The organism is Helicobacter enhydrae, from assembly GCF_001693335.1.
Classification (GTDB): domain Bacteria; phylum Campylobacterota; class Campylobacteria; order Campylobacterales; family Helicobacteraceae; genus Helicobacter_G; species Helicobacter_G enhydrae.
In genome coordinates this window covers 346,029-403,699 of the sequence record NZ_CP016503.1, presented here as the reverse complement: position 1 = coordinate 403,699, position 57,671 = coordinate 346,029, and the positions used below count along the sequence as shown (strand labels likewise).

Genomic DNA, 57,671 nt, shown 5'->3' with positions numbered 1-57,671 from the left:
TTGTGATTTGTTCTCAAGGCATTTACACAATGAGAATAAGCTACGAGTTTATTTTAATCTTAAAGGAGTTTGAGTGAAAAAACACTTGATGTTATCGTTTGTTTTGAGTGCTGGTTTGCTTTCTGGTTTTGAAGTGGCAGAAATGCCAAAGATACAGGAGAGAGTCGCTCCAAATGTGTCAGATACTAAGATTTATTCTTTTAACCACGCGATTGAAAAGGCGACAAAAGTCGTTGTCAATATTTCAACACAAAAGAAAATCAAAAATCAAATGAGTGAGCACCCATTTTTCAATGACCCATTTTTCCAGCAATTTTTTGGAGATATGTATAACCAAGTTCCACGCGAAAAGATTGAGCGTTCTTTGGGAAGTGGTGTGATTGTTTCTCAAGATGGTTATATCGTCACCAACAACCATGTGATTGATGGTGCAGACAAAGTGATGGTTTCTCTGCCCGGGAGCAACAAAGAATACAAAGCAAAAGTGATTGGGACTGATTCTCGTAGCGATTTGGCAGTGATCAAGATCGAGCAAAACAATCTCCCATTTATCCATTTCGCTGATAGCTCGTTGCTCAAGATCGGAGATATGGTTTTTGCGATCGGCAATCCATTTGGAGTAGGGGAAACCGTCACACAAGGGATCATCTCCGCACTCAACAAAAACGGAATCGGAATCAATGATTATGAAAACTTCATCCAAACTGACGCTTCAATCAATCCGGGGAATTCAGGTGGGGCTTTGGTGGATAGTCGTGGGGCATTGATTGGAATCAACACTGCCATCATTTCAAGAAGTGGCGGGAATCAAGGGATTGGGTTTGCCATACCTTCTGAAATGGTAAAAAAAATCGTCAAGCAACTCATCGAGCAGGGGAGTATCCGTCGTGGGTATTTGGGCGTTGGGATTCAGGATGTTAGTGCGGATTTGCGTGATACTTATGGGGACAAAGATGGTGCAGTGGTGATCAGTCTTGATGAAAACTCTCCAGCCAAAAAAGCAGGATTGATGGTTTGGGATCTCATCACAGCGGTTAATGGGCGTCCGATCAAAAACTCCGCAGAGCTACGCAATCTCATCGGCTCACTTGCTCCAAATGAAAAAATCACTCTCACCTATATGCGTGACAAAAAAGAAAAAACAATCTCTCTTGTTTTGTCAGAGCAGAAAAATACAGGCAAAAATGGCAAAAAACAAGGAGGCAATCAAGCGGGGATTGATGGGGTAGAGGTGCAAGAAATCACTCCCAAAATGCGTCAGCAAAATCGTTTGCCTCTTGAGATTCAGGGAGTGTTGGTGAGTTCTCTCAAAGATGAAAGCAAAGCCTATGAGGCAGGATTGCGTGCGGGAGACATTATCGCACAGATTGAAAACATCACAATCACCAATCTTGAGAGCTACTACAAAGCACTCAAGCAATTCAAAAATCGCGATAAACGCGTGTTGGTCTATACTCAAGGTGGAGTCAAAACCATTTTGATCAAGAATTGATAGTCTTTCTTCTAGGGGGTGGGGCTTTGGGGGTTAAACTTATTGTAAAATCACCATTATTTTTTCTGATAGGATCGTGGATGCAAAATATTCGTAATTTTTCAATCATTGCACATATTGATCACGGCAAAAGCACACTTGCAGATCGTTTGATACAAGAATGCGGTGGGATCAGTGAGCGTGAGATGAGAGCACAAGTGATGGATACGATGGAAATCGAAAAGGAGCGAGGGATCACCATCAAAGCCCAATCTGTGCGTCTTGAGTATGTCTATCAAGGCAAAACCTATATTCTCAATCTTATTGACACTCCGGGGCATGTGGATTTTAGCTATGAGGTGAGTCGTAGCTTGAGTAGTTGTGAGGGGGCTTTGCTTGTGGTGGATAGCACGCAAGGAGTTGAAGCCCAAACTATCGCAAATGTCTATATCGCACTTGATAATCATCTAGAGATTTTGCCGGTGCTCAATAAGATTGATCTGCCCGCTTCTGATGTCGCAAAAGCAAAAGAAGATATTGAAAACACCATCGCCCTTGATTGCTCTGAAGCATTAGAAGTGAGTGCCAAAAGCGGGATAGGAATCCAAGCATTGCTAGAAGCAATCATCGAAAAAATCCCCGCACCTAGTGGCAACCCCGATGCACCGACCAAAGCACTGATCTATGATTCTTGGTTTGATAATTATTTGGGGGCTTTGTCTTTGGTGAGGGTGATTGATGGAAGTATCTCAATTGGGCAAAAAATCACAATGATGCACACGGGCAAAACTCACGAGGTTTTGGGCTTGATGTATCCACACCCAATCAATCAACGCAAAACCAATAAGCTTGAGTGTGGCGAGATAGGCATCGTCTCTTTGGGATTGAAAAGCTTGACAGATATCGCAGTGGGGGATACGATGACAGATGAGGGCAATCCTACAGCTAACCCTGTAGATGGGTTTGTCCCTGCCAAACCTTTCGTGTTTGCTGGAATCTATCCAATCCAAACAGATCGTTTCGAGGAACTCAGAGAGGCACTCAACAAACTCAAGCTCAATGATTCAGCACTTGATTTTGAGCCTGAGACTTCCGTTGCTTTGGGCTTTGGGTTTCGTGTAGGGTTTTTGGGGCTTCTGCATATGGAGGTGGTTAAAGAGCGTCTTGAGCGTGAGTTTGATTTGGAGTTGATCGCGACTGCTCCCACGGTGGTTTATGAAGTGCATTTAACCAATGGAAACATAGTCAATGTCCAAAACCCTAGCCAATTGCCCCCAGAGCAAACCATCGCCAAGATTTTGGAGCCCTATGTCAGAGCCTCTATCATCACGCCTTCAGAGTATTTGGGCAATGTCATTGGGTTGCTCAATCAGCGTCGAGGGGTGCAGGAAAAAATGGAATACATCAATCAGAGCCGTGTGATGCTTGTGTATGCTTTGCCAAGCAATGAAATCGTGATGGATTTTTATGACAAGCTCAAATCAAGCACAAAGGGCTATGCGAGTTTTGATTATGAGATGATTGAATACCGTGAGGGGGATTTGGTCAAGCTTGATGTGCGTGTGGCTGGAGATGTGGTCGATGCCCTCTCAATCATCGTAGATCGCTCCAAATCTTATCAAAAGGGTAGGGCATTGGTTGAGGCGATGAAAGAGCTAATCCCACGCCAACTTTTTGAAGTCGCGATACAGGCGAGTGTGGGGAACAAAATCATCGCAAGAGAAACCGTGAAATCTATGGGTAAAAATGTGACAGCAAAATGCTATGGCGGGGACATTACAAGGAAACGCAAATTGCTTGAGAAGCAAAAAGAGGGCAAGAAACGCATGAAAGCGATTGGCAAGGTAGAGCTTCCTCAAGAAGCGTTTTTGAGCGTGCTAAAGATTGATGAATGAATGTGTTTCACAAAATCTCTACCGGAAAAGCACATTTTCTAGTTTTTCAAGCTTGGTTTGGAGTTTCTTTTCAAGTTGGCTTGAGCAAAGCACCCTTTATACAATTCTAGAATCCCCTAGGATCTCTCTTAAGGGGGTCAAGGGGAACTTATAGCAATCGTTCCCCTTATCCCCCTTAACAACCCCCATAACCCCAGCATTGCATTAGCAAGGCTCGTTCAAGATTACATTGACTTGGAATCTTTTTGGGTTCTACAAGGTTGGTTTGGTCAGCAGTTGTTTATGCTTATATTGAAATATCGAGGGTTTATATATTTTGTGATTTTTTAAAAGATTGTAAATAGATTCTAAAAATCTAAGAATCCAAAGAATCAAAAATGCTTTCACAAAGATTCTAAGATTCAAGATTCAAATCAATAAATCTAAAATCAAATCAAAAAACCACCAAACAAGAATCAAACTCAAATATTGCACTCTATCGTTGGGTTGTCACACAAAAAGCGGGCAGGGGTTTGGGGGATTTTAAGGGGGATAAGGGGGGTGCCTCGCAATAAACCCCCTTGTCCCCCTTATAGAAAAAAGCAAAGTGGGATTTGATGATTAAGAAGTGTGCTTTGGCAAAACCAATCTCAAAAACTAGAAAACAAATCAAGAATTCTCTAAATCTGTGCTTCACTCAAACCAGGATTCAGCAATCAAAGAATCACCAAAGAGTATAGAGCCTCTCAAGCCAATTTCAACACAAGAATCCAATCGCAAAAAATGACTAGTAAATGGTGTTTTGCACAAATGAGATTTGAGGTGATTCTAGAATCTAATGGGGTTTTATTTTTGGGATTGGTTTTGCAAAAGCACATTTTCTAGTTTTTCAAGCTTGGTTTAGATTCTCTTTCTTTTCAAGTTGCCTTGGATAAACCACCCTTTATACAATTCTAGAATCCCCTAGGATCTCTCTTAAGGGGGGCAAGGGGAACTTATAGCAAGCGTTCCCCTTATCCCCCTTAACAACCCCCATAACCCCAGCATTGCATTAGCAAGGCTCGTTCAAGATTACATTGACTTGGAATCCTTATTTGGTTCTACAAGGTTGGTTTGGGAAGCAGTTGTTTGTGCTTATATTGAAATAGTGAGGGTTTTGTATTTTTTAGGGTTTTAAAAGATTGTAAAGAGATACTAAAGATTCCAAGAAACAAAAACCAAATCAAATAATCAGAAAGAAAACCAAGATTCAAGATTCAAATCAAAAGTAAAAATCTAAGAATCAAAAATGCTTTCACAAAGATTCTAAAGATTCTAAGAATTTAAAGAATCTAAACAAAAACAAGAATCTAGAATCAAGATTCAAATCAAAAAACCACCAAACACAATAAAACAAACATATTGCACTCTATCGTTGGGTTGTCACACAAAAAGCGGGCAGGGGTTTGGGGGATTTTAAGGGGGATAAGGGGGTGCCTCGCAATAAACCCCCTTGTCCCCCTTATAGAAAAAACAAAGTGGGATTTGGAAGCCAAGAAGCGTGCTTTGGCAAAAGCAAAAATTAAAAAGAGAGACAGCGGACAGCGTTTTGTGAAACCGCACTTTTGGTAATTTCAGAATCCTTTTTGGTTCTACAAGGTTAGTTTGGGAGGCAGTTTGCCGTGATTGTATGAAATAATGAGGCTTTGTGTTTATGGTTTTGTTTGGCGTTGGGGGTTAAGTATTGAGTTTTGTAAAACACCCCTGCCTATCGGACAATAGGCAGGAAGGAGATTCTAAAGAATCTAAATGAAAACAACAGCACAATTTGTCTGTAGGAGCATTCTAAGGGACATTTGACACCAAATGCCCCACCAAAGGCTCGATACTTCTTATAAGGAATGATGATCCTTATCCCCTTTTAGCCCCCCTTTGCTTTTATTCACCCCCTTTCCCCTTTGCTTCTGAATCACCCCCTCCCCCTTTTAGTATCCCACTACTGATTAGCAGCTTTTGCTCTTGTGTCTTTGGCTTTGTTGGAGATAGTAGGAACTATTTGATCTTTTTCTGTTTCCTCTGTAGGAGTATTTCCTACTCTCAAAGGAGCAGTGGTTTGTGCTTTTATATTCTCAATACTTGTTTTCTCTCCAAAGCTATATCTAGCTCCTAGATTGAATTGGAGTTGTGTCCTTAGTTTGTCTCCAAAGCTTTTCTCTACATCCACATAGACTCTAGTGGATTGATTAAGCTCTAGATTGCTTCCTACATTTAAAACCACTCTACCATTGGAAGCAAACTCAGGATTGTAAGCTTTTGTTGTGCTTGTAGTGAGTTTGTTGGATCCTCCTGTGACAAGATCATATTCATAGAATGTTCCAACATAAAGAGAGATGTTTTTGTCTTGTTCTACAATCTTTTTACCAAAACTAGCTCCTAGTCTAGTTCTAGTCAAAAACACACTCTCTTGGAGTGCTTTGAGTTGATTGCCTTTACCACTTCTAGTTTTCATCTTGGTGGTGAAGTCAGATTGATTGAGATAACCTAAGCTTAACTCTAATTGTGGATCAATGAAATAATCTTGTTGTTCTCCTAGAATGAAACGATAACCCACTTCATTGGAGAGAGTGAATCCTAGATTGTTTGCAGTGTTGTTGTGATCACTACTATTGCTCAAAGAAAAATCAGAAGTGATATAGCTGAGTTTGGCAATTGTGTCATTATAAAGACCTACATTGCTCACATAAGAATTGTAAAGAGCAATTTCATATCCACTTGATTGGATATTGGAGAGATAGATAGTATTGATACCACTCACATTGATTGCATTGCTAGCTTGAGTGGCTTTGTTGCTCTCACCCTTAGAGTGCATATAAGAGAATGCAAGTCCTATGTAGTTTTTGGCACCCTCTGTTTCTAGTGCATAATCATATCCTCCTTGAGCAGTCACATAGCTTGTGCGTGCTCCCAATCCAAAGTTAGATTCTTGGAGTCCTCCAAACACTCTAGCCCATACTCCTTGAGTGTAAGGATTGTCTCTAAGTTCTCCCATTCGTTTGTTAAGAGAATTGAGGTTTGCAATGTATAAATCATAATTGATAGAGAGAGCAGAAGTGAGAGCTTGTTGGGTGGTATTATCCACTCCTAGACTGATTGCTTTGCCTAGGAAGTAGGTGGTGTAGTCACCACTCTCTTGTGCTTTGCCTTTATCTGTTGCCCCATTGACTTTACCATTTGCATTTGTGGCTACTTTGACGAATTCGACTTGAATCTTTTCTCCACCATTGATTGTTTCAATGGAGGTGAATGTGGCTAGGGCATTATTGACATTATCGCTATTATCTCTATTTTTTATGGTAGCGACGGCAATGTTGTGTTCTGTCTCTGTGCCACCACTTGAATATTTGATACTTGAAGTTTGGCTAGGGTCGATAGCAACGGCAATCTGTTCTTTGAGAGCAGTGTTGCCTTGATTGTTGTTTCCTACACTTAAGATGACAACACGATCAGAATAGGCGTGTCCGTAGGTGCCACCACTTGCTCCTACACTTGTGCCTCCGATTTTGCTACCTTCTTGTGTTGCTTCAGTATCCACAGAGACAACAAAGGTGAGGTTGCTTGAAGAGAGTCCTACACTTTGTGGATCTGCTTGGTTTGTTTTTCCAATCTCTAGGAGGTTGAAGTTGTGGGTTGTCCCTAGATTAGTTTGAGCATTGCTTGAGAGATTGATTTTGCCTGATTTGGCACCAGTGCTGAGTTTGAGGGTGTCTGTTTTGATTTTTTCATTTGGAGATTGAAAACTCAGTGTGCTTCCATTTCCAATCTCTGTGGTTGTGATAGTAGCAGTCCCATTTGTAAGATTGAGAGTGGATTCTGTGGCGTTGGCAGTAAGCTTAGTGATTTGGTTGGTTTGTCCTTTTAGCGTGAGGGTGGAATTGCCGTTAAAAGCAATGTTTGTGCTTCCTGCAGTAGTTTCAATCGCTTGTTCTATGGTTGCATTGGCACCATTGGCAAGATTGAAAGTTGTGGTGGCTCCTTGAGCTGTGGTGGTGATTTTGGAAGTTTCGCCACTTACTACACTCACTCTTGAATCCCCTGCATTGAAATTGAACTCTATATTCCCTGAAGTGTTCTCAATGTTGTTTTTGAGTGCTAGGGTGGTTATCGCTCCATTACCTGATGTTGGGGATTGGAAGTTGAAAATGGTTTGAGCAGAATCAGTTGGCGTTCTTGTATCAGTGGTATGATTGGATTTTTGATTCTTGATAGTGCCTTGCACTTCCACATTGTTGCCATTAGTGATATTAAAAGTTGTAGTGTTTTTCTCGTTTATATTTCCTCCACCTTGAGTAGTGATATTGCCTTTAATCGTTGTGTTGTTGCCTTTAAAATTAAAGGTGAGTTTGGCATTTTTATCCCCTTTGTCGTGTCCTACAACGATATTCCCCTTTCCGCTTTCATCACTATTGTTTTTGACATCAAGCACTCCATTGTTTCCATTGAAGTTGAAAGTCATTCCGGGTCTTGCGTTGGTGCTCCCTCCTCCAACATCGATTCCAACATTACTAATGCCAATGCTTGCATCACTGCCACCTTTCACCTCGATGTTGTTGTTGTCCCCATTGAGATTGAATGTGGTTTGCCAACCTTGCCAAGTCTGTCTTACTTCTTTTTGTAAAGTAAGCGTAGTGCCGTTGTTTTCAAGATTGATGATATTGTTTCCACCACTGTAAGTAACGATAGAGTAAATATTGTTGCCAGGTGTGGCTGTTGTGCCATTTTCTGCAATCCCATTTGCTCCGATTGTATTGCTAGCTTTGCTGATAAAAATATTATTAATTCCATCATCAGCAGAGAAAATTCCATTACTAATTGTTAGGCTATCTACAAAAACAACATTTTCCCCTTTATATTGGGAATAGATTCTATCGGCATTTAACATTTCAGTAGAAATGATATTACGATGATAGGTGTCATTATAATAACCGTTTGAGCGACGTGATAGAATGCCACTTTGAACAGTTAAATTCTGCACAAAGATTCCATTTGTTCCCCCTCTTTCTTTGAAATTATCAGTAACCCTAATTTGATTGACTGTGAGCTCGCCTTTGGCTCTACGCTCTTTTGTATAAGTGGAGATTTTATTATACTCCGAGCTTTTGAGTAAGGTTTCATCAATGTCTAGCACCAAGTCTTTTGCTTCACCATTATTACCATTTGCAAATTTTAAAAGCCCCTTTCCGATGTAGTTACGCCCTGCATTATGATCGCCTTTTGATTCGATTGTATTGATTTTAAGTGTGCCATTTGATTTAGCATCAAGACTAATAACATTGAGGCGATCACCAGACACCCAATCTTCTGTTTTTAGATTGTCTAGATACAGAGTGGCACTGCCTTTGAATTGAATCAAATTGTGGGCTTCTGTATTGGAAAAACCTGATGAGGCTACAGTGATATCCATACGATTACTTTCACTTTCTCCGATTTGCCCATTGCCTTCAAAAAGGATTCGATTGTGAGCATTATTCCTGCCCTTTCCGTGTTCTCTGATTCCAGCCCAAGCATAAATACGCTTTGTATTGGCACTTGCTTTGGCTTTGATGACATTAGTTGTGTTGCCGTGTTGTTTAAAAGTGATATTGACATTGGTGTCAGAGCCATCCCAATCGCCCCAGCCTACGCCATTAATAAAAAAGCTTCCATACGATTCAATATTTCCCTCAATATTTCCACCATCTTTAAAAATGAAGTTTTGTCCTCCTTGTGCTATCCTTGTTGTCAAATTACCCTTAAGACTTGCTCCATTTTCAAAAGTGAAATTTGTTTTAATTCGTGTATATACTTGCTCAGGGTCTGTAACAAGCTGTCCTTCAATATTGATATCACCTACCATATCCCCTTTGAAAGTGGCTTCTACGCTGTCACCACCATTTTTATAGTTATTGGCTAAAACTTTGATATTGCCCTTAAGGGCTGTATTTGAAGTGTCATTTGTTACGCCTTCAAAATTAAGAATAGCTTTGCGAGAAAGGTTTTGTTCAAAATCTCCTTTTGGGGCTTTTCCAAAATCAATCGTGAGGGTGCCATTGGTATTATCGCTTTTGAGTAGCTGAAGCCCCTTATCTTTGTTGGTAAGCTTGATTTGAGTGTTCAAACCTTTTAGAGTGAATGTGGATGATGCGAAATCTGCACTTGTGGTAAGAGAGTGCTGGAACTGCAATGTAAGATCTTGCAAGGCTGTGCCACTGCTATCTTGCAGTTGGTTGAATGTCGGAGACGAAGCTCCTGCACTGATTTGCACTTGAGTTATTGGTCTGAAAAATTGCCCATTGTTGAAACTATAGCAGATCGCACTTGTGTTGCCATTACAATCTGTGGCTGCGCTTGCCACACTTGCACTAAGTGCCAATGCCAACGAAGTGGCGATGAGGGGCTTGTAAGATTTCATCATACCCCCCCCCCACTATATTTTTAGTTGTCTTGATTACCTTTTGCATGTAAATGTCTCCTTTAACTGCGAAATCTAGCGATTTTTAGAATACCTTAAATCAAGTGAATTATATAAGAAATCTTAAAGAATTAAGATAAAAACAAGCTTAAAATCCAAAGCAGGAAGTGTGAGTTGAGAGAATGGTCGGAGTAGCGGGATTCAAACCCACGACCTCACCCACCCCAAGGGTGCGCGCTAATCAGGCTGCGCCATACTCCGAAGTCGTAATTATACACAAAATTAGTGGGATTTTTGTATCCTTGCGTTTCTCTCTGCCTCTTGTTCTTTGTAGAGCGTGGCACAGGCTTTGGAGAGTTCGCGGATTTTGAGGATGTAGTTTTGTCTTTGTGCGACAGAGATGGCTTTGCGTGCATCAAGGACATTGAAAAAGTGGCTAGAGAGCATCGTGTAGTCGTAGGCAGGGAGCGGGAGCTGTGCTTCAATCGCGCGTTTGGCTTCTGATTGGGCGTTTTCAAACATTGCAAAAAGCGTAGAGATGTTGGCGATTTCAAAATTGTATTTTGAAAATTCATATTCTGCTTGTAAATGCACATCTTTGTAAAGCACGATAGAAGAATCATTGGCATATTGGATGTCAAAGATATTATCCACGCCTTGTATATACATCGCAAGGCGTTCGACTCCATAGGTGATCTCTACTGCTGTTGGGGTGCAGGGGATACCACCGACTTGTTGGAAGTAGGTGAATTGTGTGACTTCCATACCATCAAGCCATACTTCCCACCCAAGCCCCCACGCTCCGAGAGTCGGAGACTCCCAGTTATCTTCGACGAAACGAATGTCGTGCTTGGATCTGTCAATACCCAATGCCTGAAGGGATTGCAGATATAGCTCTTGGATGTTGCTAGGTGAGGGCTTGATCAGGACTTGAAACTGATAATAAGTCCCGAGTCTGTTTGGATTTTCTCCATAGCGTCCGTCGGTGGGACGGCGACTGGGGGCGACATAGGCGACGCTCCAAGGGGTAGAATCTAGACTTCTGAGCAAAGTCGCAGGGTGGAAAGTCCCTGCACCTGCGGGAATGTCATAGGGTTGCAAGACAAGGCAGCCTTGAGATTTCCAAAACTCTTGGAGGGTGAGTAAAATATCGCATAAACTTTTCATTATCGCACCTTGATTTGTTCTAGTCGTTCTTTGCGTGTGCCAATCTCTGTGATCTGCACTCCGAAGTTGCCATCGACGATGACCACCTCACCTCTAGCGATAGGCTTGTCATCGACAAGGACTTCTAGTGATTCGTTGGCGAGTTGGTTGAGCTCGACCACGCTTCCTATATCCATCGCGATCACATCTTTGAGGAGCATCCGTTTCTGTCCGATACGCACATGCAAAGAGAGTTTGATGTCTAGAAGCATTGAGATGTTTTTGAGTTCCTCAAGGGTTACTTGACTTGTGTGGGAGCTGTCTTCTTGTGCCTGTTGGGCGGGTTGGGATTCTCCAAAAAGTCGGTTGAAATGATCGACAAACTCCACTGAAGCAAGATTGATGATGTAGGATTGGATATTGTTGATTTGGATGTCATAGTGCCATGCACGGATGTATTGAGAGAGATCTTGTCCTTGTGTAATGATTTGGGCATCCAAGATTTCAAAGCTCATTGATGGGAGCGTTTTGTCTGCTGTGAGGGCTGTAGAAACTGCTCCTAAGATATTGTTGGAAATCTCTTTGATCGCATCGACATCATCAGGGGTGATTTCTTCGGTAGATTCTCCGTCTCCACCCAACATCAAAGAAGATAGGGCTGTGGCAAGAGGGGCTGGGAAAATCATCGCAATATCTGCGTCTTGCATTCCCTCAGATCGGCATTTGCCGGAGATGAGAATGTAGGGAAACTCCATATTGGAGTTTTCCAATAGCACGACATCTTTGTAGGACATTTCAGGCTTGATCCCTAGAAGTCCTTCAAGAGTGGCGGTGCTTTCTTGAACAAAAAGTGCGGTAAGAGCTTTGAAAGTCTCTGCTAGCATATTGGGTCCTCCTAATCTTCTTCGCTAGATTTTACTGCTTGAATTTTACGCTGTTCTTCAAGAAGTTCTAACATTTCTTTGACTTCATCTTTTTCGGTGCGAATCGCTTGTTTGATACGGATACTTTTGCGATACCTTTGCAATCCAATTTCGGCGATGTATTTTTCCCTGCCATCGATACTTACGATGACTTCATCATTTGCGGGGCAGTCTAGACGGATGATGTCCCCCTCTTTGAGCTCTAGCACCTTTTGCAGACTCAAAGAGGTGTTGCCCAAGCCCACACTGACAATCACGCCAGAGCCTCCTAGGAGTGCTTGTAGTTCTCTATTGCGACTTTTTTTGGCATTGGTGCCATTGAGCATCAGATCGCGACTGCCAAGCCTTGAGAGGATCGCCTCTAGTGAGATGACAGGATAGCATAGATTCATCATTCCGCGAGAATTGCCGATCACAATCTCCATCACAACCATAATCACAATCTCGTTTTGTGCGACGATTTGCACGACTGATGGGCTTGTCTCTTTGGTGTCAATCACGGGATAAAACTCTGTAACGGGTGCCCAAGCCTCTCTTAGATTTTGCATAATCTGATAGAGAATAGAATCAAGGAGATTGAGCTCAATGCCACTAAACTCTCTATCGTTTGTGTAAGGCTCTCCTTTGCCCCCTAGCAAACGATCGATCATAGGGAATGCAATGCTAGGATTGATTTCTAGCACTCCTGTGCCATCAAGAGGACGCATAGAGAACACATTGAAACTCGTGGGGTTGGGCAAACTCATCAAAAATTCCCCATAAGTCATCTGATCCACACTATAAAGGCTGATTTCTACGATAGAACGCATTGCCGCAGAGATCTGAGATGAAAGGCTCCTAGCAAGTTTGTCGTGGATACCGCGGAAGGCTCTTAGCTGCTCTTTGCTGACGCGATTGGGGCGTTTGAAATCATAAAGCACGACATCGTTGTGACGACTTTTGGCGACAACTTCTCCCTCCGTGTCATCGTTATCAACGACTTGCAATAGTGCATCAATTTCTTCTTGACTTAGAATATCAGCCATTGATGTCTCCTAGCGAGGATCGGATTTTTTTGATGACCTCTTTGTTGATTTGGGAAATGCGTGATTCTGTGATGTTGAGTATTTGTGCGATTTCGCTTAAGTTGAGCTCTTCGAAATAATAAAGCTGAATCACCATTTGCTCTCTCTCTGAAAAACTTTGCAAGATTTGATGAATCTTTTCGATGAGTTCTTCTTGCTCGATACGCATTTCTGTGTTTTCTTCTTCTAGGGCAGTGTATTGCTCATCAATGGGGATGAGTGCGTAGATGTCTGAAGCGATACGCGCTTCTTTGATTTTTTTGACATCTTCGTTGAGGGCTTGGGCGAGATAGGCATCATCAGGCTCACAATCGTGCTCATTGAGATATTTGGTGATTTCATAATCTATCGCTTTGACCAATCTGCGTGAGGAGCGTGAGAGGACATCAAGATTGCGTAGATAGTCTAGCATTGCTCCATTGACGCGTATTTTGGCAAATCCCCAAAAAGAATCATTGATATTGCTATCATAACGCCTTGCCACTTTGATGAGCTCTTCTGTGCCAATAGAGATGAGATCGGCAAAATCCACAGAGCTTGGCAACCTCTCTTTGAGGCGATATGCCATCGCTTTGACTGCGGGGAAGTATTGCAGTGCAAGTTCATCTTGAGAGTATTTTAGATTTTGTGTGTAGCCATTGTGCGTTTTCATTATGGTTTCTTATTGTCAGAGATTTCTTGCAAATCGATTTTTTTGATGTAGTCTAGAATATGCTCAAGCTCTTTTTCTCTGTGTTGGAATTGCTCGATGTAGTATTCTAGATTGTGCTCCAATCGTTTTTTGCTGAATTTTTGTGTTTCAAAATCCACAAACCAATAAAAAGCAGAGGTGCTCAAAACGGCAATGAGATAAAAAATAGAAGTGATGATTATCGTCGAGAGAACCACCAATCCACCATCATCAAATGCGATGAATCCAAAGATGAGACCGAGAAAGAAACCTCCAACAATCGCAAGAGAAATAAAATTGTCTGATCTCATAGTGTTCCTTATTTATAGGTATTTGAGCAATCTTTGGAAAAAACCACCAAAGCCACTTTGTTCATTGTTAAGCACTTTGCGTTCCTTTTTTTGCAAAATCAGTTTTGCAATGTCGCTCACCTGCATTGAGGCATAATCACTAGGATCGACTTTGGCAAACAATGTGCGTCCTCTCGTGGCAGAGGAAACGGAAGTGGAGGCTTGAATGTATCCAAGCATTTCTAGTTTGAGTGAGGGCATATTTTTTTGAGCGATTTGTTTCATTTTGAAAAACACATTTTCGGCTTCTTTTTTGGATTTGACCATATTGAGAATCATAAAGATTTGCTCTCTTTCTTTGGCGTTGATTTTGATCGTGGCATAAGCGTCTGTGATGGCACTTGGATCGGGCATAGTGACGACAAGAAGCATATCACTTGCATCCAAAAACTTTTGGGTGATCCCGCCAATCCCTGCACCAGTGTCAATGATGAGAAAATCAATATCCTCTAGAAAAGAGCCTTTTGAGATGAGTTTATTGACAGAATGCTCATTGATATAAGAAAAGACTTCATCGCCACTATCTCCGGGAATGAGATATAGCCCGTTTTCTACAGGGATGACAATATCTTTTAGCTCGGCTTCGCCTTTGAGGACATGTAGGATGTTTTTATGGACTTTGACGCCAAAAATCAAGTCTAGATTAGCCAATCCAATATCTGCATCAAAAACTGCAGTTTTGTAGCCAAACTTGGAGAGAGTGTAGGCGAGGTTGGCACTGATGTTTGATTTCCCTACGCCTCCTTTGCCACTTGTGATGGCGATAATTTCTGTTTTTTTGTTGCCATTGTTTTGGTTGGCTACGAGTTTGTATAAATCTGTGGCTTGGTGCTTCATAAGCTATCCTTTTGTGGTTTGCTAAATCCTTCAAGTAGGCAATCGACCAAAAATTCATTGTTTGCGACCAACAAATCATTGGGGACGCTTTGCCCGATTGAAAAATAACTAACAGGTTTTTTGGTATCGCAAATCAAAGAAAACACATTGCCAAAAGTTCTGCTTTCATCGAGTTTGCTGAAAATAATGCTATCAATTTCAATCGTGCTAAAAGATTGATAAATGTCTTTGAGATCTTCGTATTTGGTGCTAGCTGATAGGACAAGGCTCACATCGATTTTGTATCCATTATCCACATAGCTTTTGAGATTCTCAAGTTTTTGTTTGTCGTATTGCGAGTGCCCTGCTGTGTCGATCAAAATAAAATCGCAATAATGCAATCGCTCAATCGCACTCACAAGCTCGGCAGAATCATCCACGCGTTCGATTGCAAGTTTCATCATTCTTGCATAGGTGTTGAGTTGTTCCATCGCAGCGATTTTGTATGTATCTAGGGCGATGATTCCGACTTTGTAGCGTTTGGCAAGCATCAGAGAGTATCTTGCGGCAAGTTTGGCAAGAGTGGTGGTTTTGCCCACGCCTGTGGGACCTACAAACATAATGATGTTTTTTTGAGTGAGTTCTAGGTTTTCATTGCGACAGGTGATCATTTTGCGTAACACTTCTCTGAAGTATCGTTTGATTGTCACGGAGTTGGAACGCATTTGCAAAGGCATTAGCTCAAGGCTAAGATCCATAATGGCATCAAGTTTTTCTTTGTCAATCCCGCTATTTTTGGCGATGTTGTAAATCTCTGCAAACTCTTGTGGGATTTTGCTCCCTTGTTCTGTGGGTTTGCGTTCTTCCCAAAACATACTCTGTATGAGTTTCAAACGATCATCTATGCTTTCGATTTCTTTTTTGATTGCTTTGAGGTCGCTTTGGTTGATTTGTTGTGGTGGGGTCGTGGGGTAGGTGTGTTGTTTGAGCGTGGAGATTTGATCCATTGTGTTTTGGATCTGTTGGGTTTGTGCTTCATTGAGAGTGATTTTGTCTTGTTTTTTCTTATTGAAGTTGCGTTGAGCCATCTCATCTAGCCGTTTTTTGATGCTGTTTTGTGGCTCTTGTTTTTGCTCTTGCTCCTCTGCCTCTTCCACTGCGATGACGACTTCATAGAGTCCTTTTTGTCCAAGAGATTTTTTGCGTAATTCTTTTGTGTGCATAATGATTGGATCAGGTCCGTGGCAACTTTGAGCTTTTCTCAAAGCTTCTGAAGGAGTTTCGCCAGTGTAGGTATAAAGCTTCATTTTTTCCTCTCTTAAACTAAAGTATGAAAACTCAATGGAATCAAAACTGATTCGCGATTTTGCCACTCTTTGTGTGGGATTTGCAAATAAGGTCTGTGTAATTTTACTTGATTAAAGTATAAAAGGTCAATATCTAAAGTGCGAGGAGCGTTTGGAAATACTCTTTTTCTTGCGCGTCCAAAGCGTCTTTCCCAATAAAAAATCATCTGAAAGCAGTCTATGAGGCTTTGGTTGGTGCTGATTTGCAAAGTGAAATTATAAAAATCTGCTTGATGTGCATAGCCAAAAGGTGGATTTTTGTAAATAATAGAAGTGGATAAAACTTGCACCAATGGGTTGTTTTGGAGATAGAGGATGAAGTGTTTGAATCGCTTGAGACAATCGCCGACATTGCCACCTATGCCTAGCAAAATTTGGTTTTTGAAGCGTTTGCGTGTGGTGAAAACTTTTGGAAACAAAGGGGTTTGGATACAGGCTCTCATTGTGGGCTTCCGCGAAGGGAAGACTTAGGAGTTTTTTTGCTGTGCTTCTGAGATGGCTTTGATCTCATTGATGATTTGAAACAGAGAAATGAGTGCAAGGTGGTAGCCAAATGCACCAAAGCCACTGATGATACCTGCACTCACTGCCGCTGTATAGCTTTTGTTGCGGAAGTCTTCGCGTGCAAAAATATTGCTCAAATGCACTTCAACACAAGGAATCCCACACGATGCGATCGCATCAGCAATCGCAACTGAAGTGTGTGCATAAGCCGCAGGATTGATGATGAGTCCGCTGTATTCTCCACCAACGCATTCTTGAATCTTGTCGATAATCTCACCCTCAAAATTGCTTTGGAAAAATTCGAGCTCCACTTGGTTTTGTGCTGCCATATCTTGCATATTTTTGTGGATTTGTTCCAAGGTCACATTGCCATAGATTCTTGGGTCGCGATGTCCCAAAATATTGAGGTTTGGTCCTTGTATAACGAGTATTTTCATTGTGTTCTCCTAGATGGTCTAATAAGATTTGGATTATAGCATATCATTTGTTGTCCGCAGGTTGAGCTGCTGGGTCATTTTGGAGCAAGATAGTGATTTCACCTGCTTTTTGGGCGTCCATTTTTGCCATGATCTTGCTGACAAGTTTGGTATCCATTGCACCCAAGATTTCCACAGCGTCTTGAGTGGGGAGGGTTTGCAAAATTTGTGCTGCTTTGGAATCTTTCATTTTGGCATAAGTTTCTACTACTTTGCTTTTTCTCAAACCTTTGATTTCATCGAGAATCTGCTGATTTTTGTCAATCAGATTTTGGATTTCTTGTTTTTGTGAGGCGAGTTGTTTTTGCAATTCCTCCTCTTTTTTTTGTATTAGATGTTTCACTTCTTCTTCTTTTTGGCTGATTGCTTTTTCTTTGGTTTTGATACCTTCTTCTTGCTCTTTGATTTTGTTTTCTCTTTCTTTGAGGATATTTTCTGTGGCATTTTGCAAGACTTGGATTGCTTGTTGTTGTTCTTCGAGTTTTTGAAGTTGGCTAGAGATCTCTTCTTTGCGTGCTTGAAAGATCAGAGAGCAATCTAGCGTTTCATCTTGAGCTAGAAGCATTAGGGGGAGGGCGAAAAGAGCGATGTGTTTTTTCATTTGGCATTTCCTTTGTAAAAATTGATACTTGCAATCTCATCGAGGAGTTTGCTTTGCTTTTGTTTGATGCGTTGGATTTGGGCTTGGATCTGCCTCTGGTGCAGATATTGGTATTTTTCAAGCTCTAGATTTAGGGCTTGTAGCTCTTGATGTTTGGCGTGGCGATCGGATTTGAGATGGGAGATTTGTGTGTGGAGCTCTTCTAGAAGCGATAGATAAGTTTGTTTTTGAGAATAATTGGCTTGAAAAGCAATGGCATTGCCTTGCATTGGGGATTGGATAGAGGCGATTTGTTGTAAATATTCTTGAGCCTTTTGCTCATTGATTTGAATCTGCTGGGAGATATTGAGGATCTCTTTTTGGCAAATGCGGATTTTTTGTTGATTGATTTGGATGAGTGGGGTGAAATCAGAGTGCATCATAGGAGGATACTATCTAGCCTCTGTGGGCTTGTTGAAATGATTGTGATTTTGGTGTCAATGAGTTGCTCTAGGGCATTGATGTAGTCTTTGGCAGTTTGTGGCAAATCTGCATAGGTGCGTATGCCTTGAGTTTTGTCCCAACCTTTGAAGGTTTGATAGATGGGCGTTACATTTTCATAATCATAGGGGATATAATCAATCGCCTCTCCATTGTAGTGGTAGCCGATACAGACTTTGATCTCTTCAAAACCATCCAAAACATCTAGTTTCATAAGTGCGACTTGGGTGCAACCATTGAGTTTGCAAGCTGTTTTCATCGCAATAGCATCAAACCATCCACAACGCCTCTCTCTCCCTGTAGTTGTCCCAAACTCTCCCCCTTTTTGCTGGATCTCTTTGCCTATCGCACTTGATTCTTCACTTGGAAATGGACCATTACCTACGCGGGTGCAATATGCTTTGGCGATGCCTATGATGGCATCGATTTCTTTGACATTGATACCACTTCCACTGCACGCTCCCGCACTGATTGTCGTTGAGCTTGTGACAAAAGGATAAGTCCCGTGATCTAGATCTAGCATACTGCCTTGTGCACCCTCTAGGAGGATCTTTTTGCCCAAATGTTGAGCGTCCCATAAGAATCTAGTGCTATCGCATATAAAAGGCAAAAATTCCTCTTGGTATTTTGAGAGTTCAGACATAATGTCTTGGATTTGTAAGCTGTTTTCGCCAAAGGCTTCAAGCACGATATTGAGTTCTTCTAGGTGGCTTGTGAGCTTGTCTTGAAGCTTCGCCAAATCTTTGAGCTCTCCCATTCTGACGCCGATTCTTGAGGCTTTGTCTGCATAAGCAGGACCGATACCTTTGCCTGTCGTGCCGATAGCACCATCTTTTTTGCGTGTTTCTTTGAGACGATCTAGGACGCTGTGAAAGGGAAGTATGATATGGGCACGATCGCTGATGAAAAGGCGATTGGTGAGTTTGTCTTTGCCAAAATTTGCGATTTCACGCGAGAGTGAGGCGAGATCAATCACAACGCCATTGCCGATGATGTTTTGACAATGTGGATACAAAACCCCCGATGGCAACAAATGCAAGGCGATTTTTCTGTTATCCACAACAATCGTATGCCCTGCATTATGCCCACCTTGATAACGCACGACAATATCGTAATTTTGAGCGAGCATATCAACAATTTTGCCTTTGCCTTCATCACCCCATTGCAATCCCACTACCAAATCTGCCATAAAAACCTTTCAATGCGAAAATAAAGCAAGATTATACTTTATTATCCAAAAAGAGTGAGCAATCTTGAGATTAAATCTTGAAGTTTGTGTGGTGGAAGTCTTGCAAGACTCCCAAAGGTTATTCTGTGATGATACTGAAGCTAAGTTCAAGGATTTCTTTGTGGGATTTGATGTAGTCGTTGAGTTCTTTGAGGGTGAGGTCTTGAATCTTTTGCAATTCTATTTTGTTGTAGTCTAATTCCAAGCCGCGATTGTAGTTGGCAAACGCCGAATCTAAGCGTTGCGACAAAGTCTCATTGCGTAAAGGCTCACTACCAAGAAGGAAATTTTTTGCTCCATCGAGTTCTTCTTGTGTCGCACCGTTTTTGACAAATTCCTCAATGATTTCACGCACAAGCTGAATGCTTTGGGTTTGATTGGAGATTTTGGTTTGCATATATCCTGTTGCGTAGTTTGCAAGAGGGGAGAGATTGATTCTCATATATGCAGAATAGGCGAGTCCGTGTTTGACGCGGATTGTCTCCATCATCCTAGAGCCAAACCCACTAGCACCCAAAATAAAGCTCATCACTTTGGCTTTGTGAGCTTCTTCTTTGTAGTTTTTGAGGTGAAAGGGGGTGCCAAAATAGATGTAGGCTTGTTCTGTGGGCTTGTATTGGGTTTTGGTTTGTGTGGTGGAGTTGGCTTGATAAGCGGTGAGAGCGGGTTTGTTGCCTATGGGTAGGGTAGAGAGGATATTGCTCAATTCTTGCAGAGTGCTGTCGATGTCCATATCTCCACCGATGATGATACTCAAACGCTTGAGGGATAATGAGCTACTTAGGTGTTCTTTGATTTGATCTAGAGTGATACTTTTGACTGAAGGAATCGTGCCTATGGCTGGATATTGCAATGGCGTGTTGGCAAAGAGGATTTGTGATAAGCCCAAATTAGCCAAATAATCAAAATTGCTTTCATTTGCCAAGATGCTAGATATGGTTTGTTTCTGCAGTTTTTCAAGAGTGTTTTTCGTGAGGTTGGGGGATTTGAGCAAATCTCCCAAGAGCTTGAGGGATTGTGCTTGTTTTTCTTTGAGGAATGAGAGAGAAATCTCCAAAAACTCTTTAGTAGAATAAGCGTGTAGGGTGATCGCATCTTGTTCCAAAAGATCAGCAAACTTTGTTGCTCCAAGCTCTTTGGTCCCCTCATTGAGAAGTGCAGAGGACAATGAGGCTAGTCCTTGCTTCTCTCCTGTGTAGGCACTCCCTGAACGCGAAAACAAAAGCTCGATATTGCCTGTGGGGATGAGAGTGCTATGCTCATAAATGACGGGGATCTCCACTCCGGAGATAGTGATGGTTTTGAGATTTGCAGCTGACATAATTCCTCCTAAAATAAACAAGCTCAAAAGTATTTTTTTCATTGATAAACCTCCAAAATTTCATAAGCTGTGTTGCGTTTGGCTGGGATTGATCCGATGTCTTTGATGAGGCTAATCATCTCTTGGGCATTCATTGAGTTGCTCACCCCTGCACTTGAGACGACATTTTCCTCCATCATCGTGCTTCCCAAGTCATTAGCCCCAAAAAGCAGGGCAAGTTGTCCGATGTGGCTCCCTTGTGTCACCCAAGAGCTTTGGATGTTGGGAATGTTGTCAAGATAGATTCTTGCACAAGAGAGTAGGCGTAGATAATGGTTGGAGCTTGCAGAATAGATGTGGGGGAATTCTTGTTGCAATGGTGTAAAGTTGGGCTGAAAGCTCCAAAGAATGAAGGCTCTAAAGCCTCCATATTCATCTTGGAGATTGCGAATGTGAGAGAAATGCTCGATGATGTCCTCATCACTCTCAACACTACCAAACATCATTGTGGCAGTCGTTTTCATTCCGATTTTGTGTGCTTCTCTATGGACTTCTAGCCATTCTTCTACTGAGAGTTTTTTGGGGGCGATGATGTCGCGAATGCGATTGCTTAGGATTTCTGCCCCTGCACCCGGAATAGAGCTAAGCCCTGCTTTTTGGAGACGCAGTAGGACTTCTGAAATTGGAATCTTTGAAATCTTGGCAATGTAGTTGATCTCAATCGCTGAAAATCCATGTATGGTGATTGTGGGGTATTTTTGGTGGATATGAGAAACTAGATCCTCATACCATTGTATTTTGAGCTGTGGATGCACTCCTCCTTGGAATAGAATCTGTGTGCCACCAATCGCCAAAAGCTCATCAATCTTTTGATCAATCTCCTCAAAGCTTAAGATATAGATCCCCTCTTCATTAATGCGTCTTTTGAACGCACAAAATTTGCAATCCACCCAACAGATGTTGGTGTAGTTGATATTGCGATCTATCACAAAGGTTGTGATGTTTTGTGGATGCAAACGCTCTTTGGTCGCTCTTGCGAGTTTCCCTAACTCCTTGAGCGGAGTGGTTTGGAGCATTTGAAGCATTGTGTCGTTGTCATAGCGTTTCATCAGAATCGTGTCCCCATATTAAATTCAAATTTGGAGGTTTTGTCTCCGGGCTGTGGGTTGATCGCCCAAGGGAAAATCAAAACAAGAGGTCCAATCGGAGATACCCACTCAATCGCAAGTCCGGCAGATTGTCGCATTACTGGATCTTTGCTCAAAACAAAAGGCGGGATGAAGCGATTGTGGTTGCCAATCAAACCAAAGTCATAAAATGCAGAGAGACGCATTTTGAGTGCCTCAAAAATACCATAGCTTAGTTCTACAGAGTTTGTAAATAGATAATTACCACCCACACTGAAGCCATCAAATCCAATCGGAGAAGGGGAGAGGGAGCCACTTTGGTAGCCTCTCACGGTGCTTACTCCACCCATAGAAAAAAGTGCGGTTGTAGGGGTGTAGCCCTCATCGATCACATATCCACCTTGCACTTTGTATCTTCCGATGAGATCTAGTCCTAGCCAACTTTTGAGATGATGATAAAAAGCGACTTTGGCATAGAGTTTGGTGTATTTTTCATCGCCACCGATTCCTGCGTATTCTAGAGAGGTGGAGGCGATGATGCCGTTTTTGGGGAAATAGTAGTCATCGGTATTGTCAAAGCTTAGGCTTGAAGTGATAGAGCTTTTCCAAGGTTGGAAGTTTCCTTTGAAAAGAATGCCATAGGCACCTTGCAGACCTGATTCAAAATCGCGGATATCTGAACGACTGAGATTGTAGCTCAAGCCAAAACGCAGATAGTTTGTCAGTAGTTTTCCGACACTGATCCCAAAGCCTGTGTTGTTTTCTGTGTATTGCCAATCCACAAGAGAACTTCTGAACACCTCAAGAGAGAGGCTGTATTGGCTATCAAAGATTCGTGGATTGGTGATACCGATGTTGTAGAGTTGGCGTTTTTTGCTCAAATCCATATAGATTTGCCCACTATTCCCTGTCCCAAATAGATTTCTCTCACGCACGGAGGCATTGACGGTGAGTCCATCATAGCTTCCATAACCCAAACCAAAAGAAAGATCTCCTGTGCGTGTCTCCACGACAGATACGATGAGATCCATAGAATCTTCGCTGATTCTTTTGGTATCAATCCGCACTGATTCAAAGAAACCCAAACGACGCAAGTTGTTTTCGGAGTTACGCATATCTGTGAGATTGTATAAATCTCCGGGTGCCAACAATATCTCGCGTCTGATGACACGATCCTCTGTGCGTGTGTTGCCTGAAATGATGACATCATTGATATAGACTTTTTTGCCCACGCTGACATAATAAATCACCTTGACTTCATCATCTTGTTTGTCAAGATCGGGATTGACATTGGCAAAAGGATAGCCAATGTCTGAGACTTGCGTTTTGAGCATATCCATATCCGCTCTCAAATTCTGCACATCAAAGTATTCTCCCTCTTTGATTTTGAGCTTGGATTTGAGGAGGTCTTCATCGACAACGGGGGTCTCTAGGACGATTTGTGTCCCAGAGATTTTGTATCGATTGCCTTCAGAGATTTTGTAGAACAGCCTTGCATTGTAGTCATTGAAATTGACTGACAAAAACGCAGGGGAAACCTGTGCGTCCAAAAAGCCTTTACGCATATAGGCATCTTGGATTCTAAATGAATCAAACTCTAGCTCATTGAGGTGGAGTTTGCCGTCATTGAAGCCCCACATCCAGCCCAAAAAGTCTTTTTCTTTGTTGGCACTCAATTCCTCTATGTCTTTGATTGGTAATTCTTTGCGTCCCTCATACACCGCCTTGGTGATGATGATCTCATTGCCTTGGTTGATATTGATGAGCAGGTTTTGTGCTGTGCTGTTGGCAATGGGCGTGGTGGAGATCTCTACCACGGTGCCATAATAGCCTTTTTGCTCTAGTATCGCTTTGATGGTTTGTTTGGCACGATCTAGCTTGATATGATCAAACATATCTCCACGCTTCAATCCTAGCTGTTCCAAAAGCGTAGTGCGTTCAGAATCATTGCCATATCCTTTGATTTCGACTTTGCCAATCCTTGGCTTTTCTTTGAAATGAAAAACCAATATGCCATTTTCGAAAGTGACCCAAATGTCTTCAAAATAACCTTGATTGTAGAAATTGTTGATCGCTTGATCAAGGAGGCGATAGTCAAGTGGTGTGCCAAGAGGAATGGAAGCAATTTCGTTGGCAACGATGTCAGAGATATAGATGATCCCATCGTATTGGATTTTTTTCACCACTTCTTTGCTGAGATTTTTTTGGATCTTTGGTGGCAATGGAACGGATTGGGCGTTCAAGGAAAACATTATGAGTATGATCAAAAAAGCGTATTTTATAAGGTTCAATCTTTATCCTATCGAGTTCATTAATCTTTGAAACCGCTCATTATACTTGCTTTTGATTAAAATTTATTTTGCTTTTTGGAATTTGGCGTTTGCAATTTCAAGGTGAGTTTTTTGACATCTTGCAAAATTTCTACATCATCTTGGAGGTTAAAATACTTAAATTCATCGCCACTTTGGCGTTCTCCACACAGCAGATCCCCACTTTTGCGATAGTGCAAATCCAATTCGGCAATCTCAAACCCATTGAGCGTTTTGCAAAAATCTTGCAATCGTTGCGTTTGGGGGTGGTTGGTGTATAAAAAACAATAGCCTTTTAGCCCATTGCGACTGACGCGTCCCCTGAGCTGATGGAGCGTGGCAAGTCCCATTCTCTCTGCCCCTACAATCACAATGCTGCTAAGCTTGGGCAGTGAGATCCCCACCTCAATCATCGTCGTGCTAAGGAGGATCGAGCCTTTTTCTGCAAACTCTATGAGAATCTCATCTTTGTTTTTGTCTTTGCCATTGGTGGTATAGACATTTGAGAAATGCTTCTCCCAAAAGATTCTAGCCTGTTGCAGTGGGAGGTAGGGGATGCTCTCGCTTTCTTCTATGAGGGGATAGACGATGATTGTTTGATGATTGAGTGCGTGTTGGTGTTGGATGTGTTTGAGCAACGCAGGAAAATCTGTTTTTGTGATGATTTGTGTGTCTATGTCTTTGGGGAAAGGAATGTCTTTGATAAAAGTGTAATCAATCAAATCAGAATTGAGCAGTGCCATCGTGCGGGGAATGGGAGTGGCTGAGAATTGGAGGATGTGGGGTTTTTTGCCCTCTGTTGTTGCAAGTTTTTCTAGTTTGTGGCGTTGCAAAGTGCCGAAACGATGTTGCTCATCTGTGATGATAAGGGCATAATCTTTGAGATTTTCTTGTCGGTAGAGCAACGCTTGAGTGCCGATGATGAAATCAAAATCTTGGAATTCTTGTTTTTTGCTTGTCAAATCGCCTACAAAAAGCCCGATTCTGATGGATTTGGGGAGATATTTTTGTGCTTCATTATAGAGTTGTTGAGCCAAAATGGTCGTTGGAGCCATCAAGATGGCTTTGTGGGGCTGTGCGATGATGACACTTGCAAGGATCACGATTGTTTTGCCACACCCCACATCACCCATAATCAAACGCTTAGAGGCTTTGGAGCTTCGCAAATCTTGGGCGATGGTGCTGATGGCTTGAGTTTGCCCGTGGGTGAGTTGGAATGGTAGAGAATCGACAAAAGCAGAATAGTCCCCATTGCATTGAAATTTGGCAGGGAAATAGAGTTTTTTCTGATGTAATTTTTGCAAGTAGTTGAAAACTTCTATGAATTTGAGAGCCTTGAAATTGCGGGGTGGGAGGGCGTTGTTTTGTTGGAATTGGGTGAAAAATGCAGGGGTTGGGAAAAAGATAGGCAAAAAATCGTTGATGATGTGCTCTGGGATGCCATATCGTGCTAGGTTTTCGTAGGTGAGGAGCTGTGAGGCTAGGTTGTTGATTGTTGCGTTTTTGAGTGTTTTGTTGGGAAAAACAGGCGTGATTTTGCCATACTCGGTGATGATTTTGGGCTGTTTGATATTGAGCTGGAACTCCCAATGAAATTGCCCATAGATTAACAATTCCTTGCCTTCTGCAAAGACTGCATAATGGTAGGGTTTGGGGTGAAAAACCTGAATCTGTAAAGAGGTGTTGAAGTCAAGCATTGTTGCGTGGAAGATTGTGAGCTTTTTGTAGCGTTGTGCGTGGGTGATCTGCACTCTTGCCACCCCTGTTTGAGGGAGTGGTGTGAGGGAGGTGATGGGTGCTAGGTTTTGATAAGTTTTGGGGATAAGAAGTGCAAAATCCAATATACTAGAGCATTTGAGTTTTTGCAATGTTTGCAAGGTGGCTGAATCATTAGGTATCAAAACAAAGTCCAAGGTTGGTTTTTGAGATTCTAGCAAAAGAAAGTTTGGTATTTCTTTCTTTGGGGCTTGATTTGAGGGAAGCACACTTTTTGGTTTCTTAAGCTTGGCTTGGAGTTTTTCTTTTGAAGCTGGTTTAGGGAAATGTGTCTTTGGATGATTTCAGAATCTCTTGGATTCTTTTTGGTTTGGCTTGATTCTTTCTTTTTGAGTTACTTTGGCAAAAGAACACTTTCTAATTTCTCAAGCTTGGCTTGGTGTTTTTCTTAAGGGGGGCAAGGGGAACTTAGGGCAGCGTTCCCCTTATCCCCCTTAACAACCCCCATAACCCCAGCATTGCATTAGCAAGGCTCGTTCAACATTACATTGATTTGGAATCCTTTTTGGTTCTACAAGGTTGGTTTGGTTAGCAGTTGTTTGTGCTTATATTGAAATAGTGAGGGTTTTATATTTTTATGATTTTTAAAAGATTGCAAAAAGATTCTAAAAATCAAAACTAAAATTTTTCGTAAAGATTCCAAAGATTCTAAGAATTAGTAAAGAAATACAAGAATCTAGAATCAAAGTTTTTCAAAAAGATTTCAAAGATTCTAAGAATCTAGATTCAAATCAATAAATCTAGAATCAAACTCAAAACACCAAAGAATCAAAACAAAGTCAAACTAATATGGGTAACACACAAAAAGCGGGCAGGGGTTTGGGGGATTTTAAGGGGGATAAGGGGGGTGCCTCGCAATAAACCCCCTTGTCCCCCTTATAGAAAAAAGCAAAGTAGGAATTGGAAACCAAGAAGTGTGCTTTGGCAAAAGCAACTCCCAAAAAAAGAAACTAAGAGATTCTAGAATCCCCCAAAAGTGTGCTTGTGCAAAAGCAATCTCAAACAAAGGAATCAATTTGCCAAATCTCAAAGTTTTGTTTTTGGGGATTGGTTTAGAGGAACTCTATTCTTTAGCGATTCTAAAATCTTTTTGGTTCTACAAGGTTGGTTTGGGAAGCAGTTGTTTATGCTTATATTGAAATAGTGAGGGTTTGTGTTTTTTGGTTTTGTTTGGCATTGGGGGTTAAGTATTGAGTTTTGTAAAACACCCCTGCCTATCGGACAATAGGCAGGAAGGAGATTCTAAAGAATCTAAATGAAAACAACAGCACAATTTGTCTGTAGGAGCATTCTAAGGGGCATTTGACACCAAATGCCCCACCAAAGGCTCGATACTTCTTGTAAGGAATGATGATCCCTTGTCTCACTTTTAACCCCCAGCCCAAAGGCTTTAGTCCCTTTGCTTTTATAGTTGCCCTCATTACCCCCCAGCCATAAGGCATACCCAAAGGCTTCTTTATAATTACCCTCATTTAACCCCATACACCAAAGGCTTTAGCCCTCTTTGCTTTTTTTACCCCCTTTCCCCTTTCATTTTGAATCACCCCCTCCCCCTTTTAGTATCCCACTACTAATTAGTCGCTTTTGTTCTTGTGTCCTCTTTGGTTTTATTGGGGACATTAGGAACTATTTGAGCCTTTTCTGTTTCCTCTGTAGGAGTATTTCCTACTCTCAAAGGAGCAGTGGTTTGTGCTTTTGCATTCTCAATGCTTGTTTTTTCTCCAAAGCTATATCTAGCTCCTAGATTGAATTGGAGTTGTGTCCTTAGTTTGTCTCCAAAGCTTTTCTCTACATCCACATAGACTCTAGTGGATTGATTAAGCTCTAGATTGCTTCCTACATTTAAAACCACTCTACCATTGGAAGCAAACTCAGGATTGTAAGCTTTTGTTGTGCTTGTAGTGAGTTTGTTGGATCCTCCTGTGACAAGATCATATTCATAGAATGTTCCAACATAAAGAGAGATGTTTTTGTCTTGTTCTACAATCTTTTTACCAAAACTAGCTCCTAGTCTAGTTCTAGTCAAAAACACACTCTCTTGGAGTGCTTTGAGTTGATTGCCTTTGCCACTTCTAGTTTTCATCTTGGTGGTGAAGTCAGATTGATTGAGATAACCTAAGCTTAACTCTAATTGTGGATCAATGAAATAATCTTGTTGTTCTCCTAGAATGAAACGATAACCCACTTCATTGGAGAGAGTGAATCCTAGATTGTTTGCAGTGTTGTTGTGATCACTACTATTGCTCAAAGAAAAATCAGAAGTGATATAGCTGAGTTTGGCAATTGTGTCATTATAAAGACCTACATTGCTCACATAAGAATTGTAAAGAGCAATTTCATATCCACTTGATTGGATATTGGAGAGATAGATAGTATTGATACCACTCACATTGATTGCATTGCTAGCTTGAGTGGCTTTGTTGCTCTCACCCTTAGAGTGCATATAAGAGAATGCAAGTCCTATGTAGTTTTTGGCACCCTCTGTTTCTAGTGCATAATCATATCCTCCTTGAGCAGTCACATAGCTTGTGCGTGCTCCCAATCCAAAGTTAGATTCTTGGAGTCCTCCAAACACTCTAGCCCATACTCCTTGAGTGTAAGGATTGTCTCTAAGTTCTCCCATTCGTTTGTTAAGAGAATTGAGGTTTGCAATGTATAAATCATAATTGATAGAGAGAGCAGAAGTGAGAGCTTGTTGGGTGGTATTATCCACTCCTAGACTGATTGCTTTGCCTAGGAAGTAGGTGGTGTAGCCTTTGGGTGTAGCTTGACCTTTACCTTTTACCCCATTGACTTTGCCATTTTCATTTGTAGCTACTTTGACGAATTCGACTTGAATCTTTTCTCCACCATTGATTGTTTCAATAGAGGTGAGATTGACTAGGGGATTAGTTGTGCCAGCAGTTGTGCCATTTTTGATTGTAGCGACGGCGATGTTGTGTTCTATCTCTGTGCCTTTATCTTTTGTGTAGTGGATGCTTGAAGTTTGGCTAGGATCGATAGCAACGGCAAGGTTGGCTGATTTGGCTTCATCACGAGTGTTAGTCCCTACATTATGTATGATGATTCTATCGGAGTAGGCGTAGCCGTAGGTGCCATCTGATTTTGTAGCCACTCCTCCGATTGTGCTTTTGGTGTCACCTTGAGTCGCTTGAGTATCCACAGAGACAACAAAGGTGAGGTTATTGGCAGTGAGTCCTGTGCTAGCAGTTGATCCGCCTTTTGTTCCAATCTCTAGGAGGTTGAAGTTGTGGGCTTGTCCTAGTGTGGCTTGGGCATTGCTTGAGAGATTGAGGGTGGAGTTGGCACCAGTGGCAGAAATGGTGGTGATTTGATTCTTTTTTCCTTGCAATGTGAGGGTGGAGTTGGTGCCATTGAGATTGAATGTCGTTGTGCCACCACTAGCTGTGTAAATGTTTTTTGCTATGGTGAGATTAGCAGAATCAAGAGTGAATATATTTTCTCCACTAGCACCAGTGACAATAGCATAATCACCGCTACTACCATTTCCTTGATTATCAATTCCATTTGTTCCGATTGTGCTGTTACCTTGACCAATAAAAATGGTATTTTTTGCATTGTCTCCTGCAAAGATTCCATTATCAACAGCTATTTCCTCTATGAGAATGGTATTTTTTCCACCATTTTTGCTGATGATTTTATTAGCAGTAAGTTTCCCTTTGGCAATGTTGCTTACAGAGGGAGTATCTATCGCATTTGTATTGATTGTCAAATCTTTGGCAGTGGTGCCAGTATTAGAGAATTTTAAAAGTCCTCTACCAATGAGATTGCCACTAGTAGCACCACCTGCTTCTATAATATTGATATCAAGAGCATTGGTATCGCCTACTCTTGATTGGTCATCACTAAGCTCAAGGTTAAGGATATTAAGGCTAGTGGAAGTAACTCTTTTTGGTGGCACTGTCTTCAAATCTTGCAAATAAATATTGGCTTGTTTGTTGAATTGGATAAGGTTGTAAGATTGTGCACCTCCGAAGTCTCCACCTTGCTGACTTTGTCGTGGTCTTGCAATAATATTCACACGGCTATCATTCCCTTCTCCGATTTGTCCATTATTTTCAAAAAGGATTCTGTTGTGAGCGTGGTATTTGGCATTGTTATTCAAAATTGCACCCTCAGCTATGACTTGTCCTGTGGTTCCACTAGCTCCTTTTTTGATACTTGCATTTTCGCCTTTGAAAGTAATATTGACTTGTGTAGTACTATGTGTTCCGTTTCCACTTAAATTTGTACCACTGACTAAACCTCCACTAGCTGAAATATTTCCTTCAATCCCTCCAGATCCACCTTTAAAAATGAAATTTTGCTCGCCATTGGTATATAACGCTGTCAAATTTCCTTTGAGTTTTGCCCCCTCATCAAAAGTGAAGTTTGTTTTGACTGTTTGAAGCGTTCTGCCAATACTCCAATCAATTCGTCCTTCAATGTCAATATTACCTTCCATATCGCCCTTGAAAGTGGCTTCTACATTATCATTAGAATTATAATAACCAGCTAGGATTTTAAGATGACCTTTGAGGGCAGTTTTTGGTGTAGCGCCATTTGTTGTGCCTTCAAAATTTAGAATGGCTTTGCGAGAGCGATTTCCTTGCAAAGAATTCCCGAAATCAATGGTGAGAGTATTCTGCCCATTCCCTAATTGAAGCCCTTTGTCTTTGTTGATAAGCTTGATTTGAGCGTTATTGCCACCCACAGAGGCTTCAGAGCTACTACTTTGTTGCTCCCCAGCATTTCTAAATTTGAGAGTGAAATCACTGATCGTAATCCCACTTGCCGGAGGCGTGGCAAATTGCAGTTTATTGTATCCACCTTCTTGCCCAAAATTTAAACCTGTGAATTGTTGGAAACCTGTTGATCCGGCATTAGTGTTATAACAAATCGCACTGCCACTAGCAGGGCAATCTGTCGCACTTGCCACACTCACACTGAGAGCCAATGCCAACGATGTGGCAATGAGAGGTTTGTAAGATTTCATCATACCCCCCCCCCACAAGATTTTTGTCCATACGATGATGCTTGATCGTTTCCATTTTGTCTCCTTGTCGTTAGATAAATTTGTAAGATACCCAAAAATAAGAGATTATGCAAGAGGTTTGGTGGATTATAGCTCAAAGGATCTGCAGTGTTTGCGGAGTCGTGGCACAGACTTTGGAATGTTGGATTTGCTAGTTTGAGGAGTTGGGAAAACCAAAGTTGGAATATCTTTTGCTTCTTGTTCTGCAAATAAATTTTGAAATGAAGGATTGGAATATGCTTAGATCGTTATGGTCCGGTGTCGGTGGTATGCAGGCTCATCAAGTCGCACTTGATGTGGAGAGTAACAATATTGCAAATGTGAATACCGTGGGTTATAAATATTCAAGGGCTTCTTTTACAGATATGCTCTCTCAGATTGGAAGTTCTGCAACGGCTCCTCTTGGGACGGGGCTAGGGGGGCAAAATGATATGTCTGTGGGGCTGGGTGTTGGCGTAGGTGCGACGACAAGGATATTCTCTCAAGGAAGTATGCAAAACACAGATGTGAAGTCAGATTTGGCGATCGAGGGCGAGGGGTTTTTCGTGGTGAGTGCCAACAAGGGAAATACGCAAAAATTTACGCGAAATGGTGAGTTTCTTTTCGATGCCAATGGGAATCTTGTCACAACGGGGGGATATGTCGTGCAAGGTTGGATGCGTGGAAATGATTTGGACAATCTCAATGATGCGAGTATGTTTAGGGTCGATAATACAGGACCTGTGAGAGGGATACAGATCGATCCGGGAATGGTAATGCCTGCCAAAGCTTCTTCTTCGATTTCGCTTAGAGCCAACCTCAATTCTGGACGCAAGGTGGAGCAAATGGATAGCATTTCTCAGCTTGATTCGGCGGTGAGGACAAAAGCTGATGGCACAAATCCGATCTATGATTCTAATTTCAAACTTCAACAAAATGCAGAGGATATGGGGGTGTTGTTTAATAGCGATGGGAATGCTTTGGGACTCACTCAAGATCAAGGGATTTGGGTGAGCTATAAGCACTCCAAGATGTTAAGAGAGGTGAAAGATACCAATGGCGTGAGCACTTTGGGGCTCAATGGAGCACTGATTAGTTTCAGCAATGATTCCAATGCAAGTGGGATCACTTCTCTTGCGGCTGCTAGAGATGCGATCAATGCAGCAACAGATCAGACAGGAGTCACTGCGTATGTCGATAATGGCGTATTGCGTCTTGAAAACAAAAACGAAATGGATGGGAATGAGAATCTCAAAAACATCATCGTGACAGATTCTGGGACAGGGGTGTTTGCAAATTTTGCCAATGGTGATGCTGACATCACTTCATTCCGCTACAAATACACAACGAGCAATGAGCCTGATTTCACAACTGGGCAGTTCAAAACCACAGAACAGCTTAGAGAGTTGATGCAACACGATGCTAATATGGTGAAAAACCCTGCAGGACCTTACAAAGATAGCACTTCAAGCATTGTAGTGACGATCAACAAATATGGAATGTTTGAGATCAACAACAAAGAGGATGGCAATGGTGTCGAAGAAAACCTCAATATCTTTGTTTCGGGGTATTCTTCTGACAATGTGGCAAGCAATGTGTTGTTCCAAGATGCGATGAGTGCGCTCAATACCTCTGCACTTGTGGAGGGGGGCAAAGCAACGACTTCGGCGAGATTGACCAAAGCGATCCACAATGCGAGTATCGATGTTTATGATTCTCTAGGCTCCAAACACAATGTGCGTATCGAGTTTTTCAAATCAGGACCTTTGGAGTGGAAGTTTAGGGCGATTGTGCCAACACCTTCAAGGATTGTGGGTGCGAGTGAGGCTTATCCCAATATTTTGGAGGGGGGAAGGGTGACATTCAATGGCGATGGAAGTCTAGCGGGGATCTACCCTCCTAGCCTTGAGTTTGAGCCTCAAAATGGTGCGAAATCCCCTCAACGCATTGATTTGGCGTTTGGTTCCAACAAGGCGTTTGATGGATTGACTAGCGTGGATAAAATCTCTGAAACCTATGCGATCGATCAAAACGGCTATCAGGCAGGAGATTTGGCGGATATTCGCTTTGATAGTAATGGTAACCTTTTGGGGGCTTTCAACAATGGCAAAACTTTGGCACTTGCTCAAGTGGCACTTGCAAATTTTGCCAATAATGCGGGTTTGCAAAATGAGGGCGGCAATCTGTTTATGCAGAGTGCAAACTCCGGAACTCCGATGATAGGTGCTCCAAACACAGGAAGACGCGGTTCTGTCTCTGGAAGTAAGCTAGAGATGAGTAATGTCGATTTGAGTCGTGGTTTGACTCAGCTGATCGTGACGCAGAGAGGGTTTCAAGCGAACTCTAAGGCTGTGACAACTTCAGATCAAATCCTCAATACTCTCTTGAGTCTCAAGCAATAGCAAAGGCTCAAATGCCTTTGGCATTTTGAACTAAACGGATTCTGGAATCTTGGTGCAATCTTTTAAAAACTCCAAAAACATAAACTCCTCATTATTCCAAAATAAGCACGACAAACCGCTGATCAAACTAACCTTGTAGGATCTCAAAGGATTCTAGAGTCGCCAAAAGTGCGGTTTGCAAAATGCTATTTGCTGGTCGTTTTTTGTGATTGGATTCTTGTGTTGTTGAATCTTGGTTTGGGTGAAGCATACTTTTTGGCAATTCTTGATTTGTTTGCTAGTTTTTGAGATTGGCTTTGCCAAAGCACACTTCTTAGTCATCAAATCCCACTTTGCTTTTTTCTATAAGGGGGATAAGGGGGTTTATTGCGAGGCACCCCCCTTATCCCCCTTAAAATCCCCCAAACCCCTGCCCGCTTTTTGTGTGTTACCCACATTAGTTTGACTTTGTTTTGATTCTTTGGTGTTTCAGGTTTGTTTTTTAGATTCTTAGAATCTTTGTGAAAAGTTTTGGTTTTGATTTTTAGATTCTTGTTGTAATTTTTTAAAAAATCACAAAAACACAAAACCCTCGCTACTTCACTATAAGCACAAACAACTGCTAACCAAACCAACCTTGTAGAACCAAAAAAGATTCTAAGTCAATGTAATCTTGAACGAGCCTTGTTAATGCAATGCTGGGGTTATGGGGGTTGTTAAGGGGGATAAGGGGAACGCTGCCCTAAGTTCCCATTGACCCCCTTAAGAGAGATGCTAGAGGATTCTAGAATTGTATAAAGGGTGGTTTGCTCAAGCCAACTTCAAAAGAAACTCCAAGCCGTGCTTGAAATACCAAAAGCCGTGGTTTTGCCAAACCAACTCAAAGAAGGAGAAACTAAGAGATTCTAGAATCACCCCAAAGCTGTGCTTCCCCCCAAGACAAGCCAAAAAGAAACCCCAAGAGACTTTTGGAATCACCCACAGAGTATAGTCCCTCAAACCAACCCCAAAAAGAGATTCTGGGAAATATCAATACAGATTGACAATGTTTGATGCAGTTTGATGTCTCAAAGTGATAAACTTTTGGAAACTAAGGATATTCAAAAAAAATCTGAAAATTGCGATTTTAGGTTTTCTGAAGTAGCATTGATTTGGGAGAAAAAATGAGCGAAATTGGGATCTTACTTCCTTGCGTCATCGCTGTGTTGATTTTTGTCACGCGACGCATTGTTTTGTGTATGTTTATAGGGATTGTTTTGGGTGGGATTGCTCTACATTATCAAGAACCTATGGAATTGCCCTCTTATTTTTGGCATAAACTGCTTGGCGTGTTTTATTCTTTTGAGTTTCAGACACTCAAAATCGATATGGTGTGCTTGTTTGTTTTTTTGATTTTGCTAGGCATTTTGTCTCGTGTGTTGGTGCATAGTGGAGCGATGAGAGAGTTTGAAAAATGGGCACAAAAAAATATCCACACGCAAGTCAAAGCAGAGCTAAGCGTCTTTATGATGAGCTTGTTTATTTTTCTTGATGGGCTTTTTAGCGTCGTGGTTTCTGGACAATTCGCACGATCACTCAAGCGATATTCTAGTCCGCAAAGAATGGCATATATTGTGGATTCTATCGCATCGCCTATTTGTGTGTTGATCCCCATTTCAAGCTGGGGGGCTTATATTTTGGGGCTATTGGGGCAAAATGTCAGACAAGAGGAACTTTTCGTAGATTTTTTTGAAGCGATGACTCAGAGTTTTTATGCTTGGTTTTGCCCTTTGGCAGTGTTTTTGGTGATTGTTTGGCGTGTGGATCTTGGAGCGATGAGGACAAGCTATACGGGAGACAAGAAGCAGCAAATGGGCGAGATGACAGGACAAACAAATCCTTGGGGCTTGTTTGCCCCACTTTTGGCTCTTGTGTGTGTCACTTTGGTGATGATGATTGCAAGCGGAGTGAGTGCTGGAGGTGTTGGGATTTGGGGGATTTTGTCCAAAGCTGATGTGTTTCTTGCTCTAGTGTGTGGGGTTGTGGTGGCTTTGCTTTTGGCTTTGCTTTCTTGGAAAAATATCACGCTCTCTGGTTTGTGGGCAAGTGTCAGAGAGGGAGGGGCAGAAATGTTTTCATTGCTTGGGATTTTGATCCTTTTGTGGATGTTTGGCTCTCTGTTGCGTGAGGATTTGCAAAGTGGTTTTTATCTCTCTCAATTTTTGATTTCATTTTTGTCGGCAGAATATTGGTTTTTGATCCCTGCAGGTTTGTTTTTGGTTTCGGCATTGATTGCTTTTTTGACTGGGACAGGCTGGGGGACTTTGGCGATTATGATTCCTTTGAGCTTGGATTGGGGGATACATTTGCCATTTGAAGTGGGGTTGTTACTAGCTTGTGTGATTTCAGGGGCAGTGTATGGAGATCATTCTTCGCCTGTTTCTGACACGACGATCCTTTCTGCCTCAAGTCTTGATTGCTCTTTGCAGAGTCATTTCATCACTCAAATCCCCTATACGACGCTTGTTGCTTGTTGCACATTGATTTCTTTTGTCGTGATGGGGATCAAGGGGAGCTTGTTATTAGCATTTTTGGCTGGAGGGGTTTGTTTGTTTGGTTTTTTAGCTTTTTTCAAAGGCAAAAAAAGAAGGATTTAGGGCAGTGTGGGTTGCGCGTCGATAGGGAAAAAGCCTTTTTGATTGATTTGGTAGATTTTGGTGTGGTAGAGAATCTGTTGATCTTGTAGGTTTTCTTTGAAAAACACCGCAGAATCAGGAAAAGCTGAACGGAAAAACTTCTCCATCCCTAGAGCTGTGGAGTAATTGACCCAATCGTATTTCAAATCGCTATTGAGTAAAAAGCTGTATTCAGTGAGTTTTTGATCGGCTGATGAGATGGAGTTGGCAATAAAGAGGTTTTCCCTATCTCGCTTTTGAGTGAGGATGATGAGCGAGGGGTTGTAGTTGATTTGGGTAGAAAAAAGGCGATAGGGCTTTTGCTTGAGGTAGCCGATTTGGGAGAGTAGCAAACCTGTTTTGACAATGGGAGTGTTGAAAAAGATATTGGCGTTTGCTATGTTTTTGGCTTGATCGATGTGACTTTTTGAAAAAGTCGCAGCAGTCTGATTGTCGATAGTGTATTCGTGCAAATCAAGCACTTTGTCCCGCACGATGATCCCTAGTCTATCGCCCACCAAACTATCATCGTTGTATGCGATGGTCAATGATTGGGGGTCGCTTAGTTTTAGGAGTAGGGAGATTTGCTCTTCATAATCAATGCCACCAAAGAAAAGTCCTTGAGGGATTTTGACTAGATTTTGTATTTGATTTTTATGAACCGTGGGGATATAGACAGGGATGTCAAGTTTGAGATTGGCAAGTTGATAAGCCCCTTTGGTCGTAAAAATAGCAACCACAAATTGAAATTCTTTGTCGCGGATTTGCTGATATGCGTGGCTGATGGATTGCTCCTCTTCGTTTCTACAATCAAAGACTTCAAACTCAAAATTCACACCTCTAGAAGCAAGGTAGGCTAGGATCGTGTCGATTGTGGCACTTGAGTAGCGTCCGATGATTTTTTTGGGCATCAATAGGGCGATTTTGAGTTCTTTGGAAAAATGGAAGCTTGAAGAGAATGATTCGACGATCTGTTGGTCTTGGGTGGCGTATTGGGGTGAGGGAAGGGTTAGATTGTTGGCAAACATAAGCAATGGTAACAAAAGGATTGAGAGGTATGGGATTTTCATAGAAATTCCTTAGCGGTATTGAGATCGGCAAAAGTTTCGCGTTTGAGTGCAGGGAGCTTGAGAAGTGCTGTGAGTGAATGGGTGGCGATAAAGGTTTTTTGCCCATAGACGCAAGGCACTCCTTGCTTGATGTCTGTGGCAAGCAAGATGTTTGCAATTTGCAAATCAAAGATGATGAAAACTTTAGCCGTGCTTTGTGAGATTTGGGTGAGGAGAAGTTTGCGGTATTGTGCATCTTCGCTCATTGATTGGTTGGTGATGACATCGGTTTTGAAAAACGAGAGTATGCTGCATTTTTTGGGATTGAGTTTGAAAACATTGGCAATGATTTTTTGCAAGATTTCCCCACTTTGTTTGGGCAAAAAATTGCCTTGAGAATCCAGCAAAGGGGTTTTGGTGATGAAGCCAATCCTTGCGTCTTTGGGATTTTGCCCCAAAGATTCTGTGCGTGTTTGGGTTTTGGGTGGCATCAGAATATCGTGGGTAAATTCCTCACCAAATGCGAGTAATTGGTGGAGATAATACAGCTTCAATACGCGATTCAAAGCTCCAAAACCTTCCAAGGCAACCCTTGTGCGTTGAGCTCTTGCATAAAGGCATCAGGATCTAGCTCTTCCATATTAAACACCCCATTTCCTCCCCATTTGCCCCCAACGATGAGTTTGGCACCAATCATTGCTGGCACCCCTGTTGTGTAGCTGATGGCTTGTGCATTGACTTCTTGATAGCATTCTTGATGATCGCAGACATTGTAGATATAGATTGTTTTTTCTTTGCCCTCTTTGATACCTTGGATATAGCACCCGATATTGGTTTTGCCAATCGTGCGTCCTGCAAGACTAGCAGGATCAGGCAAAAGAGTTTTGAGGAATTGGATTGGAATGATTTTGTTGCCATTGTGTTGCACTTCATCAATGCGTAACATTCCTACATTTTCTAGACATCTCATGTGGTTGAGATAGTTTTGGGAGAAAGTCATAAAGAAGCGGATTTGTTTGAGTCCTTTGATGTGCTTGACAAGCGATTCGAGCTCTTCGTGGTAGAGTAGGTAAGAATCTTTTTTGCCAATCTCAGGATAATCCCAAACTTGCATAATCTCCATTGGCTCTGTTTCAATCCACTCTCCATTTTTCCAATATCTTCCTTTGGAGCTCACCTCCCTAAGATTGATTTCAGGGTTGAAATTGGTGGCAAAGGGGTAGCCGTGATCCCCTGCATTGCAATCCAAAATATCAATAGAGTGAATCTCATCGAAGTAGTGTTTTTGTGCATACGCACAAAAGACATTGGTCACTCCCGGATCAAAGCCACTTCCTAGCAAGGCAAAAATCCCTGCTTCTTGATAGGCTTTGTGGAATGCCCATTGCTCTTTGTATTCAAATTTTGCCGTGTCTGGGTGCTCGTAGTTGGCTGTATCAAGATAGTGGGTTTTGGTTTGCAAGCACGCCTGCATAATGCTCAAATCTTGATAGGGCAAAGCGACATTGATCACGACTTTGGGTTGAACTTCCTCAATGAGTTTGACTAAATCCTCTACACAATCTGCATTGACACTACGCGTCTGAATCGTGACGCCGGTTTTTGTATGGACGCTTTTTGCGATTTCTTGACATTTGTCTAGTGTGCGTGAAGCAAGTGTGATTTCGCCAAAAGTCTTTGCATTCATTGCGAGTTTGTGTGCGACTACTCCGCCCACTCCCCCTGCACCGATTTGTAAAACACTCATAAGTCAATCCTTTGATTATTTGATTTGAAATTTGGGAAAATTATACTTGAAAATAGACACTTTTGGCTTGGTTTGAGAAACTACATTTTTGGGGCGTTTCTAGAATCTGTAGTGTTTTTTGTTTGGGCTTAGCAAAAGTGTGGCTTTGATGCGATTTTTTTGAATCTTGATTATGGAATTGATTTGGAGATTTTATTTTACAAGAAGGCAAAAGTATATATATAATTTAAACTTACCTTATTTATGGGTATGGGACTGGTGGGATAATCTAAAGTTTATAAGGAAATGTGATGGAAATACGCAAGATCTTACCAATGATTTTGTTTGGTTGTTTTGCATTGCTATGGACTGGCTGTTCTAGTGTGAGTTTGAAGGAAGTGACTTCGCAATATTATAATGGAGATGTCAATAAGGCATTGAAACTAGCAGAGAGTGGTTCTGCAATCCACAAAAAGCAAAATACACAAGCAGGTGCTGATGATTTGTTGTGGCAGATACAAGCAGGAGTGATTGCTTTTGAGTTACAAAAGCCTGAAGCATTGAAGTTTTTGGAAAAAGCTGAGGGTAATATCAAAGTGATTGAGGAAAAGGGACTTATGTCTGGATTGTTTGAAAACTTTGGTGCATTGCTAGTGAATGATACGGTGATCCCTTATAGAGGGTATCTTTATGAGGGGGTGATGGTGAATTATTACAAGGCTCTTTATTATATGGCACACAAAGATGGTGCTAATGCTAGGATTGAGCTAAATCGTGCAAGCGATCGCCAAAGGAGAGCAAAGGAATACTATGAGAAAGATATTGCTCAAGCCAAAAAGGCTCAAACCAAAATGCTAGAATCAAAAGAAAATAAAGCCAAACAAAGCAGTGCAGATCAAGGAAAGGAGGCAGACAAAATCCTTGCATCTTATAGCAATCTTTCAGAATTTCAGAATTTCAATGGGTATATCAATCCTTTTGTAGATTATGTGTCTGGTGTGTTTTTTTATATTCAAGGGGATCAGGGGAAATCTCAAGATTTTCTCAAGGAGGCAATGGGGGTGACACAGAATCTTGCAATACAAAAAGATTTTGAGTTGGTTTCGCAAAAACGCATAGACAAAAAATACACTTGGATTCTGATCGAAGATGGAATCGCTCCTAGTAAGAGCGAGAAAGGATTTTCGATCACTTTGCCAGTTTTTACAGGTGATGGTGTGAGCATTATGAATGCCTCTTTGGCATTGCCAGATCCAAAAAGGGGTGTGGATTTTGCAACAAGCTATACTCTTTTGGATAATCAAGGAAAAAGCACAGAGGCATCAATGATTGCCACGCTCAATCCTTTGTTTTTTAATGAGTTCAAAAAACAACTCCCTTTTATTGTTACAAGAAATATACTTTCTATGGCTGTAAAATTGGGGGTTCAGGCTGGAGTGGCACAGATTGGCGGAACTGCAGGATTGATCGGCAATCTTGCAGGAGCTTTGTATTCTAGAGCATCTACTTCAGCAGATTTGAGGATTGTTTCTACATTTCCCAATGCTTTTTATGCTCTAAGAGTAGAAAATAATCAAGGAGAATACGAGCTTTTTGCTGGAAAAAGGAAAATAGCCAGAATCACTCTTTCAGATAATTGTGATAAAATTTCCAGTGAAGCGTTTTGCACTAATCAAAACAATATGGTTTATGTTCGCAATGCAAACCATAATGTGTTTTTAATCAATTTAATTTCAAAATAAATAAGGAGGAAATTTGAAGCAAGTTGTTTTGAGCCTAATAGTTGCACTAGGATTTTTTGGTTGTGCTGGTGGGGCTAGGTATATCAGCACAAACTCTCAAGAGTATGTAAGTGCAGGATTGGATCTCAATGATCTCAAAAAGGCAACTCAAGAGAGTTTGGAATCTCTGTATAAAAGTAGATTTTTTCAGAAAATCTCTTTTGAACAACCAAAAACTATTGCAGTTTCGGATTTTATCAATGACACAACGATAAAGCTTGATATGGAGCAAATTACTGCAAGGATTGTAGAGGAACTTCAAAATAGCGGGAAGTTTCGTATTACGCGTGCTATGAGTGGGAGTGGTGGTAGCACTGATTCTATGATTGCTCAATCAAGAACTGCAAGAGATAATGAAGAGTTTAACCAAGAAACCGTGATCGAAAAGGGAGAGCTTGTGGGTGCTTCGCTTTCTTTGACAGGAAAAGTTGGGCAAAGAATAACTTCAATAGGTGGAGATCAAAGGGTTGATTATTTCTTTAAGATTGAAATCAATGATTTGAAAAGTGGGCTTCTTCAATGGAGCAGAACAATCGATATTTCCAAAATCTCTTCTGGAAAAAGTTCGGTTTGGTAATTTAAAATCATAAGGAGTGAAAATGAAACGATATATGTTGTATTTTGTAAGTGCATTGTTTTTTGTAGGTTGTGGCACCCACATCAGTGAGGAAGCTTTGCAAAAAACAGGATTGAAAGGTGCACCAAGTTGGGTTATAGAGGGAGGTGTTGGTTTGTATAGTGGTATTGGTGATGCACCTATTATTGATGGTAATGTGAATTTTGCACGAACTGAGGCAACTGCAGCGGCTAGAGCTGAAGTCAGTAAGCAAATTGGTGTGAAAGTGACTAGCTACTTAAACAAGCAAACAGATAGAAAAAACAAGACGCTCAATGAGCAAGTTGCAGGCAAAATTGGTGAGAATGCTCAAAAATATTTGACAAATACTCAACCTGCTGGATTTTGGATCAATGATTCGGGAACTCGTGTTTATGTCCTTGTCAAACTTGCAGATAAAGAAGTGGAAGCAATCAAAAAAAATTTGATGGATAATCAGATTGATCCTAAGGAATTAGAAGCTTTTGCTAATGAAAAATGAAAAAAGCAATAGTAGTAGTTTGGACCCTGTGTGCTGTTGTGTATGCTGCACCTAGTTGGTTTGAAAAGCCCGTAGTGCGTGAGGGGAGCTTGTATGGTTTGGGGGTTGGCTCCACTCCATCTCAAGCTAAACAAAACGCGATTGTCGATCTCTCTAGCTCTTTGTCTTCAAGTGTCAAGACAAAATTAGAGCAACAAACACAAAGAAAAGATAGCAAAATCACCTCTTTAGCTTTTCAAGATATGAGTGTTGATACAAAACTTCAAAATTTGAGTTATATCCAAATCACTCATTCTGAATGTATTGAGACGCTGTGCTATGTTCAAGTTGAGATTCACAAAGAGGATATGCTCAGACAATTAGACACAAAACTCAAGCAGCAGCAACAAGTGTTTGAAGGGGTGAGAAATCCTTTTGCCTATGGATACAAAAGAGATGTTTTGTATCCTCAAATCCTAGAAAATCAGATGTTGTATGAAGTTTTGAGCGGTTTGAAGTATCCTTTGAGTATTCATTTGGAGAAGCAACCAAGCTTGAGTTTGGAGTTTGTCTATGATTCCAATTTCCAAAAAATCGGTAGGGTTTTTCAAAATGCATTAAAGCAAGAAATGCTCAAAATTGTGCGTATTGCCCCAAATGGAGAATATCAAATCAAGATTAGTGTATCTGGAGATGTGGATTTTGCAGATGTTAGCGTGATCGTGATGCAAGGAGAAGAAACCCTTGAGGCTTTGGAAGTGACTGATACTCGAAAATCTCAAGTTTCGCAAGAATTTTTTGCCAAACGCCTAGCAATCCAAGTCATCAAAAAGCTTAAAGCTTCGATCCCCAAAGATTAATCAGTTTTTCACTCTATAGACATAGAGTTGTATCTTTTGATGATTGAGAGGGGGAGTTGAAATTTGATTAATATTGGGCTTGATAGATTTGATCCAAAGACATATAGCGTCATTTGATCTGTTTATCAAGCCGTTTTGGATTGTTCAAATCAGTTTTTCACTTCGGTTTTGTTTTTGCATTTGATGCACTCATAGATTTCTTTGCCTCTATAGGTGCGTTGCATTACCATATAGCCACATTCAGGGCATTTTGGCTGGGCGATCGGCTCGTATTTGGCGATAAAGTTGCATTTTGGATAATTGCCACAACCATAGAAATCTCCTCTGCGACTAAAGCGATGTAAGATCTCTCCACCACATTCAGGGCATTTGACTTCCAATGCTTTGGGTTTGGAAGCTTGGAGAGATTTTGTGTTTTTGCATTTGGGATAGCCACTACAAGCGATAAATTCCCCATTTCTTCCTATTTTTTTCACCATTGGTTTGCCACATTTTTCACACTCTCCGACAGATTCTTGATCTTGAGATGTTTCCTCTTGATCTTTTTTGACATATCTGCATTTGGGATAGCCACTACAAGCGACAAACTCCCCAAATCTCCCACTCCTAAGCACAAGCTCTTTGCCACATTCTGGGCAGGATTCTCCTGTGGGAATAGTCACTTTGAGGGAAGCGATAGATGTTTTTCCCTCTGCGATTTTGCGTTCAAATGGCTCATAAAAACGCCATAGCACTTCTTGCCAATCTTGCTTTCGCTCTGCGATTTCATCAAGCTCTTCTTCTAACTTGGCACTAAAGTGGCTATCAACGATTTCATTGAAATGTTTTTCTAGCATTTCTGTCACTTTGAAAGCACTCTCTTGAGCAAAGATTTGTTTTTTTTCAATCGTGATGTATTTGCGATTTGTGAGCAGTGCGATAGTGGGTGCATAGGTGCTTGGACGCCCGATACCCAAACCCTCCATTGTTTTGATAAGACTAGCTTCTGAGAATCTCGCTGGTGGCTCTGTGAAATGCTCTTTGCTCTCCATAGATTGGAGTTGGATACTCTCGCCCTCTTTGAGAGCTGGGAGCAATTTGTCCTTGTCTTGAGTGCCGATGATTTTATAAAAGCCCTCAAAAACAAGCCGACTTCCATTGGCTTTGAAATCTCCGCTTTTTGAAGAAATGATGACGCTTTGGCTCTCAAACTCTGCATCAACGCTTTGAGAGGCTAGGAAACGATGATAGATGAGGGTGTAGAGTTTGAGCTCATCTGCGGTTAAGAAACCTTGTGCAATTTGGGGAGTGAAATCGAGGTTTGTCGGACGGATTGCCTCGTGTGCCTCTTGTGCTCCCTTGTTTTTAGTGCTGTAGTTTTTGAAGTTTTTGGGGACATAGTCTTTGCCATAATTTGCAAGGAGCATAGCTCTAGCTTTTTCTTGGGCTTCTTTGGCGATGTTGAGGCTATCTGTCCTCATATAAGTGATAGCTCCCATAGTCCCCTCTGGCATTTTCACTCCTTCATAGAGTTTTTGGGCGACACTCATTGTTTTGGTGGGGGAAAAGCCTAGCAGACTGGAGGCACTTTGCTGGAGAGTTGAGGTCATAAATGGTGGAGGGGTGGGAGTTTTTTTGCTTTTTTTGTTGATTTCTGCAACAACAAATGTTTCTTGTCGTAAGATTTTGAGCATTTCCTCTACTTGTTTGGGGTCTTGGAGGCTCAATTTGTCAAGTTTTTGTTGCTGAAAGGCGACAAGTTGGGTTTGGATTTGTGGTTCAAACAATGCTTCGATATTGAAATAACGGACAGGCTTGAAGGCTTGTATCTCTCTCTCGCGATCTAGCACAATTTTGAGTGTGCTACTTTGCACCCTTCCTGCACTTAGTCCTCTTTGGATTTTACTGGCAATTAAGCCGCTAAGCTTGAATCCAACGATACGATCTAGCAAACGCCTTGCTTGTTGTGCATTGACTTTGTCCATATCGAGTTCTCTTGGAGACTTTAGGGCATTTTGGATAGCTGTTTTTGTGATTTCGTGAAACACGATTCTAGGATAGGAGTTTTTGCCAATGGCTTGAGTGATATGGTAGCCGATCGCCTCTCCCTCGCGATCCTCATCGGTTGCGATGTAGATCGTTTGGCTTTGCTTGGCAAGAGATTTGATTTGATTGACAATCTCTTTGTGATCACTTGAAATTTTGTATTCTGGAGTGAAGTGTTGGTTTTCGATTTTGATCCCAAATGTGTTTTTGGGCAAGTCACGGATGTGCCCTTTGGAGGCAATGACTTCATAATCTTTGCCTAAGAAATTTTTGATAGTTTTGGCTTTTGCCGGAGATTCTACGATGATGAGATGTTTCATTTGCCCCTTCTTCTATATATAAATTTGATGATGATTTTATAATGTTTTTTGGTTTTTTGTGCAACACAGCCCGTATTTTTGAGAAAAAACAAGTTGGAACACAAATTGCTAAAGCTCGAGTTGTAATTTCATTTAGTAAGGATACACGATGAGTTTTAGGATAAACACAAATGTCGCAGCATTAAATGCACATACTATCGGCGTTCAAAACAATAGAGCTCTAAGCTCCTCTCTTGAGAAGTTGAGCTCTGGTCTTAGAATCAATAAGGCAGCAGATGATGCCTCAGGTATGGCGATTGCCGATAGCTTGAGAAGTCAGAGCGAAAGTTTGGGACAAGCAGTCAAAAATGCCAATGATGCTATTGGTATGATTCAAGTTGCTGACAAGGCAATGGATGAGCAAATCAAGATCTTGGATACGATTAAAACCAAGGCAATTCAAGCAGCTCAAGATGGTCAAACTACAGAGACAAGGAAGGCTTTGCAGGCGGACATTACAAGATTGCTTGAGGAATTGGACAATATTGCCAACACTACAAGCTTCAATGGTCAGCAAATGCTCTCTGGTGCATTTAATAACAAAGAGTTCCAAATTGGTGCATATTCCAACACAACAATCAAAGCCACAATCGGTGCGACAAGCTCAGATAAAATCGGGCAAGTCAGAATGGAGACAGCTTCATTTGATGGTATTGGAATGCTTGCAAGTGCAGGTGCCAAAAACCTCACAGAAGTGGCTTTCAACTTCAAAGAAGTCAATGGAACAGAGGAATATGAGATTGAAACCGTTAAGATTTCAAATTCTGCAGGAACAGGTATTGGGGTGTTGAGCGAGGCGATCAATCGCTATTCGGACAAATTGGGTGTGCGTGCAAGCTGGAATGTAGTTGCGACAGGTGGTGTTCCCGTGCAGTCAGGAACGGTGCGTGGATTGACAATCAATGGTGTCAATATCGGATCAATCGATGAAGTCAAGAAAAACGACGCAGATGGGAGATTGGTCAATGCGATCAATGCGGTCAAAGATTCAACAGGTGTTGAGGCTTATACAGATATTACTGGAAGAATCAATATCAAGAGTGTGGATGGAAGGGCGATTTCGATTCAGACTATTAGTGCCACAGGAGCAGTGTTTGGTGGAGGAAACTTCGCGGGTATCTCTGGAACCAATCACGCTATTGTGGGGCGTCTCACTCTTACAAGAACGAGTGCCAAAGATATCGTCGTAAGTGGAACAAACTTTAGCCATGTTGGATTCCACTCTGCTCAAGGTGTGGCAGAAGCAACCGTTGCCTTGCGTTCTTTGCTAGGTGATTTCAATGCAAATGTCGCCTCAGCTTCTGGAGCAAATGCCAATGTCGCTCAAGCTAACCTCAACTCACAGGGATTGAGCTCTGGTGTGACAAGTCTTGCAGGGGCTATGATTGTGATGGATATGGCAGAATCTGCAAGGATTCAGCTTGATCGTATCCGTTCAGATATGGGTTCAGTGCAAAACCAACTCACTGCAACAATCAACAATATCTCTGTGACTCAAGTCAATGTCAAAGCTGCAGAATCTCAAATCAGGGATGTGGATTTTGCTGCAGAATCTGCAAACTTCTCCAAGCACAATATTTTGGCTCAAAGTGGAAGTTTCGCAATGGCACAAGCAAACGCAGTGCAACAAAATGTCTTGAGGCTTCTCCAATAATCTCTCAACTCCCCCTTGGGGAGTTCCAAACTCTACTTTAAGGTTGCATAAATGGATAGTTTTTTTGAGCAAAATATTGCAAGTCTAGCTGTAAAAAATCCCAATCTTGCATTCAAACTTCAAAATATTTCACCCAATCAACGATATGAAGTATTTTTAGGTTCTGATGTGGCAAATTATAATATTTTGGATAAGCAGGAGCAGACCCCACTTTTTGCGACTCAACCCCTAGAAGAGACGATGAAGCGTCACAATGAGCTAAGTCATAGTGCCTATTGCCCTTATTTGTATTTTTATGGGGTAGGAAATGGGGTGCTTTATAAGATTTTGTTGGGCAATGAGTTGCTTAAAAGAGTAGTAGTTGTTGAGCCAGAGCTTGAGTTGTTGTTCATTGTTTTGCATTTTTTGGATTTTTCCTCTGAGATTTTGGAGGGGCGTATTGTGTTTTGCAATGGACTGAATGCACAAGGGGTGATTGCTTTGCTTGATGAGGATAAGCATTGCAAGTTGTATTTTAAAACCTATATGCTAGAGGTGTTTAACTCTTATTATGAGCGTTATCGCGAGGATTTTATGAGGTTGAATGGGGATTTTATCAAAGCGATTGAGCACGCCGTCGTTGCTGTGGGCAATGATGCCAAAGATGCGATTGTGGGGATCAAGCACCATATCCAAAACATTTCAAGTGCATTGAGAAGCCCAAATCTAGTAGAGCTTGTGATGCAACTCAAACACAGAGATACAGCTATCATTGTTTCTACAGGACCTAGTTTATACAAGCAACTCGCATTGCTCAAGGAAGTCGCTCCGTATGCGACATTGATGTGTATCGATGCGTCTTTTCCTATTTTGTATCGCAATGGGATCAAACCTGATATTGTGTTTTCGCTTGAGAGGGTTGAGGCAACTGCAAAATTTTATGAGGAATTGCCCAAAGAGGCTTTTGAAGGCGTGGTGTTTGCTCTCACATCTATCGTGCATCCACGCCTCAAAAGTGCTGTTGAAAAAAAGGGTGGTTTGATCAGCTATAGTTTTCGCCCTTTTGGCTATACCACTTATTTTGGTTTTGATGAGTATGGCTATCTTGGGATCGGAATGAGTGCGGCAAATATGGCTTATGAGCTTGTTGTGCATTCGCGATTTAAGCGTTGTATCATCATCGGACAAGATTTGGCATTTGCTCAAGATGGAAGCTCTCATTCACAAGGGGCAGTTTATGGAAGCGATGAGATCAAGCCCAAAAGCGAGGGAGAAAAGATTTTCACAACACGCTATGGGGGAGGAGGGGAGGTGGAAACAACGCAAGTGTGGAAATTGTTCTTGAATTTCTATGAAAGAGATATTGCCAACACGCCTTATCCTATCGAAGTGATCAATGCCACAGAGGGAGGGGCAAGGATTGAGGGGACGCAAGAAATGCCATTTGCTCAAGCTATCAAGCTAGTGAGGCAAACCCCAAAAGAGCCTATCATCTTGTCTTTCCCTGCACAAGAAAAGCTAGAAGCTCAAATACAACAAGCAAAAGATAAATGCAGTTTTTGGATTAGAGAGGGACGCAAAAAGCAAAAACGCACAGAAAAAGTGTTTTTGAAAGTCGCAGAGTTTTGCGAGGAGCTTGAAAGACTGAATGAAGAAAAGCGATTGGAAGAGATTGATTATAAGAAGCTTGATTCTTTGAGCAAAGAGATTGAAAAAATCAAAGAATTTTTCAAAAACCCTGTATTTAATGCGACATTTCTAGACGCTTTGCAGTCTTATATCTTTCATCAAGAAATGGACATCGCTAGAATCTTGAGCCAATTTAGTGCAGATGAAATGCAAAAGCGTGCCAAACAAATCGAGCTGATTTTTGTGCATAAGTATTGGCTGTTTTCGCTAGCTGGTGGGATAGATTGTGTGATTGAGGTTGTCAAAGAGGCAAAGAAGCACATCAAATAACTAGCGGTTTGATTAGCGACTGATTTGTGCTTTTTGCTCACATTCTTGGAGCCACAAAAATACTTCCACCATCGCTTGATAAAGTTCTGGCGGGATTTCCTCATCGACTTGCAAACACAGGAGTGAATCTACCAAAGTCGCATTGGCAAAGAGGGGAATGTCAAACTCTTGTGCTTTGGCAATAATGCTTTGTGCGATTGTGCCTTGTCCTGAAGCGATAACTTGAGGAGCTTGGTTTTTGGTTTGATTATAAGCGATGGCAGCGGCTTTTTTGTGCATTAATATCCCAATGTGATTGCATCAAAATGCTTCCAATCTTTTGAGGCAGAGCTTTTGTGGATAATGTGTGCGATACTACGCACAATCATATCTGTTTCGATGTTGATTCTACGCTTGGGCGTATAGGTGGCAAACAATGTGTTGTGCAAGGTGTGGGGGATCACAATCACACTCAATAAGTTTTGGCTAAAATCAGCAATAGTCAGACTCACTCCATCAAGAGCAATCGAGCCTTTGGGGATGATGAGGTGGGCGATAGAGGGGGGTGTGGCAATCTTGAAAAGTGTTTGGTTTGTTTGTGTTTGAATCTGTGTGATTGTGCCTATGGCATCAATATGCCCTTGTATGAAATGCCCATCAATGCGATCTTGCATTTGCAAAGCTGGCTCAATATGCACATAGCCATCTAGGTTTTCAACAGCGATTTGAGCTTGTGTGTGCGTGCTTAATTCTACACAAAAGCCTTGAGCAAAGATTTCTACTGCTGTAAGGCAAGTGCCATTGATAGCGATACTATCGCCAATTTTGGGGATATAAGAGGATTGGATAAAAAGATGATTGTTTTGAAATTTTTCAACCTTTGCGATTTCACGAATCAAGCCATTAAACATCAAGAGCCTTTGTAGGTAGGAACCATTTCATTATCGCACCCCTTCTTTGTGCAGTTTCTTGTATTCCTTGCACCCATCTTTTTACAAAAAGAGAAAGGCTGAATACAAAACAAAAAATCAAAAACTTTTTCATCTATTTTCCTACCATTCTTAGTTGAGATAATGGAAGTTTAGCATACTTGTATTTTTGGAATTTTGTCAACTTGATTTATAAGAACCAATAAATATATTATCTATTGGGCTTTCAAACAAGTTTTGAGGCTGATTGAGATGATTTTTCTGATTTTTTGCTACTTAAGACGCAGTGCCAATAAAATTTGGAATCTAGCGCATTTCAAAAGCACTTTGAGTTTGTGGAAATATTTACGCCATCCAGAGTGGTATTTGGGTTTTAGTGCATTTAGATGGGCTTGTGATAAATCAGCTTGCAATTCATCGCAAAATATAGGAATTTGCAATGCAATATCCCTCCATTGCTTCATTAATAAAGCAGTATTGTTGTCTTGATAAAAATGACTATTCCAAGGTTTATCTCCTGTAAGAAAATGCAAAATTTTGGCTTCTTGTTTTGCATTTTGATATTCCTGCTTTGTGAAATTAAGTGTGTATGGCTTTTTTTCCTCTCTGAAAGAATGCCCATCGTTCTCCAAATGTCCCACCATAAAATTCCATTTCAAATCCAACAAATAGACTCTCTTACTTAAAATTGCATTAAGGGTGTCTTGATCGTGAAATTGTGGAATGTAAGATTTTAGAAAGGTAAAGCATTGTTCTTCTATGTTTTCTTCTCTCCATTTTTTAAGGTCGATGAGTAAAAGTCCAGCATTGAAATAAGTGTCTATACATAGAGAAAAATCATCCCCTTTTTTGCCTATTGCGCTACGGAATGGCATAAAGTGTGCATCTATGACAGCCCCACATACTTTTTGCTGAATGTCTATTTCAAAAATCTCTCTTATATCAGATACGCATAGCATATCCACATCAAGATAGAGGCATTTTTCAATTTCCTTTGGGAGAACACTTGCCATCTTTAAACGAAAATAAGTTAGATAGTTGTTGTTGAGTTTTGGCAATCCTGCAAATTCACTATCATCTAATGTATATATCTCAAACTTGCAAGGATAAATTTTGTTTAGTTCTTCTTCAAACTTTAGTAATTTCTCTTGCGTATTGTGGGATAAACCATCGGTTAAAATATGAAAGCAATAGCCCCTTTTGTCTTTGTCCCCCCCCCCCCAGTGGATTATCAGAGTATTTAGAAAGTGTTTTGGTGTTGTTGATGATGCTATAGCATAAAACCCCAAGATATTTAATATAAGCTTGATTGGCATTAAAAACACAATGAAACATAAAACTCTCCAATGATTTGCACTATATACAAAAAGGCTCAAGATAACTCAAGAGGATTTTTCTTGTTCAATTTTTATAGCTTTTCTTTTTTGTATTATACATTAGTTTGCCATTTGATGACTTGTTGTGCGATTTCTCTATTTATTGCTATTTCAAAAAAATCATAGCAACTGCTTCCTAAACTAACCTTGTAGAACCAAAAAAGATTCCAAGTCAATGTAATCTTGAACGAGCCTTGCTAATGCAATGCTAGGGTTATGGGGGTTGTTAAGGGGGATAAGGGGAACGCTTGCTATAAGTTCCCCTTGACCCCCTTAAGAGAGATCCTAGGGGATTCTAGAATTGTATAAAGGGTGCTTTGCTCAAGCCAACTTTAAAAAAATTTCAAATCAACTTTAAATCAGATCAAATCCGTGCTTTTGCAAAACATCATTTGTCAGCATTTTTTTGCGATTAGATTCTTTGGTTGTTGAATCTTGCTTTTGCACAAGCACACTTCTTAGTTTCCAATTCCCACTTTGCTTTTTTCTATAAGGGGGACAAGGGGGTTTATTGCGAGGCACCCCCCTTATCCCCCTTAAAATCCCCCAAACCCCTGCCCGCTTTTTGTGTGACAACCCAACGATAGAGTGCAATATTTGAGTTTGATTCTTGTTTGGTGGTTTTTTGATTTGATTTTAGATTTATTGATTTGAATCTTGAATCTTAGAATCTTTGTGAAAGCATTCTTGATTCTTGATTCTTAGTTTCTTAGAATCTCTTTGCACACTCTCAAAAAACTCTAAAAAACACAAAACTCTCACTATTTCAATATAAGCACAAACAACTGCTGACCAAACCAACCTTGTAGAACCAAAAAGGATTCCAAGTCAATGTAATCTTGAACGAGCCTTGCTAATGCAATGCTGGGGTTATGGGGGTTGTTAAGGGGGATAAGGGGAACGCTTGCTATAAGTTCCCCTTGATCCCCTTAAGAGAGATCCTAGGGGATTCTAGAATTGCATAAAGGGTGGTTTGCTCAAGCCAACTTGAAAAGTAAGCACTAGAGATTCAGGAATCATCCAAAGACACACCCAAGCCAAACACTAAAAAAGAGAATCCAAGAGAATCTAGAATTACCAAAAGAATATAGCCCCACAAGCCAACTTGAAAAGAAAGAATCCAAGCCAAGCTTGAGATACTAGAAAATGTGCTTTTATCAAAGTAATCCCCAAAACAGAGAATCAGAAAATCTAGAAATGCCCAAAATCTAAAGAATAATCAAAGCTGATTCAAGGTTTGTGCCAAGAGTGAGATGTGGGGATGATTGGTGATTTGATTGAGTGGTGGATCTTGCAGGGTTCGAACCTGCGACCAATCGGTTATGAGCCGAGTGCTCTGACCAGCTGAGCTAAAGATCCTTTTGGAGAAGTCGCATTATACTTCAAGTTGTATCTAAAAGCAAGGAGATTTTCTAAGATTGCAAACATTATGGTAAAAGTCAAAAAGCTTGTGCCGCCATAACTAAAAAACGGCAGAGGTAGCCCCACAACAGGGGCAAACCCGATTGTCATCGCGATATTGACACTCATATAAACAAAAATCAAAATACCCACACAGCTTGAAATCACCTGCAGAAAATAGTCTTTGGTGTAGATGATGGCATAAGAGAAAATATGAAAGATCAGAATCATATACAAGGAAATCAACACAAACCCCCCCACAAACCCAAAGCGTTCCATATAATAGGCAAAGATAAAATCGCTTGTCGCGATAGGGAGAAATTTGAGTTGAGATTGCGTCGCTTCATCGCGATCTTTACCACGCAGTCCCCCTGCACCAATCGCCACCATCGATTGTGCGACTTGGTGGGAGGGGCTTTCAGATAGGAAATCGTGTATCCTTTTTTTCTGATAGTCTTGCAAACCATACTGATAGACGATAGGAGAGGAGAGGACAAAAATCAACCCTAGAGTGATCCAAATCTTGCGATGCACGCCGATCAAAAAAAGTGTGCCAAACCCCATAAAAAGGATAGTCAAAGCAGTCCCAAGATCTGGCTGTTGCAAAATGATAAAAAATGGCACAAGAATCAAAAAGGCAAGATGTCCAAACTCACGCCAATCATAGCCGTTTTTGGGTGGTGGGTTTTGGCGGATAATGAGAGCCAAAATCAACATCAAAGAGATTTTGAGCATCTCACTAGGCTGGATAGAAAACGGAGTGAAAGGGATGAGGATCCATCTTTGTGCACCGAGTTTTTTGGTGCCAACAAACTCCACCAAAATCAGCAAAATGATACAAAACCAATAAAAAAAATACAGACTTCTTGTGAGATTGCGAAAAGGAATGAAAAAGATAACATAGGCAAAACCCAAAGAGGCACCGATGTAGATGAGCTGCTTGTAGATGAGCACACTTCCCAATTCGTGAATCAAAAAAAGCGATAGGGCAATCATTGGTGCAATAAGCAGTGGAATGAAAAAATCAAAATGTGATAAGATTCTGCGATTTAAAATCAAAATCAACTCCAATAATCCAAAGAATAGCTATGAGTGAGCCAAAAAAAAGACACATTATATCTCAAGAGGATTTTAAAGAGAACACAAAACTAAGAATTGATTCTTTTGTGAGTCAATGGCTTTGTGTGAGCAAAAATCAAGCCTCCCAAGCCATCAAAAACCACTGCGTTTGTGTCAATCAAAAGCCCTGTGACAAAAATGGTCTGATGCTCAAAATCGGGGATTGTGTGGAGTTTGTGCCATTGAAACAAGAAGCAACAGAAATCAAATGCTGTTTTGATGAGGAGATTGAGGTTTTGTTTGAGGATGAGGAGATTTTGGTCCTCAACAAGCCACCTCATTGGGTCGTCCATCAAGCTCCAAGCGTGAAAGAAGCGACTTTGGTGGATTATCTCAAATCCAAAAACTTCTCTCTCTCGACAATCAGTGGGGAGGAGAGGTATGGCATCGTGCATAGACTAGATAAGCAAACAAGTGGGGCGATCGCCATCGCCAAAACAAACCACGCACATCAAGCTTTGAGCGAACAGCTCAAAACTCGTGCGATGGGGAGATACTATCTTGCAATCATTGATTTGCCAATCAAGGAAACAATGGAAGTAGAATGTTTTTTGGGACGCAATCCAAACCATCGATTGAAAATCGCCAAGCTCAAGAGTGGGGGTCGCTATTCCAAAAGCACATTTGTGCCATTGCTTAGCAAGCAAGTCTCTTTGATAGCCGCCAAACTGCATACAGGGAGGACACATCAAATCCGTGCACATTTGGAGAGTGTATCAAGGCATATCATCGGAGATACGCTCTATGGCAAGAGCGACGCTTATCAAACGCGTTTGATGCTTCATGCTTATTTGCTTTATCTGATTCACCCTACCACAGGGCAGAGGATAGAGATACAGGCACCGCTATTTGGAGATATGTTGGGGTTTTTAAACAATAATTTTGCATTGGAGGAAGTTTATGAAGTTATTAATCAAGAGCATTTTTTGCATCTTTTTGGGGATAGGGTTTAGTGGATGTGTTGGGTTTTTTATGATGAAATCCACGCTAGATCTTGCTCTGCCCGTGATTGATGAAGTGCAGGTGATCCCAGATGTGAGCTCGATAGCATTTGAGTGGAAAAGGGTCAAAAACAAATCAGTAGAGGGCTTTGCAATCTTTAGGCAAGAGGCTGATGGGGCATTTGAGTGCATTGAGATTATCAAAGATTCTGCTGTGACACACTACATCGACAAAGGGCTGAAGCCAGAGAGTGTGTATGCCTATCAGTTTGCAACCATTGGGGCGGATTATACGATTTCAAGAAAAAGCAAAACCATACGCGTCAAAACCTCTTTCATCGATCCTGTGGAGGGGCTTTATGCCCAGAGTGATGAACCGCGAATGGTGAAATTGATATGGGCACCCCATCGCAATCCAAGTGTCGAAAAATACATCATTGAGAAAAAAATCCAAGGGGAATGGAAAGCGATCGGATCAGTTCCTAGTCGTTTGCTCCCAGAATACATCGATCGGGAGTTGTCAGATGGCACAAAGTATGAATATCGCATCGTGGGGGTGAGCTTTGAGGGGGATTATTCCAAATATAGCGAGAGTGTGAGTGCGACGACCAAGTATCCGCCCAAACCTATAGAAAATTTGGAAGCTTCCAATGATGTCCCCAATCTCATTGTGTTGAAATGGAAGCCCCTCCAAACCAAAGATCTTTCAAAATATGCGATTTATGCTTCTAGACAGGAGAAAAAGGGGTTTGAAAAGATCGCAGAGGTGGAAAACACGCGTTATGAATTTCACACTGAGGAGAATGGGGAGCGGTGGTTTTTCAAGGTGGTGGCTGTAGATAGAGATGGCATACAAGGCTCACTCAATCTTGTGCCAGTTAGCGGGAACTCTCTAGTTCCACCAGCACAACCTAATATCAAAAGCTATCAAGTGCAGAATGGAGTGGGGGTGATCGAATGGACTGCGACCAATACCCAAAGGGTGAATAAAATCTATATCTACCGCAAAAGTGGTTTGGGGGATCCGATCCGCTTTGTGTTGGAGGATTATGTGAATCAATGGGAGGACAAAGATATGCAAAAAGGGGTGAAATATACCTATTGGGTGGAGTTTGTAGATGTTAATGGAATCAAAAGCGAGAGCAGCCAGCATATCGATTTGGAGGTCCAATAATGCCTCATTGTCTTGCCACCCAAATCGAATGCTTCGCATTGCCTTGCGTTCAAGATGGCTATGTGTTTGAATATGAGGTTTCCAATCCAAAAGGCGAGAGCCTGATTTTTGTGAGATTTGAGAGGTATGAGTTTTTTATCCACAAGCGTTACCGCCACAAACATCAAGACTATATCCTCAAATGCAAAAAAATCTCCGCAGGGATCCCTACAGGGATCATCAAGGGGGCACTTAGAATCTTGGCAAAGCACAATCAGAAATATTTAATATCACACAATCTCAATAATGATTCTTTGCGTTCTTTGCTTGTATCGCCGTTTTTGAAGCAGATCGAGGATTTTTTGTCTTTTGATGAAGAGTTTGAGCTTGAGATTGGCTTTGGTTCAGGGCGTCATATTTTGCAAAAAGCACAGCAAAACCCCAATCGGCTTTTTATCGGGATTGAGCTTTATACCCCATCTATCGAGCAGGTTCTCAATCAGATCAATTTGCTAGGATTGCAGAATCTATGGATTGTCAATTTTGATGCACGGATTTTCTTGGAGTTGTTGCCCTCCAATCTTTGTCACGCATTGTATGTGCATTTCCCTGTGCCTTGGCACAAAAAGCCACATCGTCGCGTATGGAGTGCAGGATTTGTGCAAGAGGCTTTGCGTGTGCTAAGAGAGGGAGGCAAACTAGAATTGAGAACAGATGATGAGGAGTATTTTGCTGATGCCTACAAGATTTTGATGAATGAGGGTGCCTTTGGGGCGTATATCTCCAAAAACATTGACAAAGAAGTGGTGAGCAAATACGAGGGGCGTTGGCGTAGAATGCAAAAATCTATTTATGAGATGCAGATGTATGCTTTGGACACAAGCCCTCAAAAGATTCTTGATTTGCAGTTTGATTTTTGTGCGTTGAAAGAGGTTCTAAAAGAAAAGGCATTGGGAGAAATTGCAAAAAGTTTTGCTAAAATTTCCGCCAAAAAGGTCCTCCAAAAATCATTTTTGCATATTAATGATTTGTATTTGAATCAAGATCGGTGCATTTTGGCATTGAGTTTTGGGGATTTTTCTCAACCTCAAAGCAAATATGTGTTGTTGGAGAAAGATGAAGTTGTGTATTTGGGAGGCAATCCTTTGCCTACAGAGGCTACACATTCGGCGCATTTTGAACTAGTTCAATTATTAAGGAGTTGTTTTGAGCGTCATCATTGAAACAAAAAAGCTAGAGCTGTATTACAAAAAAAACGAACCAGTGATCAAACAAGCAGATTTTACGATCAAAAGCAAAGATTTTGTGTTTGTCGTGGGGGAGAGTGGGAGTGGCAAAAGCACCTTGCTCAAATCACTCTATGGTGCTTTGAGTATCAAAGGAGGGGAGCTCAAAGTCGGGGGGATCGATATGAGGAAGCCTAGCAAAAGCGATATTTTGAAACTTCGCAAAAGTATCGGTATCGTGTTTCAAGACTACAAACTCATCGAGGAATGGAGCATCGAAAAAAATGTAATGCTTCCAATGCAAATCAATGGCTATGAAAAAGAAATGTGTATGCACAAAACCAAAAAACTTCTCGCACACATCAAAATGACTCACAAAGCTTCAAAATACCCTCTTGAGCTTAGCGGAGGGGAGCAGCAAAGGGTGGCTATGGCGAGGGCTTTGGCACACAATCCATTCCTGATCCTTGCTGATGAGCCTACAGGAAATCTCGATGAATACTCTAGCTCCCTTGTATGGAATCTACTCAAAGGTGCAAATGAGCAGTTGGGGATCACCGTGGTCGTGGTCACACATCAAATCCCGACAAATCTAGAAATCGATTGCAAAAAACTCTATATTGAGGAAGGGATCGTTTATGAACTCCATTAAAAGACACTTATCGCTGATTATTCCTTTGATGATGCTCCTATGCTCTTTTGAAAGCTCGCAATTGATCCAAAGAGCAGTTGCAGAACACGAAAAAAAACTCTCTCAAGATTACTCCATCGTTATCGCCTCAACCAAAGAAATGAACCTAGGGACTTTGCAAGAAAAGCTCAAAGAAGTGATTGAGGTCATCCCTATTGATTCAGATATTGTGATGAAGGAATTGCAGGGCTCTATGAGTGATGAAAATCTTGAATTCCTCAAAAAACAGCTTCCGTTGTTTTATTCTATCAAGCTTTCTATTTTTCCTACAGAGCGTCAAATCACAACATTTAATCAAGCACTGCTAAAAATCGATGGGGTGCAAAAGGCAGAGCTATTTGTCAAAACACACACCAAAGTTTATAAGCTTCTTTTGCTCCTCAAAAAAAGCATTTTGTTTTTTGGCTCATTGCTTGGTATCTTGAGCATTTTACTGATGGTCAAGCAAATT

General features: G+C 41.3%; 44 protein-coding genes and 2 tRNA genes (2 of these 46 cut by a window edge). 16 read left to right on the top strand and 30 right to left on the bottom strand.

Annotated features, from left to right (window positions below; all coding sequences use genetic code 11):
• From trpS to lepA, 3 genes are all read left to right on the top strand, one after another.
• Window positions 1–6 carry the final stretch of a tryptophan--tRNA ligase gene (gene trpS, locus BBW65_RS01835; protein ID WP_066338926.1) on the top strand. The gene continues 975 nt to the left of window position 1, outside the view, so 6 of the gene's 981 nt are visible here — the last part of the coding sequence; its start codon lies off the left edge, out of view; its stop codon occupies window positions 4–6.
• 82 nt (window positions 7–88) lie between these two features.
• Window positions 89–1,492 (top strand): Do family serine endopeptidase, encoded by a 1,404-nt coding sequence (locus tag BBW65_RS01830; RefSeq protein ID WP_083986168.1) that lies wholly within the window; start codon window positions 89–91, stop codon window positions 1,490–1,492.
• An 80-nt stretch (window positions 1,493–1,572) separates the two neighbouring features.
• Window positions 1,573–3,366, top strand: coding sequence for a translation elongation factor 4 (gene lepA, locus BBW65_RS01825; protein WP_066338917.1), 1,794 nt, complete (start codon window positions 1,573–1,575; stop codon window positions 3,364–3,366).
• 1,954 nt (window positions 3,367–5,320) lie between these two features.
• On the opposite strand, the gene BBW65_RS01820 is transcribed toward lepA, so the two are convergent.
• From BBW65_RS01820 to BBW65_RS07995, 21 genes are all read right to left on the bottom strand, one after another.
• Window positions 5,321–9,775, bottom strand: coding sequence for an autotransporter outer membrane beta-barrel domain-containing protein (locus BBW65_RS01820; protein WP_083985985.1), 4,455 nt, complete (start codon window positions 9,773–9,775; stop codon window positions 5,321–5,323).
• Window positions 9,776–9,955: 180 nt separating this feature from the next.
• Window positions 9,956–10,033: transfer RNA gene (locus BBW65_RS01815), tRNA-Pro, on the bottom strand.
• Window positions 10,034–10,054: 21 nt separating this feature from the next.
• Window positions 10,055–10,939, bottom strand: a complete 885-nt coding sequence (glyQ, locus tag BBW65_RS01810; protein WP_066338911.1) for a glycine--tRNA ligase subunit alpha — start codon at window positions 10,937–10,939, stop codon at window positions 10,055–10,057.
• The gene (gene fliY / locus BBW65_RS01805; RefSeq protein WP_066338909.1) at window positions 10,939–11,802 is read right to left on the bottom strand and encodes a flagellar motor switch protein FliY; all 864 of its coding nucleotides are present in this window, start codon (window positions 11,800–11,802) and stop codon (window positions 10,939–10,941) included. The genes glyQ and fliY overlap by 1 nt, the downstream gene beginning before the upstream one ends.
• Before the next feature lie 11 nt (window positions 11,803–11,813).
• Window positions 11,814–12,866, bottom strand: a complete 1,053-nt coding sequence (fliM, locus tag BBW65_RS01800; RefSeq protein ID WP_066338907.1) for a flagellar motor switch protein FliM — start codon at window positions 12,864–12,866, stop codon at window positions 11,814–11,816.
• On the bottom strand, window positions 12,859–13,557 hold the full coding sequence (locus BBW65_RS01795) for an RNA polymerase sigma factor FliA (RefSeq protein ID WP_066338905.1): 699 nt from the start codon (window positions 13,555–13,557) through the stop codon (window positions 12,859–12,861). Before BBW65_RS01795 ends, fliM begins: the two co-directional genes overlap by 8 nt.
• A complete protein-coding gene (locus BBW65_RS01790) occupies window positions 13,557–13,886 on the bottom strand; it encodes a hypothetical protein (protein ID WP_066338898.1) in 330 nt (109 codons plus the stop codon). The genes BBW65_RS01795 and BBW65_RS01790 overlap by 1 nt, the downstream gene beginning before the upstream one ends.
• Before the next feature lie 12 nt (window positions 13,887–13,898).
• Window positions 13,899–14,762, bottom strand: coding sequence for a MinD/ParA family protein (locus tag BBW65_RS01785; protein WP_066338896.1), 864 nt, complete (start codon window positions 14,760–14,762; stop codon window positions 13,899–13,901).
• Window positions 14,759–16,048: a flagellar biosynthesis protein FlhF gene (gene flhF, locus BBW65_RS01780; protein WP_066338894.1), complete on the bottom strand. Its 1,290-nt coding sequence runs from the start codon at window positions 16,046–16,048 to the stop codon at window positions 14,759–14,761. Before flhF ends, BBW65_RS01785 begins: the two co-directional genes overlap by 4 nt.
• Before the next feature lie 11 nt (window positions 16,049–16,059).
• A complete protein-coding gene (folK, locus tag BBW65_RS01775) occupies window positions 16,060–16,530 on the bottom strand; it encodes a 2-amino-4-hydroxy-6-hydroxymethyldihydropteridine diphosphokinase (RefSeq protein ID WP_066338893.1) in 471 nt (156 codons plus the stop codon).
• A 24-nt stretch (window positions 16,531–16,554) separates the two neighbouring features.
• Window positions 16,555–17,028, bottom strand: a complete 474-nt coding sequence (gene aroQ / locus BBW65_RS01770; protein ID WP_066338892.1) for a type II 3-dehydroquinate dehydratase — start codon at window positions 17,026–17,028, stop codon at window positions 16,555–16,557.
• A 43-nt stretch (window positions 17,029–17,071) separates the two neighbouring features.
• Entirely contained in the window at window positions 17,072–17,668 is a 597-nt protein-coding gene (locus tag BBW65_RS01765) for a MotE family protein (protein WP_066338890.1), read from the bottom strand.
• Window positions 17,665–18,090: a flagellar export protein FliJ gene (locus BBW65_RS01760; protein WP_066338888.1), complete on the bottom strand. Its 426-nt coding sequence runs from the start codon at window positions 18,088–18,090 to the stop codon at window positions 17,665–17,667. The genes BBW65_RS01765 and BBW65_RS01760 overlap by 4 nt, the downstream gene beginning before the upstream one ends.
• Window positions 18,087–19,337 carry an adenylosuccinate synthase gene (locus tag BBW65_RS01755; protein ID WP_066338886.1) on the bottom strand — a complete coding sequence of 417 codons (1,251 nt, stop codon included), beginning with the start codon at window positions 19,335–19,337 and terminating at the stop codon, window positions 18,087–18,089. The genes BBW65_RS01760 and BBW65_RS01755 overlap by 4 nt, the downstream gene beginning before the upstream one ends.
• A gap of 118 nt (window positions 19,338–19,455) precedes the next feature.
• Entirely contained in the window at window positions 19,456–20,739 is a 1,284-nt protein-coding gene (locus tag BBW65_RS01750; protein WP_083985983.1) for a M16 family metallopeptidase, read from the bottom strand.
• Entirely contained in the window at window positions 20,736–21,785 is a 1,050-nt protein-coding gene (locus BBW65_RS01745; protein WP_066338884.1) for a dehypoxanthine futalosine cyclase, read from the bottom strand. Before BBW65_RS01745 ends, BBW65_RS01750 begins: the two co-directional genes overlap by 4 nt.
• Window positions 21,785–24,094 (bottom strand): outer membrane protein assembly factor BamA, encoded by a 2,310-nt coding sequence (bamA, locus tag BBW65_RS01740; protein WP_233702076.1) that lies wholly within the window; start codon window positions 24,092–24,094, stop codon window positions 21,785–21,787. The genes BBW65_RS01745 and bamA overlap by 1 nt, the downstream gene beginning before the upstream one ends.
• Window positions 24,095–24,150: 56 nt before the next feature.
• Window positions 24,151–26,013, bottom strand: a complete 1,863-nt coding sequence (gene recG, locus BBW65_RS01735) for an ATP-dependent DNA helicase RecG (RefSeq protein WP_066341749.1) — start codon at window positions 26,011–26,013, stop codon at window positions 24,151–24,153.
• Window positions 26,014–27,102: 1,089 nt separating this feature from the next.
• Window positions 27,103–27,360, bottom strand: coding sequence for a hypothetical protein (locus BBW65_RS01725; RefSeq protein ID WP_199919456.1), 258 nt, complete (start codon window positions 27,358–27,360; stop codon window positions 27,103–27,105).
• Between the two features lie 98 nt (window positions 27,361–27,458).
• Window positions 27,459–30,353, bottom strand: coding sequence for an autotransporter outer membrane beta-barrel domain-containing protein (locus tag BBW65_RS01720; RefSeq protein ID WP_233702131.1), 2,895 nt, complete (start codon window positions 30,351–30,353; stop codon window positions 27,459–27,461).
• A gap of 445 nt (window positions 30,354–30,798) precedes the next feature.
• Window positions 30,799–30,939 (bottom strand): hypothetical protein, encoded by a 141-nt coding sequence (locus BBW65_RS07995; RefSeq protein ID WP_233702074.1) that lies wholly within the window; start codon window positions 30,937–30,939, stop codon window positions 30,799–30,801.
• A 220-nt stretch (window positions 30,940–31,159) separates the two neighbouring features.
• On the opposite strand from BBW65_RS07995, the gene flgE reads away from it, so the two are divergent.
• Together flgE and BBW65_RS01700 are read left to right on the top strand one after the other, a co-directional pair.
• Entirely contained in the window at window positions 31,160–33,304 is a 2,145-nt protein-coding gene (flgE, locus tag BBW65_RS01715) for a flagellar hook protein FlgE (RefSeq protein ID WP_066338875.1), read from the top strand.
• 1,142 nt (window positions 33,305–34,446) lie between these two features.
• Window positions 34,447–35,919 carry a Na+/H+ antiporter NhaC family protein gene (locus tag BBW65_RS01700; protein WP_066338864.1) on the top strand — a complete coding sequence of 491 codons (1,473 nt, stop codon included), beginning with the start codon at window positions 34,447–34,449 and terminating at the stop codon, window positions 35,917–35,919.
• Here BBW65_RS01700 and BBW65_RS01695 read toward each other — a convergent pair.
• Genes BBW65_RS01695 through BBW65_RS01685 form a run of 3 tightly spaced genes read right to left on the bottom strand, consistent with a single transcriptional unit; the run spans window position 35,916 to window position 38,733 of the window.
• Window positions 35,916–37,007: a hypothetical protein gene (locus BBW65_RS01695; protein ID WP_066338861.1), complete on the bottom strand. Its 1,092-nt coding sequence runs from the start codon at window positions 37,005–37,007 to the stop codon at window positions 35,916–35,918. The two genes, BBW65_RS01700 and BBW65_RS01695, sit on opposite strands and share 4 nt — an antisense overlap.
• Window positions 37,004–37,570 (bottom strand): hypothetical protein, encoded by a 567-nt coding sequence (locus BBW65_RS01690; RefSeq protein ID WP_066338858.1) that lies wholly within the window; start codon window positions 37,568–37,570, stop codon window positions 37,004–37,006. The genes BBW65_RS01695 and BBW65_RS01690 overlap by 4 nt, the downstream gene beginning before the upstream one ends.
• On the bottom strand, window positions 37,549–38,733 hold the full coding sequence (locus BBW65_RS01685; protein ID WP_066338856.1) for a saccharopine dehydrogenase family protein: 1,185 nt from the start codon (window positions 38,731–38,733) through the stop codon (window positions 37,549–37,551). The genes BBW65_RS01690 and BBW65_RS01685 overlap by 22 nt, the downstream gene beginning before the upstream one ends.
• Before the next feature lie 290 nt (window positions 38,734–39,023).
• Here BBW65_RS01685 and BBW65_RS01680 point away from each other — a divergent pair, with 290 nt between their 5' ends.
• Genes BBW65_RS01680 through BBW65_RS01665 form a run of 4 tightly spaced genes read left to right on the top strand, consistent with a single transcriptional unit; the run spans window position 39,024 to window position 42,429 of the window.
• Window positions 39,024–40,454 (top strand): hypothetical protein, encoded by a 1,431-nt coding sequence (locus BBW65_RS01680; protein WP_066338854.1) that lies wholly within the window; start codon window positions 39,024–39,026, stop codon window positions 40,452–40,454.
• Window positions 40,455–40,467: 13 nt separating this feature from the next.
• The gene (gene lpoB / locus BBW65_RS01675; RefSeq protein WP_066338852.1) at window positions 40,468–41,070 is read left to right on the top strand and encodes a penicillin-binding protein activator LpoB; all 603 of its coding nucleotides are present in this window, start codon (window positions 40,468–40,470) and stop codon (window positions 41,068–41,070) included.
• Between the two features lie 22 nt (window positions 41,071–41,092).
• Window positions 41,093–41,590, top strand: coding sequence for a hypothetical protein (locus BBW65_RS01670; RefSeq protein ID WP_066338849.1), 498 nt, complete (start codon window positions 41,093–41,095; stop codon window positions 41,588–41,590).
• On the top strand, window positions 41,587–42,429 hold the full coding sequence (locus BBW65_RS01665) for an LPP20 family lipoprotein (RefSeq protein WP_066338846.1): 843 nt from the start codon (window positions 41,587–41,589) through the stop codon (window positions 42,427–42,429). Before BBW65_RS01670 ends, BBW65_RS01665 begins: the two co-directional genes overlap by 4 nt.
• 149 nt (window positions 42,430–42,578) lie before the next feature.
• Here the strand turns inward: BBW65_RS01665 and topA are convergent, their stop codons facing one another.
• Window positions 42,579–44,774, bottom strand: coding sequence for a type I DNA topoisomerase (gene topA / locus BBW65_RS01660; protein WP_066338844.1), 2,196 nt, complete (start codon window positions 44,772–44,774; stop codon window positions 42,579–42,581).
• A gap of 148 nt (window positions 44,775–44,922) precedes the next feature.
• Here topA and BBW65_RS01655 point away from each other — a divergent pair, with 148 nt between their 5' ends.
• The gene (locus tag BBW65_RS01655; protein ID WP_066338841.1) at window positions 44,923–46,467 is read left to right on the top strand and encodes a flagellin B; all 1,545 of its coding nucleotides are present in this window, start codon (window positions 44,923–44,925) and stop codon (window positions 46,465–46,467) included.
• A gap of 51 nt (window positions 46,468–46,518) precedes the next feature.
• On the top strand, window positions 46,519–48,405 hold the full coding sequence (locus BBW65_RS01650) for a motility associated factor glycosyltransferase family protein (protein ID WP_066338833.1): 1,887 nt from the start codon (window positions 46,519–46,521) through the stop codon (window positions 48,403–48,405).
• Between the two features lie 12 nt (window positions 48,406–48,417).
• Here the strand turns inward: BBW65_RS01650 and BBW65_RS01645 are convergent, their stop codons facing one another.
• From BBW65_RS01645 to BBW65_RS01625, 5 genes are all read right to left on the bottom strand, one after another.
• Window positions 48,418–48,684: an EscU/YscU/HrcU family type III secretion system export apparatus switch protein gene (locus BBW65_RS01645; protein WP_066338831.1), complete on the bottom strand. Its 267-nt coding sequence runs from the start codon at window positions 48,682–48,684 to the stop codon at window positions 48,418–48,420.
• Window positions 48,684–49,295 (bottom strand): riboflavin synthase, encoded by a 612-nt coding sequence (gene ribE / locus BBW65_RS01640; protein WP_066338829.1) that lies wholly within the window; start codon window positions 49,293–49,295, stop codon window positions 48,684–48,686. The genes BBW65_RS01645 and ribE overlap by 1 nt, the downstream gene beginning before the upstream one ends.
• 290 nt (window positions 49,296–49,585) lie before the next feature.
• Window positions 49,586–50,629 carry a glycosyltransferase family 8 protein gene (locus BBW65_RS01635; RefSeq protein WP_066338826.1) on the bottom strand — a complete coding sequence of 348 codons (1,044 nt, stop codon included), beginning with the start codon at window positions 50,627–50,629 and terminating at the stop codon, window positions 49,586–49,588.
• A gap of 1,342 nt (window positions 50,630–51,971) precedes the next feature.
• Window positions 51,972–52,048, bottom strand: a tRNA-Ile gene (locus BBW65_RS01630).
• A complete protein-coding gene (locus tag BBW65_RS01625; RefSeq protein WP_199919490.1) occupies window positions 52,010–53,149 on the bottom strand; it encodes an FtsW/RodA/SpoVE family cell cycle protein in 1,140 nt (379 codons plus the stop codon). The genes BBW65_RS01630 and BBW65_RS01625 overlap by 39 nt, the downstream gene beginning before the upstream one ends.
• Window positions 53,150–53,178: 29 nt before the next feature.
• On the opposite strand from BBW65_RS01625, the gene BBW65_RS01620 reads away from it, so the two are divergent.
• The 5 genes in view from BBW65_RS01620 to BBW65_RS01600 are tightly spaced (each overlapping or abutting the next) and all read left to right on the top strand, a layout consistent with a single transcriptional unit that may run on beyond the window.
• A complete protein-coding gene (locus tag BBW65_RS01620; protein WP_083985981.1) occupies window positions 53,179–54,162 on the top strand; it encodes an RluA family pseudouridine synthase in 984 nt (327 codons plus the stop codon).
• Complete coding sequence (locus tag BBW65_RS01615) at window positions 54,110–55,324, top strand: fibronectin type III domain-containing protein (RefSeq protein WP_066338820.1); 1,215 nt, start codon at window positions 54,110–54,112, stop codon at window positions 55,322–55,324. Before BBW65_RS01620 ends, BBW65_RS01615 begins: the two co-directional genes overlap by 53 nt.
• Window positions 55,324–56,526: a tRNA (guanosine(46)-N7)-methyltransferase TrmB gene (gene trmB, locus BBW65_RS01610; protein ID WP_066338818.1), complete on the top strand. Its 1,203-nt coding sequence runs from the start codon at window positions 55,324–55,326 to the stop codon at window positions 56,524–56,526. Before BBW65_RS01615 ends, trmB begins: the two co-directional genes overlap by 1 nt.
• Window positions 56,510–57,181, top strand: coding sequence for a cell division ATP-binding protein FtsE (locus tag BBW65_RS01605; protein ID WP_066338817.1), 672 nt, complete (start codon window positions 56,510–56,512; stop codon window positions 57,179–57,181). Before trmB ends, BBW65_RS01605 begins: the two co-directional genes overlap by 17 nt.
• Window positions 57,168–57,671 carry the 5' portion of an FtsX-like permease family protein gene (locus BBW65_RS01600; protein WP_066338814.1) on the top strand. It continues 306 nt past the right edge of the window, so the window shows 504 of its 810 coding nt (coding positions 1–504); its start codon is at window positions 57,168–57,170; its stop codon lies beyond the right edge, outside the window. The genes BBW65_RS01605 and BBW65_RS01600 overlap by 14 nt, the downstream gene beginning before the upstream one ends.

Coding starts and splice junctions, on each gene's coding strand:
- BBW65_RS01665 (WP_066338846.1), top strand. CDS start 41,587: ATGAAAAAAGCAATAGTAGTAGTTTGGACCCTGTGTGCTGTTGTGTAT.
- fliM (WP_066338907.1), bottom strand. CDS start 12,866: ATGGCTGATATTCTAAGTCAAGAAGAAATTGATGCACTATTGCAAGTC.
- BBW65_RS01645 (WP_066338831.1), bottom strand. CDS start 48,684: ATGCACAAAAAAGCCGCTGCCATCGCTTATAATCAAACCAAAAACCAA.
- flhF (WP_066338894.1), bottom strand. CDS start 16,048: ATGAAGCTTTATACCTACACTGGCGAAACTCCTTCAGAAGCTTTGAGA.
- BBW65_RS01830 (WP_083986168.1), top strand. CDS start 89: ATGTTATCGTTTGTTTTGAGTGCTGGTTTGCTTTCTGGTTTTGAAGTG.
- BBW65_RS01635 (WP_066338826.1), bottom strand. CDS start 50,629: ATGCCAATCAAGCTTATATTAAATATCTTGGGGTTTTATGCTATAGCA.
- BBW65_RS01820 (WP_083985985.1), bottom strand. CDS start 9,775: ATGATGAAATCTTACAAGCCCCTCATCGCCACTTCGTTGGCATTGGCA.
- aroQ (WP_066338892.1), bottom strand. CDS start 17,028: ATGAAAATACTCGTTATACAAGGACCAAACCTCAATATTTTGGGACAT.
- topA (WP_066338844.1), bottom strand. CDS start 44,774: ATGAAACATCTCATCATCGTAGAATCTCCGGCAAAAGCCAAAACTATC.
- BBW65_RS01795 (WP_066338905.1), bottom strand. CDS start 13,557: ATGAAAACGCACAATGGCTACACACAAAATCTAAAATACTCTCAAGAT.
- BBW65_RS01785 (WP_066338896.1), bottom strand. CDS start 14,762: ATGAAGCACCAAGCCACAGATTTATACAAACTCGTAGCCAACCAAAAC.
- BBW65_RS01615 (WP_066338820.1), top strand. CDS start 54,110: ATGAAGTTATTAATCAAGAGCATTTTTTGCATCTTTTTGGGGATAGGG.
- BBW65_RS01765 (WP_066338890.1), bottom strand. CDS start 17,668: ATGAAAAAACACATCGCTCTTTTCGCCCTCCCCCTAATGCTTCTAGCT.
- BBW65_RS01670 (WP_066338849.1), top strand. CDS start 41,093: ATGAAACGATATATGTTGTATTTTGTAAGTGCATTGTTTTTTGTAGGT.
- ribE (WP_066338829.1), bottom strand. CDS start 49,295: ATGTTTAATGGCTTGATTCGTGAAATCGCAAAGGTTGAAAAATTTCAA.
- folK (WP_066338893.1), bottom strand. CDS start 16,530: ATGAGAGCCTGTATCCAAACCCCTTTGTTTCCAAAAGTTTTCACCACA.
- BBW65_RS01790 (WP_066338898.1), bottom strand. CDS start 13,886: ATGAGATCAGACAATTTTATTTCTCTTGCGATTGTTGGAGGTTTCTTT.
- BBW65_RS01755 (WP_066338886.1), bottom strand. CDS start 19,337: ATGGCAGATTTGGTAGTGGGATTGCAATGGGGTGATGAAGGCAAAGGC.
- glyQ (WP_066338911.1), bottom strand. CDS start 10,939: ATGAAAAGTTTATGCGATATTTTACTCACCCTCCAAGAGTTTTGGAAA.
- BBW65_RS01745 (WP_066338884.1), bottom strand. CDS start 21,785: ATGAAACGCTATGACAACGACACAATGCTTCAAATGCTCCAAACCACT.
- lepA (WP_066338917.1), top strand. CDS start 1,573: ATGCAAAATATTCGTAATTTTTCAATCATTGCACATATTGATCACGGC.
- BBW65_RS01685 (WP_066338856.1), bottom strand. CDS start 38,733: ATGAGTGTTTTACAAATCGGTGCAGGGGGAGTGGGCGGAGTAGTCGCA.
- BBW65_RS01680 (WP_066338854.1), top strand. CDS start 39,024: ATGGAAATACGCAAGATCTTACCAATGATTTTGTTTGGTTGTTTTGCA.
- BBW65_RS01750 (WP_083985983.1), bottom strand. CDS start 20,739: ATGAAAAAAATACTTTTGAGCTTGTTTATTTTAGGAGGAATTATGTCA.
- trmB (WP_066338818.1), top strand. CDS start 55,324: ATGCCTCATTGTCTTGCCACCCAAATCGAATGCTTCGCATTGCCTTGC.
- BBW65_RS01760 (WP_066338888.1), bottom strand. CDS start 18,090: ATGATGCACTCTGATTTCACCCCACTCATCCAAATCAATCAACAAAAA.
- BBW65_RS01725 (WP_199919456.1), bottom strand. CDS start 27,360: ATGAGGGTAATTATAAAGAAGCCTTTGGGTATGCCTTATGGCTGGGGG.
- BBW65_RS01650 (WP_066338833.1), top strand. CDS start 46,519: ATGGATAGTTTTTTTGAGCAAAATATTGCAAGTCTAGCTGTAAAAAAT.
- fliY (WP_066338909.1), bottom strand. CDS start 11,802: ATGCTAGCAGAGACTTTCAAAGCTCTTACCGCACTTTTTGTTCAAGAA.
- flgE (WP_066338875.1), top strand. CDS start 31,160: ATGCTTAGATCGTTATGGTCCGGTGTCGGTGGTATGCAGGCTCATCAA.
- BBW65_RS01655 (WP_066338841.1), top strand. CDS start 44,923: ATGAGTTTTAGGATAAACACAAATGTCGCAGCATTAAATGCACATACT.
- BBW65_RS07995 (WP_233702074.1), bottom strand. CDS start 30,939: ATGGAAACGATCAAGCATCATCGTATGGACAAAAATCTTGTGGGGGGG.
- BBW65_RS01695 (WP_066338861.1), bottom strand. CDS start 37,007: ATGAAAATCCCATACCTCTCAATCCTTTTGTTACCATTGCTTATGTTT.
- BBW65_RS01620 (WP_083985981.1), top strand. CDS start 53,179: ATGAGTGAGCCAAAAAAAAGACACATTATATCTCAAGAGGATTTTAAA.
- BBW65_RS01720 (WP_233702131.1), bottom strand. CDS start 30,353: ATGGAAGGTAATATTGACATTGAAGGACGAATTGATTGGAGTATTGGC.
- BBW65_RS01700 (WP_066338864.1), top strand. CDS start 34,447: ATGAGCGAAATTGGGATCTTACTTCCTTGCGTCATCGCTGTGTTGATT.